General features: G+C 69.2%; 55 protein-coding genes and 5 tRNA genes (1 of these 60 cut by a window edge). 26 read left to right on the top strand and 34 right to left on the bottom strand.

Translation table 11 applies throughout. The annotated features are described in order from the left end of the window. The 3 genes from ACWDUD_RS20125 to ACWDUD_RS20115 form a co-directional block, all read right to left on the bottom strand. On the bottom strand, nucleotides 1–1113 hold the 5' portion of the coding sequence (locus tag ACWDUD_RS20125) for a cytochrome P450 (RefSeq protein ID WP_450110407.1). Its footprint begins 114 nt before the window's first position; 1113 of the gene's 1227 nt are visible here — the first part of the coding sequence; the start codon lies at nucleotides 1111–1113; its stop codon lies off the left edge, out of view. A 2-nt stretch (nucleotides 1114–1115) separates the two neighbouring features. Next, a complete protein-coding gene (locus tag ACWDUD_RS20120; protein ID WP_450110431.1) occupies nucleotides 1116–1676 on the bottom strand; it encodes a TetR/AcrR family transcriptional regulator in 561 nt (186 codons plus the stop codon). A 76-nt stretch (nucleotides 1677–1752) separates the two neighbouring features. Next, nucleotides 1753–2979: a cytochrome P450 gene (locus tag ACWDUD_RS20115; RefSeq protein WP_450110406.1), complete on the bottom strand. Its 1227-nt coding sequence runs from the start codon at nucleotides 2977–2979 to the stop codon at nucleotides 1753–1755. Nucleotides 2980–3076: 97 nt separating this feature from the next. Here ACWDUD_RS20115 and ACWDUD_RS20110 point away from each other — a divergent pair, with 97 nt between their 5' ends. Further along, nucleotides 3077–3670, top strand: coding sequence for a TetR/AcrR family transcriptional regulator (locus ACWDUD_RS20110; RefSeq protein WP_450110405.1), 594 nt, complete (start codon nucleotides 3077–3079; stop codon nucleotides 3668–3670). Between the two features lie 6 nt (nucleotides 3671–3676). Here the strand turns inward: ACWDUD_RS20110 and ACWDUD_RS20105 are convergent, their stop codons facing one another. Next, a complete protein-coding gene (locus tag ACWDUD_RS20105) occupies nucleotides 3677–4534 on the bottom strand; it encodes an SDR family NAD(P)-dependent oxidoreductase (RefSeq protein ID WP_450110404.1) in 858 nt (285 codons plus the stop codon). 143 nt (nucleotides 4535–4677) lie between these two features. Between ACWDUD_RS20105 and ACWDUD_RS20100 the strand changes: the two genes are divergently transcribed. The 6 genes from ACWDUD_RS20100 (at nucleotide 4678) to ACWDUD_RS20075 (ending at nucleotide 10064) form a co-directional block, all read left to right on the top strand. After that, the gene (locus tag ACWDUD_RS20100) at nucleotides 4678–6162 is read left to right on the top strand and encodes an aldehyde dehydrogenase (protein ID WP_450110403.1); all 1485 of its coding nucleotides are present in this window, start codon (nucleotides 4678–4680) and stop codon (nucleotides 6160–6162) included. A 13-nt stretch (nucleotides 6163–6175) separates the two neighbouring features. Continuing rightward, nucleotides 6176–6925: an SDR family oxidoreductase gene (locus tag ACWDUD_RS20095; RefSeq protein ID WP_450110402.1), complete on the top strand. Its 750-nt coding sequence runs from the start codon at nucleotides 6176–6178 to the stop codon at nucleotides 6923–6925. Then, on the top strand, nucleotides 6922–7821 hold the full coding sequence (locus ACWDUD_RS20090) for an NAD(P)-dependent oxidoreductase (RefSeq protein WP_450110401.1): 900 nt from the start codon (nucleotides 6922–6924) through the stop codon (nucleotides 7819–7821). Before ACWDUD_RS20095 ends, ACWDUD_RS20090 begins: the two co-directional genes overlap by 4 nt. Beyond that, nucleotides 7818–8186 carry a carboxymuconolactone decarboxylase family protein gene (locus tag ACWDUD_RS20085; protein WP_450110400.1) on the top strand — a complete coding sequence of 123 codons (369 nt, stop codon included), beginning with the start codon at nucleotides 7818–7820 and terminating at the stop codon, nucleotides 8184–8186. The genes ACWDUD_RS20090 and ACWDUD_RS20085 overlap by 4 nt, the downstream gene beginning before the upstream one ends. A gap of 150 nt (nucleotides 8187–8336) precedes the next feature. Next, entirely contained in the window at nucleotides 8337–9275 is a 939-nt protein-coding gene (locus tag ACWDUD_RS20080; RefSeq protein WP_450110399.1) for a DUF1254 domain-containing protein, read from the top strand. Nucleotides 9276–9401: 126 nt separating this feature from the next. Beyond that, a complete protein-coding gene (locus ACWDUD_RS20075; RefSeq protein WP_248673572.1) occupies nucleotides 9402–10064 on the top strand; it encodes a class I SAM-dependent methyltransferase in 663 nt (220 codons plus the stop codon). A gap of 85 nt (nucleotides 10065–10149) precedes the next feature. On the opposite strand, the gene ACWDUD_RS20070 is transcribed toward ACWDUD_RS20075, so the two are convergent. The 8 genes from ACWDUD_RS20070 to ACWDUD_RS20035 all read right to left on the bottom strand — a co-directional run bounded on the left by ACWDUD_RS20070 (nucleotide 10150) and on the right by ACWDUD_RS20035 (nucleotide 14577). Then, a complete protein-coding gene (locus ACWDUD_RS20070; protein ID WP_450110398.1) occupies nucleotides 10150–11199 on the bottom strand; it encodes a prenyltransferase in 1050 nt (349 codons plus the stop codon). A gap of 25 nt (nucleotides 11200–11224) precedes the next feature. Next, on the bottom strand, nucleotides 11225–11956 hold the full coding sequence (locus tag ACWDUD_RS20065) for a class I SAM-dependent methyltransferase (RefSeq protein ID WP_197254586.1): 732 nt from the start codon (nucleotides 11954–11956) through the stop codon (nucleotides 11225–11227). Beyond that, nucleotides 11956–13194: a glycosyltransferase family 4 protein gene (locus ACWDUD_RS20060; RefSeq protein WP_450110430.1), complete on the bottom strand. Its 1239-nt coding sequence runs from the start codon at nucleotides 13192–13194 to the stop codon at nucleotides 11956–11958. Before ACWDUD_RS20060 ends, ACWDUD_RS20065 begins: the two co-directional genes overlap by 1 nt. A gap of 168 nt (nucleotides 13195–13362) precedes the next feature. Then, a tRNA-Asp gene (locus tag ACWDUD_RS20055) sits at nucleotides 13363–13436 on the bottom strand. A gap of 70 nt (nucleotides 13437–13506) precedes the next feature. Then, nucleotides 13507–13583 (bottom strand) — tRNA-Phe (locus tag ACWDUD_RS20050). Nucleotides 13584–13623: 40 nt separating this feature from the next. Then, nucleotides 13624–13697 (bottom strand) — tRNA-Asp (locus ACWDUD_RS20045). Between the two features lie 46 nt (nucleotides 13698–13743). Then, nucleotides 13744–13816: transfer RNA gene (locus tag ACWDUD_RS20040), tRNA-Glu, on the bottom strand. A gap of 110 nt (nucleotides 13817–13926) precedes the next feature. Then, the gene (locus ACWDUD_RS20035; protein ID WP_450110397.1) at nucleotides 13927–14577 is read right to left on the bottom strand and encodes a TetR family transcriptional regulator; all 651 of its coding nucleotides are present in this window, start codon (nucleotides 14575–14577) and stop codon (nucleotides 13927–13929) included. Nucleotides 14578–14834: 257 nt separating this feature from the next. Here ACWDUD_RS20035 and ACWDUD_RS20030 point away from each other — a divergent pair. Next, nucleotides 14835–14907 (top strand) — tRNA-Lys (locus ACWDUD_RS20030). A 24-nt stretch (nucleotides 14908–14931) separates the two neighbouring features. On the opposite strand, the gene ACWDUD_RS20025 is transcribed toward ACWDUD_RS20030, so the two are convergent. Then, the gene (locus ACWDUD_RS20025; protein ID WP_450110396.1) at nucleotides 14932–15552 is read right to left on the bottom strand and encodes a hypothetical protein; all 621 of its coding nucleotides are present in this window, start codon (nucleotides 15550–15552) and stop codon (nucleotides 14932–14934) included. Between the two features lie 142 nt (nucleotides 15553–15694). Here ACWDUD_RS20025 and ACWDUD_RS20020 point away from each other — a divergent pair, with 142 nt between their 5' ends. The 6 genes from ACWDUD_RS20020 to phoU all read left to right on the top strand — a co-directional run bounded on the left by ACWDUD_RS20020 (nucleotide 15695) and on the right by phoU (nucleotide 22643). Further along, nucleotides 15695–16150, top strand: a complete 456-nt coding sequence (locus ACWDUD_RS20020; protein ID WP_420749916.1) for a hypothetical protein — start codon at nucleotides 15695–15697, stop codon at nucleotides 16148–16150. A gap of 128 nt (nucleotides 16151–16278) precedes the next feature. Continuing rightward, nucleotides 16279–16884: a DUF937 domain-containing protein gene (locus ACWDUD_RS20015; RefSeq protein ID WP_450110395.1), complete on the top strand. Its 606-nt coding sequence runs from the start codon at nucleotides 16279–16281 to the stop codon at nucleotides 16882–16884. 268 nt (nucleotides 16885–17152) lie between these two features. Continuing rightward, nucleotides 17153–18106 carry an acyl-ACP desaturase gene (locus ACWDUD_RS20010; protein WP_450110394.1) on the top strand — a complete coding sequence of 318 codons (954 nt, stop codon included), beginning with the start codon at nucleotides 17153–17155 and terminating at the stop codon, nucleotides 18104–18106. A gap of 136 nt (nucleotides 18107–18242) precedes the next feature. Beyond that, a complete protein-coding gene (gene dusB / locus ACWDUD_RS20005; RefSeq protein WP_450110393.1) occupies nucleotides 18243–19385 on the top strand; it encodes a tRNA dihydrouridine synthase DusB in 1143 nt (380 codons plus the stop codon). Nucleotides 19386–19862: 477 nt separating this feature from the next. Next, nucleotides 19863–21833 (top strand): LCP family glycopolymer transferase, encoded by a 1971-nt coding sequence (locus tag ACWDUD_RS20000; protein WP_450110429.1) that lies wholly within the window; start codon nucleotides 19863–19865, stop codon nucleotides 21831–21833. 99 nt (nucleotides 21834–21932) lie between these two features. Further along, on the top strand, nucleotides 21933–22643 hold the full coding sequence (gene phoU, locus ACWDUD_RS19995) for a phosphate signaling complex protein PhoU (RefSeq protein ID WP_450110392.1): 711 nt from the start codon (nucleotides 21933–21935) through the stop codon (nucleotides 22641–22643). Between the two features lie 79 nt (nucleotides 22644–22722). Here phoU and pstB read toward each other — a convergent pair whose 3' ends face one another. The 6 genes from pstB to ACWDUD_RS19965 form a co-directional block, all read right to left on the bottom strand. Continuing rightward, on the bottom strand, nucleotides 22723–23499 hold the full coding sequence (gene pstB / locus ACWDUD_RS19990; protein WP_450110391.1) for a phosphate ABC transporter ATP-binding protein PstB: 777 nt from the start codon (nucleotides 23497–23499) through the stop codon (nucleotides 22723–22725). A 54-nt stretch (nucleotides 23500–23553) separates the two neighbouring features. Continuing rightward, nucleotides 23554–24465: a phosphate ABC transporter permease PstA gene (gene pstA, locus ACWDUD_RS19985; protein ID WP_450110390.1), complete on the bottom strand. Its 912-nt coding sequence runs from the start codon at nucleotides 24463–24465 to the stop codon at nucleotides 23554–23556. 3 nt (nucleotides 24466–24468) lie between these two features. Beyond that, on the bottom strand, nucleotides 24469–25521 hold the full coding sequence (pstC, locus tag ACWDUD_RS19980; RefSeq protein WP_450110389.1) for a phosphate ABC transporter permease subunit PstC: 1053 nt from the start codon (nucleotides 25519–25521) through the stop codon (nucleotides 24469–24471). Between the two features lie 61 nt (nucleotides 25522–25582). Continuing rightward, entirely contained in the window at nucleotides 25583–26701 is a 1119-nt protein-coding gene (gene pstS / locus ACWDUD_RS19975; protein ID WP_450110388.1) for a phosphate ABC transporter substrate-binding protein PstS, read from the bottom strand. A 207-nt stretch (nucleotides 26702–26908) separates the two neighbouring features. Continuing rightward, nucleotides 26909–27820: a mycothiol synthase gene (gene mshD / locus ACWDUD_RS19970; RefSeq protein WP_450110387.1), complete on the bottom strand. Its 912-nt coding sequence runs from the start codon at nucleotides 27818–27820 to the stop codon at nucleotides 26909–26911. Between the two features lie 10 nt (nucleotides 27821–27830). Next, nucleotides 27831–28565, bottom strand: coding sequence for a winged helix-turn-helix transcriptional regulator (locus ACWDUD_RS19965; RefSeq protein WP_420753073.1), 735 nt, complete (start codon nucleotides 28563–28565; stop codon nucleotides 27831–27833). Between the two features lie 132 nt (nucleotides 28566–28697). On the opposite strand from ACWDUD_RS19965, the gene ACWDUD_RS19960 reads away from it, so the two are divergent. The 6 genes from ACWDUD_RS19960 to ACWDUD_RS19935 all read left to right on the top strand — a co-directional run bounded on the left by ACWDUD_RS19960 (nucleotide 28698) and on the right by ACWDUD_RS19935 (nucleotide 31839). Then, nucleotides 28698–29477: an LmeA family phospholipid-binding protein gene (locus tag ACWDUD_RS19960; protein ID WP_450110386.1), complete on the top strand. Its 780-nt coding sequence runs from the start codon at nucleotides 28698–28700 to the stop codon at nucleotides 29475–29477. Further along, on the top strand, nucleotides 29474–29938 hold the full coding sequence (locus ACWDUD_RS19955) for a thioredoxin family protein (protein WP_450110385.1): 465 nt from the start codon (nucleotides 29474–29476) through the stop codon (nucleotides 29936–29938). The genes ACWDUD_RS19960 and ACWDUD_RS19955 overlap by 4 nt, the downstream gene beginning before the upstream one ends. Next, nucleotides 29913–30044: a putative leader peptide gene (locus tag ACWDUD_RS19950; RefSeq protein ID WP_450110384.1), complete on the top strand. Its 132-nt coding sequence runs from the start codon at nucleotides 29913–29915 to the stop codon at nucleotides 30042–30044. Before ACWDUD_RS19955 ends, ACWDUD_RS19950 begins: the two co-directional genes overlap by 26 nt. A 138-nt stretch (nucleotides 30045–30182) precedes the next feature. After that, a complete protein-coding gene (locus tag ACWDUD_RS19945; protein WP_450110383.1) occupies nucleotides 30183–30650 on the top strand; it encodes a DUF4395 domain-containing protein in 468 nt (155 codons plus the stop codon). A 44-nt stretch (nucleotides 30651–30694) separates the two neighbouring features. Next, nucleotides 30695–31528 (top strand): sulfurtransferase, encoded by an 834-nt coding sequence (locus ACWDUD_RS19940; RefSeq protein WP_450110382.1) that lies wholly within the window; start codon nucleotides 30695–30697, stop codon nucleotides 31526–31528. 5 nt (nucleotides 31529–31533) lie between these two features. Continuing rightward, nucleotides 31534–31839, top strand: coding sequence for a DUF1416 domain-containing protein (locus ACWDUD_RS19935; protein ID WP_197253243.1), 306 nt, complete (start codon nucleotides 31534–31536; stop codon nucleotides 31837–31839). 65 nt (nucleotides 31840–31904) lie between these two features. Here the strand turns inward: ACWDUD_RS19935 and ACWDUD_RS19930 are convergent, their stop codons facing one another. Beyond that, nucleotides 31905–33170 (bottom strand): cutinase family protein, encoded by a 1266-nt coding sequence (locus ACWDUD_RS19930; protein WP_450110381.1) that lies wholly within the window; start codon nucleotides 33168–33170, stop codon nucleotides 31905–31907. 228 nt (nucleotides 33171–33398) lie between these two features. Between ACWDUD_RS19930 and ACWDUD_RS19925 the strand changes: the two genes are divergently transcribed. Then, on the top strand, nucleotides 33399–34073 hold the full coding sequence (locus ACWDUD_RS19925; RefSeq protein ID WP_450110380.1) for an FABP family protein: 675 nt from the start codon (nucleotides 33399–33401) through the stop codon (nucleotides 34071–34073). 332 nt (nucleotides 34074–34405) lie between these two features. On the opposite strand, the gene cydC is transcribed toward ACWDUD_RS19925, so the two are convergent. The 5 genes from cydC to ACWDUD_RS19900 all read right to left on the bottom strand — a co-directional run bounded on the left by cydC (nucleotide 34406) and on the right by ACWDUD_RS19900 (nucleotide 41538). Beyond that, nucleotides 34406–36085 (bottom strand): thiol reductant ABC exporter subunit CydC, encoded by a 1680-nt coding sequence (gene cydC / locus ACWDUD_RS19920; protein ID WP_450110379.1) that lies wholly within the window; start codon nucleotides 36083–36085, stop codon nucleotides 34406–34408. Between the two features lie 119 nt (nucleotides 36086–36204). After that, a complete protein-coding gene (cydD, locus tag ACWDUD_RS19915; RefSeq protein WP_450110378.1) occupies nucleotides 36205–37914 on the bottom strand; it encodes a thiol reductant ABC exporter subunit CydD in 1710 nt (569 codons plus the stop codon). Then, entirely contained in the window at nucleotides 37911–38954 is a 1044-nt protein-coding gene (gene cydB / locus ACWDUD_RS19910) for a cytochrome d ubiquinol oxidase subunit II (RefSeq protein WP_197253249.1), read from the bottom strand. Before cydB ends, cydD begins: the two co-directional genes overlap by 4 nt. Nucleotides 38955–38966: 12 nt before the next feature. Then, nucleotides 38967–40460: a cytochrome ubiquinol oxidase subunit I gene (locus ACWDUD_RS19905; protein ID WP_197253251.1), complete on the bottom strand. Its 1494-nt coding sequence runs from the start codon at nucleotides 40458–40460 to the stop codon at nucleotides 38967–38969. 223 nt (nucleotides 40461–40683) lie between these two features. After that, nucleotides 40684–41538 (bottom strand): aminodeoxychorismate lyase, encoded by an 855-nt coding sequence (locus tag ACWDUD_RS19900; protein WP_248673581.1) that lies wholly within the window; start codon nucleotides 41536–41538, stop codon nucleotides 40684–40686. A gap of 55 nt (nucleotides 41539–41593) precedes the next feature. On the opposite strand from ACWDUD_RS19900, the gene ygfZ reads away from it, so the two are divergent. The 4 genes from ygfZ to ACWDUD_RS19880 all read left to right on the top strand — a co-directional run bounded on the left by ygfZ (nucleotide 41594) and on the right by ACWDUD_RS19880 (nucleotide 44743). Next, the gene (gene ygfZ / locus ACWDUD_RS19895) at nucleotides 41594–42724 is read left to right on the top strand and encodes a CAF17-like 4Fe-4S cluster assembly/insertion protein YgfZ (RefSeq protein WP_248673582.1); all 1131 of its coding nucleotides are present in this window, start codon (nucleotides 41594–41596) and stop codon (nucleotides 42722–42724) included. Then, on the top strand, nucleotides 42721–43395 hold the full coding sequence (locus tag ACWDUD_RS19890) for an MOSC domain-containing protein (RefSeq protein ID WP_450110377.1): 675 nt from the start codon (nucleotides 42721–42723) through the stop codon (nucleotides 43393–43395). The genes ygfZ and ACWDUD_RS19890 overlap by 4 nt, the downstream gene beginning before the upstream one ends. Next, entirely contained in the window at nucleotides 43392–44348 is a 957-nt protein-coding gene (locus ACWDUD_RS19885; protein ID WP_197253362.1) for an asparaginase, read from the top strand. The genes ACWDUD_RS19890 and ACWDUD_RS19885 overlap by 4 nt, the downstream gene beginning before the upstream one ends. 203 nt (nucleotides 44349–44551) lie before the next feature. Next, nucleotides 44552–44743, top strand: coding sequence for a DUF3073 domain-containing protein (locus tag ACWDUD_RS19880; protein ID WP_197253364.1), 192 nt, complete (start codon nucleotides 44552–44554; stop codon nucleotides 44741–44743). Nucleotides 44744–44961: 218 nt separating this feature from the next. On the opposite strand, the gene purM is transcribed toward ACWDUD_RS19880, so the two are convergent. The 8 genes from purM to ACWDUD_RS19840 form a co-directional block, all read right to left on the bottom strand. Beyond that, the gene (gene purM / locus ACWDUD_RS19875; RefSeq protein ID WP_197253366.1) at nucleotides 44962–46035 is read right to left on the bottom strand and encodes a phosphoribosylformylglycinamidine cyclo-ligase; all 1074 of its coding nucleotides are present in this window, start codon (nucleotides 46033–46035) and stop codon (nucleotides 44962–44964) included. Between the two features lie 151 nt (nucleotides 46036–46186). Continuing rightward, nucleotides 46187–47776 (bottom strand): amidophosphoribosyltransferase, encoded by a 1590-nt coding sequence (gene purF, locus ACWDUD_RS19870; RefSeq protein ID WP_450110376.1) that lies wholly within the window; start codon nucleotides 47774–47776, stop codon nucleotides 46187–46189. An 80-nt stretch (nucleotides 47777–47856) separates the two neighbouring features. Continuing rightward, nucleotides 47857–48246: a sterol carrier family protein gene (locus tag ACWDUD_RS19865; RefSeq protein WP_197253370.1), complete on the bottom strand. Its 390-nt coding sequence runs from the start codon at nucleotides 48244–48246 to the stop codon at nucleotides 47857–47859. A gap of 11 nt (nucleotides 48247–48257) precedes the next feature. After that, a complete protein-coding gene (locus ACWDUD_RS19860; protein WP_248673583.1) occupies nucleotides 48258–48896 on the bottom strand; it encodes a CPBP family intramembrane glutamic endopeptidase in 639 nt (212 codons plus the stop codon). Beyond that, nucleotides 48893–50665 (bottom strand): alpha/beta hydrolase, encoded by a 1773-nt coding sequence (locus ACWDUD_RS19855; RefSeq protein ID WP_197253374.1) that lies wholly within the window; start codon nucleotides 50663–50665, stop codon nucleotides 48893–48895. The genes ACWDUD_RS19860 and ACWDUD_RS19855 overlap by 4 nt, the downstream gene beginning before the upstream one ends. A 2-nt stretch (nucleotides 50666–50667) precedes the next feature. After that, complete coding sequence (gene purL, locus ACWDUD_RS19850) at nucleotides 50668–52947, bottom strand: phosphoribosylformylglycinamidine synthase subunit PurL (RefSeq protein WP_248673584.1); 2280 nt, start codon at nucleotides 52945–52947, stop codon at nucleotides 50668–50670. Between the two features lie 65 nt (nucleotides 52948–53012). Beyond that, complete coding sequence (locus tag ACWDUD_RS19845) at nucleotides 53013–53639, bottom strand: Uma2 family endonuclease (protein WP_450110375.1); 627 nt, start codon at nucleotides 53637–53639, stop codon at nucleotides 53013–53015. Nucleotides 53640–53709: 70 nt separating this feature from the next. After that, the gene (locus ACWDUD_RS19840; protein WP_450110374.1) at nucleotides 53710–54390 is read right to left on the bottom strand and encodes a helix-turn-helix transcriptional regulator; all 681 of its coding nucleotides are present in this window, start codon (nucleotides 54388–54390) and stop codon (nucleotides 53710–53712) included. Nucleotides 54391–54488: 98 nt separating this feature from the next. Between ACWDUD_RS19840 and ACWDUD_RS19835 the strand changes: the two genes are divergently transcribed. After that, a complete protein-coding gene (locus ACWDUD_RS19835) occupies nucleotides 54489–54911 on the top strand; it encodes an Rv2617c family stress response/phage resistance protein (protein WP_420753145.1) in 423 nt (140 codons plus the stop codon). A gap of 25 nt (nucleotides 54912–54936) precedes the next feature. Here ACWDUD_RS19835 and ACWDUD_RS19830 read toward each other — a convergent pair whose 3' ends face one another. Beyond that, entirely contained in the window at nucleotides 54937–56247 is a 1311-nt protein-coding gene (locus ACWDUD_RS19830) for a M18 family aminopeptidase (protein ID WP_450110373.1), read from the bottom strand. Between the last annotated feature and the right edge of the window lie 202 nt (nucleotides 56248–56449).

Raw genomic sequence — 56449 nt, 5'->3', positions numbered from 1 at the left:
GAACTGTTCGAGCGCGATGTTCGCTTCCAGCCGGGCCAGGTGAGCACCGAGGCAGAAGTGTACTCCCCCACCGAAACTCGCGAGCTTGTTGGTGCTGTCGCGGCCGATGCGGTATTCGTCGGCGTCCTCGAAGACCTCGGAGTCGCGGTTCGCGGATCCGATGAGCAGCAGCACCTTGTCGCCCTCGCGGATGGTGCCGCCGTGCACGTCGATGTCAGCGGCGGCGGTGCGCGCGACGATCTGGCTCGAGGTGTCGTAACGCAGCGTTTCCTCGGTCCATTCGGGGGCGCGTTCCGGGTCGCGCAGTACCCGCGCCGCCTCGTCCTTGTTGACCGCACCCCAGTACAGGGCGTTGCCGAGCAGTTTGGTGGTGGTTTCGTTGCCGGCAACGACCATCAGGAACATGAACCCGATGATCTCGTCGTCGGTGAGCCGGTCGCCGCCGATCTCCGCGTCGAGCAGCGCCGAGGTGAGGTCCTCGGTGCGGCGGGTACGACGTTCGGTGAGCATGTCGGCGTAGTAGCCGACGAGGTGGAGCGAGGCCTCCATCGCGGCCACGGGGACATCGAGCACGCCCTCCTCGCGGTGCACGACGAGGTCGGCCAGGCGGCGGATCTCGGCGCGGTCCTGCCGGGGAACGCCCAGGAGTTCGGAGATCACGTCCATCGGCAGCTTGCCGGCGAACTCGGCGATCCAGTCGAATTCGCCTGTCTCCACGGCAGGTTCGAGATATCCCAGGGTGAGCTCGAGGATGCGCTCCTGCATGTCGGCGACGCGGCGGGGCGTGAAGCCCTTGGAGACGAGCTGACGCATCCGCATGTGCCGCGGATCGTCCATCGCCAGGAAGGACATCACCTTGTGCGCGTGCGGCCCGTAGGCGGACGGATCGAGCGAAACACCGTTGGCGCTCGACAGTCTCGTGTTGTCCCGGAATCCGGCGACGACGTCCGCGTGGCGCGACAGGGCCCAGAAGCCGAGGTCGTCGTTGCGGTAGAGCGGCGCCTCCTCACGCAGCCGACGGTAGATCGGGTACGGGTCTTCGTGGAAGTCGTAGTCGTAGGGGTCGAACAGCAACGGCCCGAACAGTGACGTGTCGAGCGAGGCCTGAGTCATTGCTACTCCAATAGAAGTCTGGCGGAGGTTTCCAACCGATCGGCGAGCTTCGCGTAGGTGCCGTAACCCATTCCGGCGCGGACGAGCGCACCTGCGTACAGCAGTTCGAGGGCTTCTAGGACATTCGGGTCGCCGTCCGGCCCCAGGGCGGCCGACAGCCGCTCCCGGATGTCGAGGCCGATGCGGCCGCGGAGGTGTTCGACGTCGGGGTCGCGGCCGAGCAGTGCGCTGGTCACGGCCCCGGCGAGCTCGGGTTCGTCGTCCATGAGCATTGCGATGTTGCGCAGCACGGCGCACACCCGGTCGGCGGTGCTGCCGACGATGTCGGCGGGGTCGGGTGTGGCGGCGAGGCGGCGCCAGAACACCTCGGCGACGAGGTGTTCCTTGGACGAGAAGTAGGTGTAGGCGGTGGCGGGTGCAACCCCGGCCGTCGAGGCGACGGTGCGCACGGTCAGACCTGCGAATCCCTCCTCCCGGAGCACCTCGACCGCGGCGCGGGTGAGGCGGTCCACGGTGTCTGCCTGCTTCTCGGTGAGGCGCCGGCGGGTGGATTCGAGATTCACATTTCTGGACACGTGTCTGGACATTACTACGGCAACCTCGCCGCGGCAATGCCCGATCAGGGCCGTATGCACGAAATCAGTCCTGCCGCGGGTGGATACGCACCGGCATCGCCTTGACACCGTTGACGAAGTTCGAGCGCAGTCGCCGCGCCGGTCCGGCCGACTCGACGCGGTCGAGGCGCCGCGCGAGCGTCTCGAACATCACCTTCAGTTCGAGCCTGGCCAGGTGCGCTCCGAGGCAGAAGTGCACCCCGGTACCGCCGAACGCGACGTGCGGATTGTGCTCGCGTCCGATGTCGAAGCGGTGCGGTTCCTCGAAGACGTCGCCGTCCCGGTTCGCGGCCGGGTAGTACAGGACGACCTTGTCCCCGCGATCCACGGACTGCTCCCCGATCGTCGCCGGGCAGGTGGGGGTGCGACGGAAGCCGATCACCGGGCTCACCCAGCGCAGGATCTCCTCGACCGCGCTCGGGACGAGTCCGGGATCGTGCTGCAGTCGCCGCCACTGGTCGGGATGGTCCATGAACGCCTGCATGCCGCCGGTGATCGCGTTGCGCGTGGTCTCGTTTCCCGCGATGACGAGCAGCACGAAGAACATGCAGAACTCCATCTCGGTGAGCGTGTCTCCGTGCTCGTCCGGCCGGACCAGCGCGGACACGATGTCGTCCTGCGGCTCGGCCCGGCGCCGGGCGGCGATCTCGTTGGCGTACAGGAAGATCTCGGCGGCGGCGAGTTCGCCGTCCGCCTGGGTGCTGCCGTACTCGGGATCGTCCCAGCCGATCATCCGGTTGGACCAGTCGTACAGCTTGCCCACATCCTCGGCGGGTGCGCCGAGCAGCGCCGCGATCACCTCGAGCGGCAGCGGGGCGGAGACGAGCGGCACGAAGTCCACGACCGCGCCGTCGCGGCCGGCCTCGATCAGCTCGTCGACGGTGCGTTCACAGATGTCGCGAATGCGCCCTTCGAGCTGCTTGACGACCCGCGGGGTGAATCCGCGGCTCACGAGCTGGCGGAGCCGGGTGTGCTCGGGCGCATCGAGATTGATGAGCATAGCGGCCTGTTTGAGCCGGGTCTCCTCGTCGAACTCGTCGATCTGCGTGGTACCGAGCGCGGAGGAGAAGGTGGCGCTGTCGCGGGAGACCGCCGTGACGTCGGCGTGCCGGGTGAGCGCCCAGTAGCCGGGACCGTCGTCCTCCGGCTGCCAGTACACCGGACATCGCCGGCGGATGTCGTCGAACGCGTCGTGCGGCATTTCCTTCGCGTAGACGTCCGGGTTCTTGAGATCGGTGCGTGACGCCGTCATGGGGGTTACCTCGGGTGTCGTGGAAGCAAGAAACGAATGGCTCTCGTTTACAAACTACTCACATTCGTTTGGAATGGAAGACCCCTAAGATCGCTTTATGGCACGTGACAACGAACGCCCCGTCCGGCGCCGTACGCTCACCCGTGACAAGGTGATCGACGCCGCGCTCGCCCTCGTGGACGAACACGGATGGCAGCAGTTGACGATGAGCACCCTGGCGGCTCGTGTGGGTGTAGTGGGCGCGTCGCTGTACAACCATGTGCGCGGCCTCGACGACGTCCGGTCCGAGGTTCAGATCCGGACGATGATCGCCCTCGGCGACCGGCTGCGCGAAGAAGCCATGGGCCGCAGTGGAATCGACGGACTGCGGCACCTCATCGCGACCTATCGGTCGTGGACGGTCGCGAATCACCGCCGCTACGAGGCCCTCACCGCCGCTCCGATCGACCGCGACGCACTCATCACCTCGGCGCTCGACGCGAACAGCGCTCTGCGCGCGATGCTCGTCTCGTGCGGTGTCCCAGAGGAGGATTCGCTCGATACCGCGGTCGCGCTGTTCGCCGCGGTGCACGGTTTCGCGATGATCGAGGGCACCGGCTTCCTCGGCGACGAGATGGATCTCGACCGCATCTTCGACAAGGTGGTGGACAGCGCGCTCGCGTCGATCACCGCGTCACCGTCCCGCGACTGACCCCTGCTACCCTCCGACGAATCCCGCGATCTCTTCGATCGTCCACGGCGGCTCGGCCCTGTGGTCGCGCCACGCCAGCAGGCTCGGCTGCGGCCGCGGGAAGCGCCCGACGAAACACCCCGAGCCGGCGAAGATCTCGCCGGTGACCCCCGCCGACCGCTCGTCGACGAGATACGCGTAGAGCCGGGCGACGTACTCGGGCGGCGCCGGGTCGAGCGAGCCCTGATAACTCACGTCGTCGAGCAGGCCCCGGCGGTGGAGCTGCTCGATCTGCCGTTCGTACTCGTCGCCCGTCGACAGCCGCGTCCGCGCCCCCGGGCACACCGCATTGGCCCGGACCCCGTGTTCACGCAACTCCGCGGCGATCGCCAGGGTGAGACTGTTGACCGCACCCTTTCCCGCCGGGTAGCCGGTACCGCCGTAGTCACCGAGGAAGGCGAACGAACTCGTGTTGACGACGGCGCCGCCGCCGCGCGCCACGAGGTGCGGCGCGACGGTGCGGCAGGTCCGGAACGTGCCGGTCAGGTGGGCGTCGAGCAGTTCGTGCCACTGCTCGTCGGTCACCGACAGGATCGACGAGCCGGCGGGTTCGGCGATGCCGGCACAGTTGATCAGGGCATCGACGTCGCCGAACTCGTCGAGCGCGGCGGCCAGTAGCGTCTCTGCCACGCCCGGCGCCGCGGCCGATCCGGCGACCCCGACAGCGCGCCCACCTGCGGCTTCGATCTCCGCGACCGTGTCGTGCACCGCGTCTTCGGCGCGCCCGTTGACCACCACGGCGGTGCCCGCGGCCGCCAGTTCGAGTGCCACAGCCCGGCCGATCCCCCGGCTCGCTCCGGTCACGATCGCCGCCCGATCCGCCATCCCGCCCCCTCCCGTCCGGCGCGATATTGCACCGCGCATCTGTCCGAACTATAGTCCAGACAAGTGTCCAGATTATGAGGACCGTCACACGCTCCACGTCGACCGACGTCTGCCACCGAACCGCCAGAACGGGAGCACCACACATGGCCCTGCGCCCCAGGAACAGCCCGACCGACAGCACTCCCCTGCTGATCGACGGCAAACTCGTCCCCGGCTCCGGGGGCACCTTCGAGACCCGCGATCCCGCGACCGAGGAAACGCTCGGCCACGCCGCCGACGGCACCGCCACCGACATGGACGCGGCCATCGCCGCCGCCCGGGATGCCTTCGACACCACCGACTGGTCCCGCGACCACGCCTTCCGCGCCCGCTGCCTGCGCCAGTTGCGCGACGCACTACGCGGGCACATCGAGGAACTGCGCGAGATCACCATCGCCGAGGTCGGCGCGCCCCGATTCCTCACCTCCGCAGCACATCTCGAAGGCCCGGTCGACGACCTGTTGTGGTTCGCCGATCTCGCCGAGAAGTACGAGTGGAAGCAGGATCTCGGCGACGCGAGCCCCATGGGCATCCCGACGCACCGCTACCTGCTGAAGGAAGCGGTCGGTGTCGTCGGCGCGATCACCCCGTGGAACTTCCCGCACCAGATCAACTTCGCCAAGATCGGTCCCGCGCTCGCCGCCGGCAACACCGTCGTCCTCAAGCCCGCACCCGACACCCCGTGGTGCGCAGCGCTGGTCGGCAGGATCATCGCCGAGGAGACCGACATCCCGCCGGGCGTGGTGAACATCGTGACGTCGAGCGACCATTCCGTCGGCGCCCAGCTCGCTGCCGACCCGCGCGTCGACCTCGTCTCCTTCACCGGCTCGACCGCGACCGGCAAGGCCGTGATGCGCGCGGCCGCCGAGACGCTCAAGAAGGTCTTCCTCGAACTCGGCGGCAAGTCCGCCTTCGTGGTCCTCGACGACGCCGACCTGAACGGCGCCTGCTCGATCGCCGCGTTCACCGTGTGCACGCACGCCGGGCAGGGCTGCGCGATCACCACCCGTCTCGTCGTCCCCCGCGAACGCTACGACGAGGCCGTCGAACTCACCGCGAAAGCGCTGCGCGGCATTCGCCCGGGCAATCCGAACGAACCCGGAACTGTGTGCGGGCCACTGATTTCCGCTCGGCAGCGTGACCGCGTCGAGGGCTATCTGAAACTGGCGGTCGAGGAGGGCGGCACGATCGTCGCCGGCGGTGGCCGTCCCGCCGAGCACGACAAGGGCTTCTTCGTCGAACCCACCCTGATCGCGGGCCTGGACAACAACGCCCGCGTCGCCCAGGAGGAGATCTTCGGTCCCGTCCTGGTGATCCTGCCGCACGACGGCGACGACGACGCCGTGCGCATTGCCAACGACTCCCCCTACGGCCTGTCCGGCTCGGTATGGGGCACCGACCCCGACCGCGTCGCCCGTGTCGTCGCCGGGATCCGCACCGGCACCCTCGGTGTCAACGGCGGCATCTGGTACGCCGCCGACGCGCCCTTCGGCGGCTACAAGCAATCCGGAATCGGCCGTGAAATGGGTGTGGCCGGCTTCGAGGAATACCTGGAGACCAAGCTCGTCGCGGAACCCGCGGCGTCCTAGAAAGGTTCACGACATGGGACGTTTCACCGATCGAACCGCCATCGTCACCGGTGGCGCGCAGGGAATCGGCGAGGCCTACGCCCGAGCGCTCGCCACCGAGGGCGCGAACGTTGTGGTCGCCGACCTCAACGCCGAGGCCGGTGAACAGGTTGCCAAACAGATCGTCGCGGACGGCGGCAGTGCCGTCTTCCTGCCCGTCGACGTCGCCGACCCGGACTCGGCCACCGAACTCGCCGCCAGGACCGTCGAGACCTACGGCGGGATCGACCATCTGGTCAACAACGCCGCGATCTACGGCGGCATGAAACTGGACCTGCTGCTCACGGTGCCGTGGGACTACTACAAGAAGTTCATGAGCGTGAACCTCGACGGCGCACTCAACGTCACGCGCGCCGTGTGGCCGCACATGAGGAAGAAGGGCGGCTCGATCGTCAACCAGTCGTCGACCGCCGCGTGGCTCTACTCGGGGTTCTACGGCCTGGCAAAGGTCGGCGTCAACGGTCTGACCCAGCAGCTCGCGGTCGAACTCGGCGGCAACAACATTCGCATCAACGCGATCGCCCCCGGACCGATCGACACCGAGGCCACCCGCACCGTCACGCCCGGCAACATGGTGGCGGACATGGTCGGCAGGCTCCCGCTCAAGCGGATGGGCACGCCCGAGGACCTGGTGGGCATGTGCCTGTTCCTGCTGTCCGACGAGGCCGGCTGGGTGACGGGGCAGATCTTCAACGTCGACGGCGGGCAGGTGATCCGGTCGTGACCGCGCCTTCCGACGTGTCCGTCGGCTACATCGGCCTGGGCAACATGGGTGCGCCGATGGCCAAGCGGCTCCTCGACTGGCCCGGTGGACTGACGGTGCTCGATATGCGCCCCGAGGCCGTCGAACCGTTCACCGCGGCCGGCGCGACCGCCGCCGGAAGTGCTGCGGAACTGGCCGCCACGTGCGACGTCGTCTCCGTGACGGTGCTCGACGACGCGCAGGTGCGCGAGGTCGTCGCCGGACCCGACGGCCTGCTGTCGACCGCGCGGCCCGGCACCGTCGTCGCCGTGCACTCGACGATCTCCGACACCACCGCCGTCGACCTCGCCGCGGTCTGCGCCGAGCGGGGCGTCCATCTGGTCGATGCTCCGGTCTCCGGTGGGGCGGTCGGTGCCGCGAAGGGCACACTGGCCGTGATGGTCGGCGCGGACGAAGAGGCGTTCGCGAAGGTCCGCGAGCCGTTCGGCGCCTGGGCCGGTCTCGTCGTCCACGCCGGTCCGGTCGGAGCGGGAACGCGAATGAAGCTGGCGCGCAACCTGTTGCACTTCATCTCGTTCAACGCGGCCGCGGAAGCCCAGCGGCTGGCCGAGGCCGCCGGGCTCGACATCACCGCACTCGGCAAGGTGGTGCGGCACACCGACACGATCACCGGCGGAGCCGGAGCGATCATGTTGCGCGACACCACCGCTGCGCTGGCACCGGACGATCCGTGGTTCCCGATCCTCGCGCACGCGCGGTCGCTCGGCGAGAAGGACCTGACGCTGGCGCTGGAGCTGGGCGAGCGGCTCGGCGTCGACCTGCCGCTCGGCACCCGGGCACTCGCCGATCTCGGCACCGGGCTCGGTGTCGGTCCCGGCGAACTGGCACAACAACGTTCGACGAAGGAGAACGCGTGACCGACGAACGACGACAGCGGGGCCTCGACATGATGTCGAAGGTCTACGGCTGGGAGATGCAGGACGGGCCCGGCGACCACTTCGCCTACACCGCCGATCACCTGTTCGGGGAGATCTGGACCCGCCCCGGATTGAGCATCCGGGACCGTCGGCTGCTGCTACTGGGTGCGCTGACCGCGCAAGGCCTGACCGACATTGCCGAGATCCAGATCAACGCGGCGCTGCAGAACGAGGAACTCGACGAAGAGCAGCTGCGGGAGATCGCCCTGTTCCTGTGCCACTACGTCGGCTGGCCGCTCGGCACCAAGCTCGACACGACCGTCGGCAAGGTGCTGCATCAGCGCAGGGCCGCCGCGCGCTCGTGATCGCCACGCCCACCGATTCCTGGACCCGGAACCGGTGGGCGTTTCACGCGGAATCGATGGGCGTTTCACGCGGAATCGATGGGCGTTTCACGCGGAATCGATGGGCGTTTCACGCCGCGGGACCGCGACGACGCCGCTAGGCTCGCCGACATGACGGGCATTCCGGTGAATGTGGACAACTTCGTTCGTGCGGAAACGGATCGAATGTTCTCCGACCTCCAGCGGGACTGCGGCGGAGTCAACGTGCTGCGCCACAATCGCGAAGCGGCGTCGGTCGAACACCAGACGGTGATCCGGCTGAACCGCGACACCCTTTACAGCTTCGCGGTCGTCGACGTCTCGGCCGGTGCGGTCGTCACCGTTCCCGACTGCGGCCGCCGGTACGCCTCGGTGATGGTCGTCGACCAGGACCACTACGTGAACCGGATCCTGCACGATGCCGGCGAACACCGTCTCGATCCCGGCGACTTCCCCACGTCGTATGTCACCGTCGCGGTCCGGATCCTGGCCGATCCGGCCGACGCGGACGATGTGCGTGCGGCGACCGAACTCCAGGACCGGTTCCGCATCGATGCGGGCTCGACGGTCGCGTTCACGTCTCCCGGGTACGACACCGCAAGCCTCGATGCGACCCGCACTGCGCTGCTCGATCTGGCGCGCGGACTCACGGCGTTCGATCGGACGTTCGGCCGCAAGGACCAGGTCGACCCCGTGCGCCACCTCATCGGTACCGCCGCCGGATGGGGTGGGCTCCCGACCGAGGAGGCCACCTACATCGGTGTCGACCCGGGACTGCCGGTCGGCGAGTACGAGCTGACGGTGCGCGATGTACCCGTCGACGGATTCTGGTCCCTGTCGGTGTACAACGCGAAGGGATACTTCGAACCCAACGACCGCGGCGTCTACAGCGTCAACAACATCACCGCCGTCCCGAACGACGACGGCTCGGTCACCGTCCGGTTCGGCGGTACCGACGGTGCTCCCAACAGCATTCCGATCACCGAGGGCTGGAACTACCTCGTGCGGCTCTACCGGCCGCGGCCGGAAATCCTCGACGGGAGTTGGAGGTTCCCCTCCCTCACTCCCTAGTCGCGGGGGCGAGCCGGGCGGTACCGGATTCCGCTTCCGATGATCTCGGGACGGTGGTTCCGCGGCGCCGCTCCCGTCGGTAGTGTGAGCCACCGAACAGCAATCCAGCGAACGGAGACTGTGCCGATGACCCGCACCACGCTGCCCCGCGAGATGGTCGAACTTGCCGAGGCGACACCGGGTTTCATGCCGGAGGACGAGGGCACGGCGCTGCACGACGCGGCGGTGCGGTATCTCGGCGATGGGGTGGGTGTCGAGATCGGCACCTACTGCGGGCGCTCGACGGTGTACCTCGGTGCGGCCGCGAAGGCGACCGGCGGAACGATCGTCACCGTCGACCACCACCACGGGTCGGAAGAACACCAGCCCGGCTGGGAGTACCACGACGAGACACTCGTCGACCCCCACACCGGCCTGCTCGACACGGCCGGACGACTCCGACACACCCTCGCCGATGCCGACCTCGAAACGCACGTGGTCGCGGTGATCGGCGCCTCCGCGCAGGTCGCCGGGTTCTGGCGCACCCCGGCGTCGTTCGTGTTCGTCGACGGCGGTCACAGCAGCGCGGCCGCGCAGGCCGACTACGAGGGCTGGGCGCGGTGGGTGCGCGTCGGCGGCGCCCTGATCATCCACGACGTGTTCCCCGACCCCGCCGACGGCGGTCGTCCCCCGTACGAGATCTACTGCCGCGCACTCGACAGCGGCGAGTTCACCGAGGTGTCGGTGACGGGGTCGCTGCGAGTTCTCGAACGCACGGGCGGCACGGTCGGGGTCCTGCCGGGCGCGTGACCGTCCGCCGTCGAGAAAGTCAGCCGCGCGGGGCATACACCGCGCGGCGGACTTTTCCGTCGGCCGGTGTCGGACTCGGCTGCTGTCAGACGCGGACGCCGCAGCCTTCGCTGCAGCGGTCGGCACCCACCAGTTCCGCAGGCGCCGCCGCGTCACGGAACAGTCCGCTGCCACCGGTGGTGCGGGAGAGCGCGTCGGCGGCGAGAACCACCGCGGCGCTCGTCCACGAACTCTTCTCCACCGGCCAGCGTTTGCCGTCACTGAAAACCAGTCCGGTCCAGTACGATCCGTCCGGATCGCGCAGGTGCTGCATCGCCGCGAACAGTTCCTTTGCGCGCGTGTTGCTTCCGAGCGCGTCGAGGGCCAGGACCAGCTCACACGTCTCGGCGCCCGTCACCCACGGTTTGTGATCGACGCACCGGATGCCCAGCCCGTCCACCACGAAGTCGTTCCAGCGTTCCCGGATGCGTTCGTGCGCAACGGTTCCACGGACGGCTCCCCCAAGGACCGGGTAGTACCAGTCCATGGAGTATTCCGGTTTGGGGGTGAACACCTCCGGGTGCCGCCGCAGCGCGTGCCCGAGCCGGTACAGCGCGAACTCCCACTCCGGCTGCGGATCACCCACGACCTCCGCAAGACGCAACGCGCACCGGAAACCGTGATGGATGCTCGAACACCCGGTGAGGAGGGCTTCCTCCGCGATACCGGATTCGTTTCGAGCCCAGAAGATCTCACCGCCGGGCGCCTGCATGGACAGCACATGTTCGAGTGCGGCCTTCACCGTCGGCCACATGCGCTCGACGAACCGCACGTCGCCGGTGGCGAGATGGTGATGCCACACCCCGACTGCGATGTACGCCGCGAAATTACTGTCGGAGTCGGCGTTTTCGATCGTGTCGCCGCGGAACTGCATCGGCCACGACCCGTCCGCGCGCTGGGTGCGCCGCGACCACTCGAACGCGGCCTCGGCCTCCTCGCGCAGTCCGGTCACGGTCAGCGCCATCGCGGATTCGATGTGGTCCCACGGATCGGTGTGCCCGCCCGGGAACCACGGGATCGCTCCCGAGGACTGCTGCATGTCGGCGATGGCGTGCCCGGTGCGGAGGCACTCCTGGGCGGAGAGCACGCCCGGCACCGACGGAACCGCTGGTGCGCCCCTGTCAGCGCGCCGCAACGGGGACTACCGGCTTCTCGACGTAGAAGACCACGCTCTTTCCCATGATCGGATCGAGGACCGATTCGAGGGTGCGGGTCAGCCACGGTTTGTGCATCAGATCCCACACGAGCAGCTTGTGATACGCCTTCGTCAGCACGTGATCGTCGTTGTCGACGCCGACCGCGCACTTGAGCCACCAGTACGGCGCGTGCAGGGCGTGCGCGTGGTCGCGACCGCGGATCTTCAGGCCGGCCGCGGTGAGCTTGGCGGCGAGTTCGTCGGCCTTGTAGATGCGAATGTGTCCACCCTCGACCTCGTGATAGGCATCGGACAGTGCCCAGCAGATCTTCTCGGGGAACCAGCGCGGCACCGTGATCGCCGCGACCCCGCCCGGCTTGAGCACGCGGGTGAACTCCTCGATCGCGCGCACGTCCTGCGGCACGTGCTCGAGCACCTCGGAGATGAGCACCACATCGAACGTCTCGTCGTCGTAAGGCAGTTCGAGCGCGTCACCCACTTCGGCGCGCGCGCGTGCCCCGGCGGGGACCTCGCCCTCGAGCTCCATCGCCGCGAACATCTCGGCGACCGCTTTCATGTCGTCCGCGCTCCGGTCGAACGCGACGACGTCCGCCCCGCGCCGGTACAGCTCGAAGGAGTGCCGGCCGGCGCCCGCGCCGATATCGATGGCGCGGTGGCCGGGCGCAACTCCGAGACGGTCGAAATCGACGGTCAGCATCAGTGGTTCGCCTTTCGTGTCTGCGCTGCGATCGCGTCGTCGTAGACGCATGCGGTCTGTGCGGCCACTGCCGACCAGCTGTACCGGTCGAGGACCCGTTGCCGGGCCGCCGCACCGAGCCGGTCCCGTTCGGCCGGGTCGTCGAAGAGCGCCGCGAGCGCTGCCGCGAGTTTCTCGCCGTCGCCGGGGGGAACGAGCACACCGGCATCGCCGACGACCTCGGGGATCGCGCCTGCGCGGCTCGCGACGAGCGGTGTCCCGCATGCCATGGCCTCCACCGCGGGCAGTGAGAAACCTTCGTAGAGCGACGGGACCGCGGCGATCTCCGCGGAACCGAGGAGCGCGGCGAGCTCGGCGTCGCCGATGCCCGACACGGTGCGCACGATGTCCCCGATGCCGAGTTCGTCGATGAGCCGGGCGGTCACACCGCCTTCGGCGAGCTTCGAGACGAGCACCAGTTCGACGGTCCGCTCGGTCCGCAGCTTGGCGACGGCGCCGAGCAGCGTCGACACGCCCTTGAGCGGTGCGTCGGCGCTCGCCACGCACACGATGCGTCCCGGCACCCGGGCGCCGGCGGGAGGGGCGAACAGTTCGGTGTCGACGCCGAGCGGGATCGTGTGCAGACTTTCCCGGTCGACGTCGAACGCCGTGCGGATGTCGTCCGCCGAGGACTCGGACACGGTGAGCAGCGTTCCGATCCGGCGGGCGACCCGTGCCTGCATGCGCAGGAAGCCGTACCAGCGGCGCAGGGTCAGTTTGCGGCGCCACGTGGTGGCCTGCGCGAGATCGAGTTCGCGGTCGCGGGTGATGGGATGGTGGATCGTCGCGACGAGGGGAAGTCCGGCGTCGGCGATGCGGAGCAACCCGTACCCGAGGCACTGGTTGTCGTGCACGACGTCGAATTCGCCGGCCCGTGCGCGAAGGAGCTTCGCCGCCCGCAGGCTGAACGTGAGCGGCTCGGGGAAGCCCGCGGTCCACATCGTCGCGACCTCCAGGACGTCGACGAGGTCGCGGAACTCCCGGGGTTTCGGGGTGCGGAAGGGGTCGTCGTCGCGGTAGAGGTCGAGGCTGGGGACCTTCGTGAGGGTGACGCCGGGATCGAGCTCCGGGTAGGGCTGGCCCGAGAACACTTCGACGTCGTGCCCGAGGGCGGCGAGTTCTCGGCTCAGGTGCCGGACGTAGACGCCCTGGCCGCCGCAGTGCGGCTTACTCCGGTACGACAGGAGAGCAATTCGCACGGTCACCTCGTTCCTCGTCGCCGGCGGCGTCCGACCAAGATCGCACCACTCTAGAACATGTTCTTGTTCGAGGTCACGACACTGGGACCGCCCGGATACTTTCGGAAGATCAGTAACGGTATACGACGAAGGCCCGGTATCTCATCGATACCGGGCCTTCGCCTGAAGCGACCCTGACGGGACTCGAACCCGCGACCTCCGCCGTGACAGGGCGGCGCGCTAACCAACTGCGCCACAGGGCCATGAAAGAACCCTGACGGATTCTCACAGCAGGACCCACCGCGAACGGTGGGTCCGAAGTATGAAGTTATATGGTGGCCAGGGCCGGGATCGAACCGGCGACCTTCCGCTTTTCAGGCGGACGCTCGTACCAACTGAGCTACCTGGCCGGGACGGCACCCGAACCGAATGCCGATCGCATATTCTCTGCGACCCTGACGGGACTCGAACCCGCGACCTCCGCCGTGACAGGGCGGCGCGCTAACCAACTGCGCCACAGGGCCAGAACATTCTTCACTTGTACTGCACCCTCCGGTGTACACCGAAGAGTACCCCCTACGGGATTCGAACCCGCGCTACCGCCTTGAAAGGGCGGCGTCCTAGGCCGCTAGACGAAGGGGGCCCAGACCGGATTGCTCCGACCCGCACCCTCAACGGCGTTCGTGTTCCGTTGGGAGCTTGGATAGCTTAGGACACCGCTTTCCCGATTCACAAATCAGCAGGTCACAGGCTCTATTGCGGGGGATTCGCCGCGGCCGGCCAACCCTCCCGGCGCCACCGGTCGAGCCATTCCTGCGACGCCATCGCCTCGAGCGGGACCTCCAGGCACATCTCGAACCGCGCGCGTACGTCGACATCGGAAGACGTCAGGTCGGTCATGTACCGCTGTCCCGCCAGCGCCGCACTGATCACCTCGACGAAGCGCCGGATGTCGGCGCCCGGCCGGAACAGCCCCTCGCGCTGCGCCTCCTCCGCGAGGCGATACCCGGCCGTTCCCCACACGGAGCCGCCCCGCAACCGCGCCTCGGATTCGAACTCCGGCTCGATCACGAGCTTGAACTCGGCGCGGATGATGACGTCCCGCTGCAGGGCGTCCGCGAGTTCGGTGACCATTCCGTGCAATCGTTCGAACGGATCGAGCCCGGGAGCCTGCACCCACCGGTCGACGAGCGTTCGGTATCGCGCGAGCCCTTCCTCGAGCACGGCACGGGCGAGCGCTTCCTTCGAGTCGAAGTGGAAGTACATCGCGCCCTTGGTGGCGTTCGAATGCTCGAGAATCGTGTTGATCGACGCCGCCGCGTAGCCGCGCTTGGAGAACTCCGCCGCAGCGGATTCCACGATCGCTGCCCGCGTGCGCCTCGCGCGTTCCTGTTGAGGTGCCATGGGGTGAAGCCTCCGAACCTGACCGCCCCCTCAATAGTCTGCCCCCGCGGACAACTGTAGACGTCCTCCGGATATCGCCGCCGCACCCGCGCGTAGCAGCGCAAACGGTCCCCCACGGTGGCGCTGGAAGAACACACCGGGTGGTACGATCTTCTACGGCTCGGGTGCGACGCAGGGGGTGAGCATCCGAGCCACCGAGAGAGTTTCGGTTCCCGGATACCCCCGCGCGGCACTCTGTGGTTACACTGTGCGCCCACGCCCCTATAGCTCAGTTGGTAGAGCTACGGACTTTTAATCCGCAGGTCGTAGGTTCGAGCCCTACTGGGGGCACCGAGACGTGGCGGGCTGATCCGATCAGTCCGCCGCGTCGGACTTTCTCCGCTGCTCCAGCTCCCGCGCTTCCCGCTCGGCTGCCGCTTCCTTCTCGGCGCGCTGCAGTTCCAGTTCGCCGCGTGCGCGGCGCAGTTCCTCACCGCGCTTGCGGTGACGCATGCTCACGACGGCGGCGATCACGAACACCAGGGACCCGAGGACCGCACCGATGAGAGACGCACCCCGGAAGCCGGGACCGTCCACATCGAGAATGCGCTCACCCGCGTGGGCTGCGTTGCCGCCACCGAGCACGATGCTCAAGGTCATCAGATTCGGCACGGCGACCAGGAGCGCGACGATCGCGAGCACGATCTGCAGCCCGCGGTGATACCGCCAGTCGCGCACGCGCCACACCCACGACAACAACGCCAGCGGCACGAACGTGCACAGGAAGCCGAACATCAGGCCCCACAACGTTCCCCGCACCATCCCACCGTCGGCGAGGCCCGCGATCCGCTGGGCCCACCAGCGGGGCACGAACGCCGCGAGGACGAAGTAGAGGACGACCAAGGCCACCAGCCCCAGCAACACCCACGCGGTCCTCTTCACCCACTTCGGCGCGCCGGTCCGGGCGACCCCGGATTCGAGCGTCTCGTCCGACATGTCGCACCTTCCCTCTGTCCGTTTCGTGCGTATTCCACCCTACGGATCGCGGCACGGCCCCGCCTTTCATCCGGGAATCGGCGCCGAATTTGGATACCGTGTGGTCGCTCACGGAAACGATCCGACGATCGATGGGAGTGGCATGCGGAGTTTCGTCGACCTTGGTCTGTTCCTGTCCGCAATCGCAGTGGGGATCGGGACGTTCCTTCCCGTCGTCGGAGGCGTGCGGGCAACCGAGATTCCACTCGCCTCGCTGCGGGACGGTTTCGAGGGAGGCGAACTGAGCGCGCTCGCCGGCCCCGATCTGCCGTTGCACCTGTCCCTCGCATTGCCGTTGGCCGCAGCCGCGATCCTGCTGCTGGTCGCGGCACTGTTCGACTCGGTCGCGGCCGCGTGGGCCGGCGCGATCCTCGGCACCGCGGTCGTCGTCGTGCTGGCGGTGCGGGTGCAGCAGTCGTTCGGCGAGTACATCCGGGACAACCACAGCACCGTGCTCACGAACCAGAACGGATTCGTCCTGCTCCTGAGCGGAACCGTGGTCGCACTGCTGTGCGGCCTGCTCTCCGTGCGCAGGCCCACAGCGCAGTCCGGCGTGTGATCGAGAACGGACATTCGGCACACGAACGACGCGCGCCGAATTTGCACGGTTGACGGGGAACGACTGGTTAGGCTTCGCCACAACGGGCAAATCGCATCCTGGAGCGCCCCTTACCCAGACAGGTTCTCATGGCAACTCTCGACGACCTTCTCTCCCAGATTCCTGTCGCTCAGATCGCGGAGCGGCTCGGCGTGGACCAGCAGACCGCGGAGACGGCCGTGCGCGCCGCACTGCCGACCCTCGTCGGTGGTCTCGACGCCAACGCGAAGGATCCGGCCGGTGCCGCCTCGCTGCTCTCCGCCCTGGACAACCACTCCGGTGACCTCGTCGAGGGCGGCGTGAACGTGGCCGACGTGGACACCGAGGACGGCAGCAAGATCGTCGCCAACGTGTTCGGTGAAAACAAGGACCAGGTCATCAGCACCCTCGGCGGCGTCAACGGCACCGGTGGCAACGAACTGGTCGCCAAGCTCCTGCCGATCCTCGCGCCGATCGTGCTGTCGTTCATCGCCAAGCAGCTCACCGGCGGCGGACAGGGCGCGACCACGGCGACGGCATCGGCTCCGAGCCAGGGCGGCCTCGGCGATCTGCTGGGCGGTCTCCTCGGCAGCGCGGCGGGCGGTTCCGGCGGTGCAGGCGCACTCGGCGACGTTCTCGGCAGTGTGCTGGGCGGCAACGCCGGTGGCGGACTCGGTGGCCTGCTGGGCGGTCTGCTCGGCGGCGGCAAGCGCTGACAACACCTCCACTCGGGGCGGCGACATTGCGATGTCGCCGCCCCGAGTCGTGTCACGGCTCGACTTTCGTGCGTTCCGTGCATCACCGTGCGTCGTGGTCGGGATCGCCCACAGGAGCCTGTACCGTGTCCCACGGCACGTGATGTGATCTGAAGCACTCGTCCGAAACGACGAGATGCGCGCCACCGATCGTGCCTACAGTTCGTCCGAACGCAACCTACGGTGCCGTAGGCTGGAGTGCGTCAATCAACCACGGAGGGAAATCGGAATGACGCGAGTCATGACTCAGCTGGAGCTACTGCGCGAGCTGGAGCCCGTAGCGGAGGCGAACGTCAACCGACACCTCTCCATGGCGCGCGACTGGCACCCCCACGACTACGTGCCGTGGGACGAGGGCCGCAACTTCGCGGCCATGGGCGGCGTGGACTGGGACCCGGAGCAGTCGCGGCTCGGTGAGGTCGCCAAGGCGGCGATGATCACGAACCTGCTGACCGAGGACAACCTGCCGTCCTATCACCGCGAGATCGCCGAGAACTTCTCCCGCGACGGCGCCTGGGGTACGTGGGTCGGCCGTTGGACCGCCGAGGAGAACCGGCACGGCATCGTCATGCGCGACTACCTGGTCGTGACCCGCGGTGTCGACCCGGTCGCGCTCGAGAACGCCCGCATGGAACACATGACCAACGGATTCTCCTCGCCCGGCGACACCGGAATGCTGCACTCGGTCGCGTACGTGACGTTCCAGGAACTGGCCACCCGGGTCTCGCACCGCAACACCGGCAAGGCGTGCGACGAGCCGATCGCCGACAAGATGCTCCAGCGCATCGCAGCGGACGAGAACCTGCACATGATCTTCTACCGCAACATCTGCGAGGCCGCACTCGACGTCGCGCCCGTCCAGACACTGCAGGCGATCACCCAGGTTCTGAAGAACTTCCAGATGCCCGGTGCGGGAATGCCGAACTTCCGCCGCAACGGCGTGCTCATGGCCAAGCACGGCATCTACGACCTGCGCCAGCACCTGGACGAGGTCGTCCAGCCGGTGCTGCGCAAGTGGAACATCTTCGAGCGCGACTTCGGGGCCGACGGCGCCGAGACCCTCGACGAGCTGGGCACGTTCCTCGAAGAACTGGAACGTCAGGCCGTGAAGTTCGAGGAGATGCGCGACCGCTCGCTGGCCCGTGAGGCCGCGCGCCGCGGACGCGTCGAAGCCGCGGTCTGACCGCGGCGATTCCGTGCCGGTGGCGTCCACCGGATATCCTGTGCCCGGCACCGAACGATTTCGGCGCCGGGCACAGTTGCTCAGTTCGGGCGGAATCTCGCCCCTGCTTCCGACATCGTTTCTTTCCGAGGTTTGCATGTCCCGCCTTCGCATCGGCTCGCTCGAACTCGACAGTCCGGTCGTGCTGGCCCCGATGGCCGGGGTCACCAACGTCGCGTTCCGCACCCTGTGCCGTGAACTCGAGCTCGAACGCGCCGGCAGCACGTCGGGCCTGTACGTGTGCGAGATGGTGACCGCCCGCGCGCTCGTCGAACGCCATCCCGTGACGATGCACATGACGACCTTCGGTCCCACCGAAACGCCGCGGTCGCTGCAGCTCTACACGGTCGACCCCGACATCACGTACGCCGCGGCGAAGATGATCGTCGACGAGAATCTCGCCGACCACATCGACATGAACTTCGGCTGCCCCGTCCCGAAGGTGACCCGCAAGGGCGGCGGTTCCGCGCTGCCGTACAAGCGCCGCCTGTTCGGCCAGATCGTCGCGGCCGCGGTCCGGGCGACCGAGGGCACCGACATCCCCGTGACCGTCAAGTTCCGCATCGGCATCGACGACGAGCATCACACCCATCTCGACGCCGGACGCATCGCCGCGGCCGAGGGCGCCGCCGCGGTGGCCCTGCACGCCCGCACCGCGGCCCAGCGCTACTCCGGCACCGCCGACTGGAACGAGATCGCGCGCCTCAAGGAACACGTCACCGGTGTGCCGGTGCTCGGCAACGGCGACATCTTCGACGCCACCGACGCCGCGAAGATGATGGAGCAGACCGGATGCGACGGCGTCGTCGTCGGCCGCGGCTGCCTCGGTCGCCCGTGGTTGTTCGCGGAGCTGTCGGCCGCACTGAACGGCCGGGAGATCCCCACTCCCCCGACGCTCGGGGAGGTCGCGCAGATCATGCGGCGTCATGCCCGGCTGCTCGCCGATCACCACGGTGAGGACAAGGGCATGCGGGAGATCCGCAAGCACATCGCCTGGTACATGCGCGGGTTCCCCGCCGGATCCGATCTGCGCAACGGGCTCGCGCGCGTCTCGAGCCTCGCCGAACTCGACGACCTGCTCGGTCGCCTCGATCCCGACGTGCCGTTCCCGAAGGACGCCGAAGGGCCCCGCGGCCGCCAGGGTTCGCCCAGTGCGGTGGCCCTGCCCGACGGATGGCTCGACGACCCCGAGGACACCCTGGTGCCCGCCGGTGCCGACATGATGCATTCGGGCGGCTAGATCGCACAGGCGCATACCGGCACCTGACGCGCCGGACCGGCGAAGATACCGAGCATTCCGTCGGACATCTCGATGCAATACTCGTCGGTCAGTATCATGACGGGGTCGCCGACACGGCGGATGCAACGAGAAGCGGGACATCCGCGGAGAGGCGAGGGATCGGTGGGTGAGGAGCACGACTCGGGCCTGCCCGACTCTCGCGCTCCCTGGGAACGTCCGATCGCGCACACCGGCCGCGTGGAGCGACAGGACCCCGACCAGCCGCATCGACGGCACAGCGCTCCCGAGGCGACGTCCCGCCGAACCGAAGGCCGCAACCGCAGGGCCGCGCAGCCCGGCGATTCCGAGCAGCTCACCGTCGCCGACCTGATGAACAAGGTGGGCCGCGACAGCGCCCCCGTGGAACGCCGCGAGCAGGCCGCTCCCCCACCCGATCGGACACCTGCGCCGACACCCCCGCCGACACCACCTGCGCCGATGCCACCCGTGGCCCGACGCGAACCGCCGGCGCCGGTACCGCCCCCGGTTCCGCCGGCACCGCCCGTGCGGTCGATGCCCGTGTCCCGGCCGGTTCCGCCTGCCCGGCCCGCACCGTCGCCGCCGGAGTCGGCCGCCGAACAGACCCGGATCGCAGAACCACCCCGGGTTCCCGAACCAGCCCGGGGTGCCGCCCAGCCCCGGGCCGAGAGACCACCGGTCGTCGAACCACCGCGGGTCACCGCGACGACGCTGCCACCCCCGCGCCGACCGCGCAGCGAACCGGTGGCTCCGGACGACGAACCGACCGTGCAGATCGAGGCGGTGGCTCCGGGCGAGTCCGTCGAGCCCCCGGAACAGCCGGAGGAACGCACAGGCGCGGACACACGGAAGCCGCCGGGCAGGACCGACGGGCTCAGCCGGCTCGCGCTCAGCAAACGCAGACGCAGGTCCCGGCTCGCAGCTCTGGGCCGGACAGGAGTTGCCCTCGCGTCGGTGCTGACCTTGGTCGGCACCGGCGGCATCTGGGGCTACATGCGGTCCACCGAGGCAGGCTTCTCCCAGATCGCCGCGCTGGACACCGAGTCCACCGACATCGTCGACCCGGTCGGGCAGACCGGCGACGAGACCTACCTGATCGTCGGTACCGACACCCGGGCCGGGGCGAGCGGCTCGATCGGCGCCGGCACGGTGGAGGACGCGGAGGGTGCACGTGCCGACACCGTCATCCTCGTCAACATCCCTGCGGATCGCAGCCGGGTCGTCGCGGTGTCGTTCCCCCGCGACCTCGATGTGGAACGTCCCGTGTGCCGCGGCTGGGACAGCGTCACCGGCGACTACTCGACCGACATCTATCCGGAGGCCGAGGGCGACAAACTCAACGCGACCTACGCGCTGGGCGGACCGAAGTGCCTGGTGAAGGTGATCCAGAAGATGTCCGGTCTGAAGATCGGACATTTCGTGGGGATCGACTTCGCCGGGTTCGAATCCATGGTCGACGGGATCGGCGGCGTCGAGGTGTGCACCACCGCACCGCTGATCGACGGCGAGCTCGGTGAGATCCTCCCGAACGCGGGCCGGCAGACGCTCGACGGCCGGAAGGCCTTGGACTACGTCCGCGCCCGCAAGGTCGAAGCCGAGGGCAACGGCGACTACGGCCGGATCGCCCGGCAGCAGAAGTTCCTGTCGTCCCTCCTGCGGTCGGCGCTGTCCAACAAGGTGCTGCTCGATCCCGGCAAGCTCAACGGCTTCATCAACGCGTTCACCCAGGCCACCTTCGTCGAGAACGTCAACACCGAGTCGCTGGTCAAACTCGGCCGTTCCCTGCAGAACGTCGACGCCGGTGCGGTCACCTTCCTGACCGTGCCGACGGACGGCACCAACGACTGGGGCAACGAGATCCCGCGCCTGGACGACATCAAGGCGATCTTCCAGGCCATCATCGATGACGAGCCGCTGCCCGGCGAGAAGCGGGACGAACCCGAACCGAGCGAAACCGCGGCCGAGGCCACGACGGCGGCACCGTCGGGGCCGGCACCGGTGCTGCCGGCCCAGGAATTCGTCGACACGTCGTACATCACGCTGCAGGTGTCCAACGCCTCCGGTGAAGCCGGTCTCGCCGCGCGGACCGCGGAGACGCTGGGCGCGTACGGCTACTCCATCTACGCCGTCGGCAACTACTCCGGCACCAGCGCGCAGACGATCGTGCGGTTCACCCCCGGCCAGGAAGCCGAAGCCGCCACGGTCGCCTCGATGATCCCCGGTGCCGTGCTCCAGAAGCTGTCGTCCTCCGCCGATCGTCTCGGCGTCGTCGAGGTCGTGCTCGGGTCGGGCTTCGACGGCACGATCGCGGAACCTCGGCTTCCCGGCACGCTCCTGAAGCCCATGCCCGTCGAGGACGCCCCCGCGGACGCGATCGAGCTTCCCGTCGATCTCGCGGTGACGAACGCCGGCGACGACTCCTGCAGCTGACCGGTCACGATCCGCGCCCGACCGCTCGGCCCGGTCGTTCACCGAGCATTCACCCAGCGCTTGTGACGTGGCTTTCTCACCGCCGTAGGCTGTGAAATTATGCGCGTCGCCTACAACGAACAGATGACAGAGCTCGCCGACCTCCTCGGCGAGATGGCCGGGCTGGCCGGCCTCGCCATGGAACGGGCCACCGATGCCCTCCTCCATGCCGATCTGCCACTGGCCGAGATCGTCATCGGTGAGCACGACAAGATCACCGAACTCAGTGCGCTCTGCGAGGAGAAGGCCTTTGCGCTCCTCGCCCTCCAGGGGCCGGTCGCCGGCGACCTGCGGGCCGTCGTCAGCGCCATCCAGATCGTCGCCGACATCGACCGGATGGGGGCGCTGGCCCTGCACGTGGCGAAGGCCACGCGCCGGCGCCACCCCAACCACGTGCTGCCCGAGGAAGTGAACGGCTACTTCGCCGAGATGGGGCGCATCGCCGTGGCACTGGGCGCGGCCACCAAGGAAATCCTCGAGACCCGCGACCCCGAGCGGGCGGCGCGGCTCCACGAGGAGGACGAGGCGATGGACGACCTGCACCGTCACCTGTTCAAGGTCCTGATGGACCGGAACTGGGATCACGGGGTCGCCGCCGCCGTCGACGTGACGCTGCTGGGCCGCTTCTACGAGCGTTTCGCCGACCACGCCGTGGAGGTCGGGCGTCGGGTCGTCTTCCTCGTCACCGGCAAGCTGCCGACCGACGACGACTTCCGCGCCTTCCGCAACAAGGTCGACAACCTCACCGTCCACCCGGACGCCGAACAGTAGCCCACGCGACGCAGCGCACGAGTGGGGCCCGGCCGGATTCTCCGGCCGGGCCCCACTCGTTCCGGAACTCGGTGGATGCCTATCCGAAGCGGCCCGAGATGTAGTCCTCGGTGGCCTTCTGCGTCGGGTTGGAGAAGATCTTCTCGGTGTCGTCGATCTCGACGAGCCTGCCCGGCTTGCCGGTGGCCTCGAGATTGAAGAACGCGGTCTGGTCGCTCACCCGCGCGGCCTGCTGCATGTTGTGGGTGACGATGACGATCGTGAAGTCCCGCTTGAGTTCGGTGATCAGGTCCTCGATGGCGAGGGTCGAGATCGGGTCGAGCGCCGAGCACGGCTCGTCCATGAGCAGCACGTCCGGCGAGACCGCGATCGCCCGGGCGATGCACAGGCGCTGCTGCTGACCACCCGACAGTCCGCCGCCCGGCTTGTCGAGCCGGTCCTTGACCTCGTTCCACAGGTTCGCGCCGCGCAGCGACTTCTCGGCGATCTCGTCGAGCTTCTTCTTGTCCCGCAGACCCTGCAGTTTCAGGCCGGCGACGACGTTGTCGCGGATCGACATCGTGGGGAACGGATTGGGGCGCTGGAACACCATGCCGATGGTCTTGCGCACGCCGACCGGATCGACCGACGGGTCGTAGATGTCCTCGCCGTCGAGCAGCACCGACCCTTCGACGCGCGCGCCCGGGGTCACCTCGTGCATGCGGTTGAGTGATCGCAGCACCGTCGACTTGCCGCAGCCCGACGGGCCGATGAACGCGGTGACACTGCGCGGAGGCACCGACAGGGTCACGTCGGACACGGCGTGGAACTTGCCGTAGTAGATGTTGACGTCCTTCAGGTCCAGACGCTTGGCCATTGTCGGCTCCCTAAATGGTGTTTCGAACTCGACGAGTGGTGGCGGGCGGGCCGGCTACTTCGAGGTGCCGATCTGCGAGAAGCGGCCGATGAGCTTGGCGGCGATGTTGAGCACGGCGATGACCAGGATGAGGGTCAGGGCGGCGCCCCAGATGCGCATGGAACCGGCTTCGGTGGGGTTGTTCATCTCGGCGACCATGACGCCCGGCAGCGAGCCCATCTCACCGCCGAACAGGTTGAAGTTGATGAAGGGTGCGTAGCCGACCAGGATCAGCAGCGGCGCGGTCTCGCCCATGACGCGGGCCAGCGCGAGCATGATGCCGGTGATGATGCCGGGCAGCGCGGTCGGCAGCACGATGCGGGCGATCGTCTTCCACTTCGGGACGCCGAGGGCGTACGACGCTTCACGCAGATCCTGCGGCACGATGCGCAGCATCTCCTCGGTGCTGCGCACCACGACGGGCACCATGAGCAGCACCAGCGCCAGCGACACCGCCAGCGCCGACTTCGGGAATCCGAAGGTGGTGATCCACAGGGCGTAGATGAACAGTGCCGCGACGATCGAGGGAACACCGCTGAGGATGTCCACCATGAACGTGGTGATCCGGGCGAGTTTCGAATCGCCCGCGTACTCGACGAGGTAGATCGCGACGAACACGCCGATCGGGATGGAGATGAGCGCGCAGACCAGTCCCTGCATGAGTGTGCCGACGAGCGCGTGGTAGATGCCGCCGCCGGTCGACGAGGCGGTCAGGCCGCTGAGCGAATGGGTGAACCACGTTGCGGAGAGCAGCGCGGGCAGGCCCTTCGCGATCACGGTGACGAGCACCCACGCGAGCGGCACCAGCGCGACCAGCACCGAGAGGGTGACGAGGACGGTCGCGGTGTAGTCGGCCAGACGCCGGCGTACTCCCACACCTCGGAAGGTCGGCCCCTTGACGGGGGCGTCGAGAACGGTGGTCGACATCGGTCAGTTCCTCTTTCCGGCGACGATCATGCGGGCCGCGGCGTTGACCACGAAGGTGAGCACGAACAGGACCAGGCCCGCGGCGATGTAGGCACCGGCCTGGATGTCGTTGTTGAACTCGGCGTACCCGAGGGCGATCTTGGAGGCGATCGTCGAGCCTGCGTCGAACAGCGACCACGAGAACGCCTGCGACGTGGTGCGCAGGATCATGTACAGGGCCATCGTCTCGCCGAGCGCGCGGCCGAGGCCCAGCATCGATCCGCTGATGTAACCGGACTTGCCGAACGGGATGACCGTGGTCTTCACGACCTCCCAGCGGGTGGCGCCGAGCGCGAGCGCGGCCTCGATGTGCGCGATCGGAGTCTGCACGAACACCTCGCGGCTGACTGCGGCGATGGTCGGCAGGATCATCACGGCGAGGACGATTCCGGCGGTGAAGATGGTCCCGCCGCCGACGATGGACCCGGAACCGTCCGCGAACAACGGGAACCAGCCGAGGCTGTCGTTGAGCCACTGCGCGAACGGGCGGATGGCCGGCGCGAGCACCAGCAGACCCCACAGGCCGTACACGATCGACGGCACCGCGGCCAGCAGATCGATGACGTACGCGAGGGGTTGCCTGATCCGGTCGGGGCAGTAGGAGGTCAGGAAGATGGCGATGCCCAGCGCCACGGGCATCGCGAGAATCAGCGCGAACACCGACACCAGGACCGTGACCTGGAACAGGTCGAGCACTCCGAAGGCCATCTTCTCGATGTCCTGCGTGACCCACTCACGGCTGGTGAGGAAGTTGGCGGTGTTGCGCTGCAGTGCCGGGACCGCCCGCCACACCAGGAACACGGCGATGGCGCCGATGATCAGCGAGACCAGGACGGCCGACCCGGCGGCCAGCGAACCGAAGATCCTGTCGCCGGGTCTGCTCACCGGTTTCCGGCGGCCGGGGTCGGGAACTGTAATCGTGGCCTCCGGGATGCTGCCGTGCGGTCCGCCCGCCCCCGCACCCTCGGAATCGAGGATCGGGGTGCGAGGTGCCGAAGTGGTGGGCGCGTCACTCATCTGCGCTCGCAATCTCTCTAGGCATGAATATAGTTCCGGGCGGTCGTTGCACTGCAGCGGATCAGGCGATGGCGTCGATGGACTCGGTCAGCTTGGTCTTGAACGAATCCGGCAGCGGGACGTAGCCCTGTTCCGCCAGACCCGCCTGTCCCTCGTTGGCGGCGCTCGTGAGGAACGACTTGACCGCGGCCGACGTGTCGGCGTCGTAGCCGGCGGAGCACACGATCTCGTAGGTGGCGAGGACCAGCGGGTACGCACCGGCTTCGGTGCTGCCGTAGATCGAGGACAGGTCGAGGGTGAGGTCGCCGCCGCCGGTGCTCGCGAACGCGGCGCCCTCGATGGCCTTGCCGGCGGTCTGCGCGGTGAGTTCGACCGGGCCGGAACCGTTGTCGATCTGCGCGATGCTGAGGCCGTTCTGCTCGGCGAAGGAGCTCTCGACGTAGGTGATCGCACCCGGCGTGCTCGCGACGGCCTGCGCGACACCGGCGGAGCCCTTCGCGCCCTCGCCGACACCGCCGGTGAAGTCGGAGCCGGCGCCGGTGGTCCAGGCACCGGCCGAAGCGGCTTCGAGGTACTGCTGGAAGTTGTCGGTGGTACCCGAGGAATCGGAGCGGACGATCGGGGCGATGGCCGAATCCGGCAGGGCCGCACCGTTGTTCAGCGCGGCGATGGCCGGATCGTTCCACCTGGTGATGCCACCGTCGAAGATCTTCGCGATGGTGGGTCCGTCGAGCACGAGGTTGTCGACACCCTCGAGGTTGTAGGCGATGGCGACCGGGCCGAACACGAGCGGCAGGTTCCAGGCCGGGTTGCCGGCGCACCGCTCGGCGGCCTGCGCAGCCTGCTCACCCTTGATCGCGGAGTCCGAGCCGGCGAAGTCGATCTGCTTCGCGATGAACTGGGTGCGGCCGTCACCGGATCCGGACGGGTTGTACGCGACGTTGACGTTCGCGTCCTTCTGCGAGCACACCGCGATGTAGGTGGAGACGAACGCGTCCATGGCGTTCTTCTGGGCGGAGGACCCTGCGGCCGACAGCGTCGGCTTGCCCTCGCACGTCGCGGCCGAGGCGGATGCGTCGACGTCGACGTCGGCGGAGTTGTCGTCGGTACCGCACGCGGCGAGTGTGACGGCTCCTGCGGCCAGCGCGCCGAACAGGGCGCCGCTGCGCTTGAAGTTCACCTTGTCTCCTCCGGAATTCACTACCGGGCGGACACCGGTCGGTTCCGGTGCCGGGCCGAGTGGCTCGACCCGTAGCGAAGCTAGAGGCGGACAGTGGCCGATCAGGGGACCGTCGGTGAACGGAAGGTTAACCGGCACCGAACACATGATGGGTGTATCGGGTCCGTCACAGTCCGTTCACCGACGACGGTGACACCGGTCACGCGGTCACGAGGTGGGCTCGGTGTCCCGCGCGTAGGCGACGTCGACGTGGAACCGGTCGAAGCCGAGCCGGCCGTAGGTGTTCAGCGCCGCCGTGTTGTCGCCCTCGACGTACAGCAGGACCGTTCCCGGGCCGCGGTCGCGCAGATACTGCAGCCCCGCCAGCGTCAGCAACCGGCCGAGGCCGCGACCCTGCGCCTGCGGGTCGATGCCCACCACGTACACCTCGCCGAGTGCCGGTTCGGTGTCGGTGGCGGCGTGCACCTTCGTCCAGTGGAAGCCGAGCAGTCGCTCGGGGTCTGCGCGGTCGAACGCCAGGAACAACCCGGCCGGGTCGAACCAGGGTTCGGCGCGGCGTTCGGCGACATCGGTCTCGGTCCAGCGGCCCTGTTCCGGGTGCCACGCGAATGCGGCCGCGTTGACCCGCAGCAGTTCGGCGTCGTCCTCGGGCCCGCGGTAGGTGCGCACGAGCAGGTCGTCCGGGACCTCGACGCCGGGCAGTTCCGGGGAGGTGAGGGAGCGGCGCATCTGCAGCAGTTCGCGTACTCCGGAAAGCCCGAGGCCGGCCGCGACCGCGCGCGCCGCGGGCAGGTCGCCGTGAGCCCAGACCCGGGTACCGGCACCCCCGGCCGCCAGGGCGGCCTCGACGAGTTGTGTGCCGAGCCCGCGACCGCGGTGGGCGGGATCGACGACGACCTCGGCCATCGCGCTGTGTTCGCCGTGGCCGGGCACGAGGACCGCCCAGCCCGCGACCTCACCGTCGGCACGCACGACGAGGTGACGGGTGTCGTCGTCGCGGCCGAGCGAGTGCACGCCCTGTTCCGAGACGGGAGCGGTGCCGTCGGCGGCGGTCGCGCGGTCGAGGACCGCGCGTACTGCGGCGGCGACGTCGGGTGACGGACGAGTGTCGAATTCCATCCCGCCGAGGTTAGTCGGCGAACTCGGTCTCGGGGTCCTCGAACTCGACGGTGGGGACGCCGCCCTTGCCGGACTTGGTCGTGGGCCGCACCGCCTTGTAACCGACGTTGCGGACGGTGCCGATCAGCGACTCGTACTCCGGCCCCAGCTTGGCGCGCAGGCGCCGGACGTGGACGTCGACGGTGCGGGTGCCGCCGAAGAAGTCGTATCCCCACACCTCCTGCAGCAACTGGGCACGGGTGAACACCCTGCCGGCGTGCTGTGCGAGGTACTTGAGGAGTTCGAACTCCTTGTACGTCAGGTCGAGCGGGCGACCGCGCAACCGGGCGGTGTAGGTGCCTTCGTCGATGGTCAGCTCACCGAGCGTGATCTTGCCGGTGTTCTCGGGCGCGACCGCACCACCGGAACGACCGAGCAGCAGCCGCAGCCGCGCATCGAGTTCGGCGGGCCCGGTGCTGGTGAGCAGGATGTCGTCGAGACCCCATTCCGGGTTGACCGCCACCAGACCGCCTTCGGTGAGCACGGCGACGACGGGAACCGCCGAGCCGGTGCTGCCGAGCAGTCGGCACAGTCCGCGGGCCGCGGCCAGGTCGGTGCGGGCATCGACGATCGCGATGTCCGCCGAACCCGCCTCCAGCAGAGACGACACTTCGGTCGGCGCGGGCCGGACGGAATGCGCCAGCAGCGCCAGCGACGGCAACACCGCGTCCGGGTTGGGGTCGGAGGTCAGCAGGAGCAGTTCCACCGGGCCTCCATTCTTGGTGTCACGAGGGCGCTCATTCACGTATGAACGACGCGCTACAGATTAGCCCCCCTTTTGTTACCGCCGTGTAAGCAGCCGAATGGCGCGCGTCGTTGCGTCGGTAACAATGGTCTGGTGCGGAAACTGATCCTCGGCCTCGTCGTCCTCCTGGGACTCGCCCTTCTCGTCGATTTCGGCGCGGCGGCGTGGTCCGAGTACCGGGTCTCGCGTGCCTTGCGCGAGGGCGGCGCCCTGACCGCCGATCCCGCGGTGACCATCCACGGCTTCCCGTTCCTGCAGCAGGCCCGCAACGGCCACTACGAGAACGTCGAGATCCGCGCCCAGGGCGTCCACAGCGACATGCTCGGCGACATCACCGTCGAGGCGAACCTGATCGGTGCGCACGCGCAGGCCGCGGACCTGCTCGACGGGTCGATCCGGTCGGTGCCGGTGGACCTGCTCTACGGGCGTGTCCGCATCGACGCGACCGAACTGGGACGCCTCTACAACATCCCTGACCTGCAGATTTCCGCTCCGCCGGCCAGCAAATCGGACGGCACCGGAGGCTCCGGCGGGTCCGGCCCGACGACCGCCGGCGGCGTCGTGCTCACCGGCACCGTCCCGGTCGGTCCGGTCACCGCGCAGGTGAGCGTCCAGGCAGATCTGCTGCTCGACGACGACAGCGTCCGCATCGTCGCCTCGGATCTGTACTTCGGACCGGAGGGCAACGCCGACTTCACGGTGCCCGATCCGCTGAAGCCCGTCGTGCTCGGTCTGTTCACCACCACGATCGAACCGCAGGATCTGCCGTTCGGTGTGTATCCGACGTCGGTGGAGGCGCGCGGCTCGCAGATCGTCATCGAGGGTGAAGCCCGCGATACCGTCATCGACCTCGAGGAAGTGCAGCGACTGTGACCGGAATCATCGTTCTTCTCGTGGTCCTCGTCGCCGCCCTCGGGGTGGGCACGGTCCTGCGGTCGCGGTCCGGCGCCGTGCGCGAGGTCGCCGCCGAATCGGACACGGCCGGCGTCGACCCGCTGCTCTCCGCGCTCGGAATCGGTGACGGCCCGGAACCGGTGGTGCTGCACTTCTCCGCACCGTGGTGCGGCCCGTGCAGCGCCGTGCGCCGCGTCGTCACGCAGGTCGTCGACAATTTCGCGGCCACGCAGGACGGCCTGCCGATTCCCCGGGACGTCGAGGTCGATCTCGACGAAAATCCGGAGCTGGCAAAGAAATTGGGAGTTCTGTCGCTGCCGACGACGTTCCTGTTCGGCGCGGACGGCACCGAACGGTTCCGGGTTTCGGGAGTTCCGACCGCGGCGGATCTGACATCTGCCCTGGTGCCGTTGCGTGCCCCTGGGGATTTGCTTTCCTGAGAACTTCGCTACACTCCCTGACGTGCATTACCGCCAAGAGCTGATGCTCACCCGACGCCGCGCAGTCGATCTGTGCCGCCTCGGTGGCTGTTGTTGTTCCTGCTGATCACCTCGACCTCGACGTCCATCACCCTCCGGTACGTCACCAGCACACGCCCGATGTGATCGCCCCGCGGTCCACCGACCGCATCCGGCACCTCGATCCCGCTACGAGCGCGCCCTCGAATCCCGCAGGAGCACTCCGATGTCCGTTCCAATTCCACAATCCCGCACCGTCGACCAGGTCGACGTCCGCGGCCCCCGGTTCGCCGCCTGGGTCACCACCGCTGTCCTCGTCGTCGTGCTGATCGTCGCGACGTTCTCCGTCCCGGCAGCCGGCGTACTGCTCGCCGCACAGACCTTGGTGTTCGCACTCGGGGCGGTGTTCGGCCCGCGCCGTAGCCCGTACGGACTGCTCTACGCGACGCTGATCGCGCCGCGTCTGGGAGCACCGACCGAAACCGAGCCCGTGCCGCCGCTGCGTTTCGCGCAGTTCGTCGGTTTCGTGTTCGCCGCCGTCGGTACCGTCGGGTTCCTCGCCGGAGCCGTCGTGGTCGGATCCGTCGCCACCGGGTTCGCACTGTTCGCCGCGCTGCTCAACGCAGCGTTCGGCCTGTGCCTCGGCTGCCGGATCTACCCGCTGGTGACGCGCCTGCGCCCCGCGTCCGCCTGACCCGCCCCCACCGACTTCCTCAGTCACCACCGAAAGGAATATCCATGGCTCGCTCCGACGTCCTGGTCTCTGCAGACTGGGCCGAGCAGAACCTCAACGCGCCGAAGACCGTCTTCATCGAGGTCGACGAGGACACCACCGCCTACGACGGTGGCCACATCCCCGGCGCGATCAAGCTCGACTGGCGCAAGGACCTGCAGGACGGCGTGCGCCGCGACTTCCTGAACCAGGAGCAGTTCTCCGAGCTGCTGTCCGCCAAGGGCGTCGCCAACGACGACACCGTCGTGCTGTACGGCGGCAACAACAACTGGTTCGCGGCCTACGCGTACTGGTACTTCAAGCTGTACGGCCACCAGGACATCAAGCTGATCGACGGCGGCCGCAAGAAGTGGGAGCTCGACGGTCGTGAGCTGTCGAAGGAGCCCGTCACCCGCCCGGCCACCGAGTACAAGGCCGCCGCGCCGGACACCTCGATCCGCGCGTTCCGCGACGACGTGATCGCCGCGATCGGCAAGGCCAACCTGGTCGACGTGCGCTCCCCCGACGAGTACTCCGGCAAGATCCTCGCGCCGGCGCACCTCCCGCAGGAGCAGGCGCAGCAGCGCGGCCACGTCCCCGGTGCCATCAACATCCCGTGGAGCACCACCGCCAACGAGGACGGCACCTTCAAGTCCGACGAGGACCTTGCAAAGCTGTACGCGGACAAGGGATTCGACGACTCCAAGGAGACCATCGCCTACTGCCGCATCGGCGAGCGCTCGAGCCACACCTGGTTCGTGCTGCAGGAGATCCTCGGCAAGAAGAACGTCAAGAACTACGACGGCAGCTGGGTCGAGTACGGCTCGCTGGTCGGCGCACCGATCGAGTTGGGAGCGTAAGAAACATGTGCGGAGCACCCGTTCAGAGCCAGAGCCTGCCTGCCGGCGTCGACGTCGAGAAGGAAACGGTCATCACCGGCCGGGTCCTCGACGCAGACGGCCAGCCCGTCGGCGGTGCATTCGTGCGCCTGCTCGACGGCACCGATGAGTTCACCGCCGAGGTCGTCGCCTCCGCGACCGGCGACTTCCGCTTCTTCGCCGCGCCCGGCACCTGGAAGGTCCGTGCACTCTCGAGCGTCGGCAACGGCGACTCCACCATCAGCCCGACCGCGGCCGGTGTGCACAACGTCGACGTGACCGTCGCCAAGTAACAAGCACCGACACAGCGAAGGGGCCCCGTTCCGGATCGGAACGGGGCCCCTTCGCTCGGTTCGCGTCAGTTGCCGGCCGGATCCCGGTCCCGCTCGGCGCGGGCGAGCTCGTCCCCGCGCTCGGCGCGGGCAAGCTCACTGATCCAGTCGACGATCTTCTCGCTCTCCCAGTACCACGGGTCGTTGGGGTTGTTGTTCCAGTACGCGATGTGCTGGAAGAACGCGAGGAAGATGTACGGCTTCAGGACGAGATCGACCACGCCGCTGTTGTCCTCGACGAAACCGGCGCCCTCGGCGCGCAGCTTCTCCTGGACGACCGGCATTCCGGGGCCCATGGCCCAGTCCAGCAGCTCCCGGAGCCGCTCGGGGCCGCGGTCCTCGCCGGGCACCCGGCGGCTCTGGTCCGCGACCGTGCGCAGGACGTCGAGCAGCGATTCGTCGGACTGCCACCAGTCCTCCTCGGAGACGATGTGCGCGGCCGCGCGGGCCGCCATCGCGGAGATCACCCGCTCACCGTCGGTGATCGTCTGCAGGGGGTTCGCAAGGGTGAAGCGCATCTGCCCGAGGACGCCGAGCGCCAGTTCGAGGATCGCGATGTCCTCGGGGGCGTCGCACGCGATGTCGTAGGGGCGGCAGGAGTACCGGACGCGGTCGGCGAGGGCGCCGTAGTCGGCGGGTTCGGACGACATGAAACCGCCGCCGGCCGGGCCCGGCTCACCGAACGAATCGGCCCCGGCGGGCCGGTAGGGGTCGCCGATGAGAACGACCCCGGCGACGTCGTCGGGGCTCACGTGGGCATCGGCGGGACGATGCCCGAGTTCCCGGGTGACGCGCTCGACGACCTCCCCACCGACGCTGTAGCCGACGAGCACGAATCGCGTGCTGTCCCCGCACCGAGTCTTCTGCTCGTCGAGGATGCGGTTCGTCGACGCGACCCCCGCGGCCACCGAATCCTGGTAGGTGGGCACGTCCTCGAACAGGCCGAGGCCGTAGGTGGAGGGATAGGGCACGTACATCCATCCCACCGAGCCGGGATCCGCGCTGTTGGCCTCGCCCGCGGGGACGGTCACGTTGCCGACCCAGTTGGACCACAACTGGCGGGTTTCCTCCTCGACCGGATTCCGGTCGGCGGTCGAATCCGTGGCACCCGAGACGGCGACGATCAGCAGGTCCGGGCAGTCGAGCGCCGCGTTGTCGGGATGGATCACCGGACCGGAGCCGGGCAGGCTCGAACCGCTCCCCGGCGCCGCCGCGGCGACGGGCGCGAGCACGGGCACGGAAAGGGCAGCGAGCGCCGCTGCGGACAGAACAGTAGTGCGAAACGGGCGCACGCGACCTCCGAAATGCGTGTGTCCGGCCGATGCTGCCGGATCGGAAGTACCTTATTCGTCCAGCCGGGCCTCCGCACGGTCTGATGCCGACGGCCGATTTTCGTGCCTCACGGCCGCGGTCTAAGATGTGCCCGTGGTCATTTTCTTCGAGGTCCTGCTTGTCCTTGCAGCGCTGCTCATCACGTGGTTCACGCTGTACACCATCTACCGTCTGGTCACCGACGAGTCGTGACGAGCGAACCCGGTGACAACCCCGGTGTCGTTCGCGGCAGCGGGGACAAGGCCGTCGCCGACGCGATCGAGCGCGCCAAGGCGACCGCGGACCTGAACGTTCCGGTCCTGCAGGGGCTGCCTCTGCCCGAGGACACCGCCAACCTGCGGCTCGGGCCGGATCTGCATCCCGCGCTGCTGGCGCTGCTGCCCATGGTCGGCGTGTGGCGCGGCGAGGGCGAGGGCAACGATCCCCGGACCGGCGACGACTACCACTTCGGCCAGCAGATCGTCGTCTCGCACGACGGTGGTGACTACCTCGTGTGGGAGTCGCGGTCCTGGAGACTCGACGAGAACGGCGAGTACGCCGCCCCGGATCGCCGGGAGAGCGGCTACTGGCGCGTCGCCGGGCAGGATGCCGTGGGCAGCGAGGATCCCGAAACCCTCGAACTGCTGATCAGCCACAGCTCCGGTGTCGTGGAGCTCTACTACGGAACGGCCCTGACCCAGTCGTCGTGGGAGATCGCGACGGACGTGGTGATCCGCAGCCAGTCCGGTGAGGTCGTCGGCGGCGCCAAGCGTCTCTACGGAATCATCGAAGGCGGCGACCTCGCGTACGTCGAGGAACGCATCACCGCGGACGGCGACCTGAAGCCGCACCTGTCGGCGCGACTGTCGCGTCACATCGGCTGAGCGGTCGTATCTGCCGAGCGGTCACATCCGCTGAACGAGCGCCGACCCGCGCTCGACATCGCTGTCCCCCGACACCGTGATCCGCCCGTAGACACGGAGCGACCCCCGAGCCATACCGGCGAGGGCGGACGCATCCACTCCCTCACAGGTCCCGGCCGGACAGACCGGGGGCTCGGGGGCCGGGTGACTACCTGGGATTCGCCAGCCGCGCGCGCGGTCGGTGAATACCGTCGTCGGCGACAGCGGCTAGCCGGCAGCCACCTCACGTGTCCGACATTCACTCATTGTCCAGACCACCTCCTTCCTCGTGTACGGACGAACGTACGCCTCGGTCAGAGGGTCGGCAATCGATTATTTTCGGGGATGCTCTCCGGGACCTCGACGACCCGATCCGCGGCCGTTCCGGCGGGCAGCTGGTGGGTGACGACGACGACCGTGCGGTCGGCGGCGACCAGCCCGGCGTCCCGGTCCAACAGCAGACGCTGCAGGTGCGCGCCGTCGTCGGCGTCGAGATGCTCGGTCGGTTCGTCGAGCAGCAGCACTTTCGCCGGTGACAGCAGCGCCCGCGCCAGCAGGAGTCGTCGGCGCTGACCACCCGACAGCGCGCGGGCCCCGCCCTCGAGGGTCGTGTGCAGCCCGTCCGGCAGCCCCGAGACCCACTCCCCCAGCCCGACCGCCTCGAGCGCGGCCGTCGCGTCGTTCTCGTCGACGTCGCCGCGCGCCACGCGCAGGTTCTCGAGCACCGACGTCTCGAAGACGTGGGCGTCCTCGGCGAAAAACCCGACGTGACGCGGCAGTTCGGTCCGGTCGAGCTCGTCGAGCGCGACGCCGTCGAGGGTGACGGACCCCGCGGCTGCGGGCAGCAGGCCGGCGAGCGTCATGATCGTGCTGGTCTTACCGCTGCCGCTGGCCCCGACGATGGCGACGCGTGCGCCCGGGGGCAGGTCCAGGTCGAGCGCGGCCGACGCCCGGCCACCCGGCCAGCCACTGCGCAGCCCGGTGGCGCGCAGGTGCCCGGGACCGCCGATCGGGCGTGTTCCGTGCGGGACGGGCCGGTCGGCGCGGTCGAGCAGATCGGTGATCCGGCCGGCCGCGATCCGGGCGCGGGTCAACGTCAGCGCGGCGGCAGGCAACGCGCCCGCCGCCTCGAACGCGGCGAGCGGCAACAGCACGAGGATGCCCAGCGACATCGGGCTCATGGTCGGATCGGATGCGAACGCTGTGATGCCGACGAGCAGCGACCCGAGCACGGCGGCACCGATCGCGAGCGGGGTCGCGGCCTCGGCGAACGCGGCGGGCGCCGCGGCGCGGTCGGTCGCGGCGACCACCGCGTCATTCTCCGTCTCGGCCCGGCCGACCGTGGCGTCGAGCCGCCCCGCGACCCTCAATTCCGCGGCGTGGTCGAGGACGGTGACGGCGTCCTGCGCGAACCGGGCGCGGGCGTCGGCTCCGTCGGCCTCGGCGCGGGCGGCGGCGCGCGCGGACAGCCACGGCGCCAGCACCCCGGCGACGAGCAGGGCGCCGGCGAGGATCGCCGCTGCGGGCAGCGAGATCAGGGCCAGCGCGACGACGGCGGCCGCGGACAGCACGATCGCGACGGTGATGGGCACGAGCGCGCGCACCACCACATCGCCCAGCGCGTCCACGTCGGCGCCGGTGCGGGTGAGCAGGTCGCCGCGGCGCAGGCCTGCGGATGCGGCGGGGTCGCCCGCCGCGAGCCGACGGTAGAGCCCGGCGCGGGCGGCGGTGGTGCCGCGCAGCGCGACGTCGTGGGTGGCCAGGCGCTCGCAGTAGCGGAACAGGCCCCGCGAGATGCCGAGGGCACGCACGGCCACGACCGCGACGGTGAGGTCGAGGACGGGAGGCATCTGCCAGGCGCGGATGATGAGCCAGGCCGAGAGTCCCGACAGCAGCAGCGCGGCCCCGAGGGTCGCGACACCGGCCGCGACCGCGACGAGAACGCGGCGGGGTTCGAGTTCGAGCAGGGCCATCGCGCGGCGCAGGTCGCCCATCGGGCGGCCACGACGGCCACCCCCCGCTTTTCCACCCCCTGTTTTTCCGAGCGAATGTACCGTTCGCTCGGTTGAAGGAGACGAACGGTACGTTCGCTCGGAAACTCCGGGTCGCTCGGTCATCGGGCAGTCACCTCCACGACGGTGTCGGCGGCGGCGAGCAGGGTGGGCCGGTGCGCGACGACGACGACGGTCGCGCCGCGGTCCGCGCGTTCGCGCAGTGCGGCCAGGACGGTCGCCTCGGTCGCGGTGTCGAGGTGTGCGGTCGGTTCGTCGAGCAGCAGCACCGGACGCGGGGACGCGAGGGTGCGGGTCAGCGCGAGACGTTGCCGCTGGCCGAGGGACAGGCCGGTTCCGCCGGCTCCGACCCGGGTGTCCCATCCGTCCGGGAGTTCGTCCAGCACCTCGTCGAACCCTGTTGCAGCACAGACATCTACAAGACCGGGTGAGGTGGCGTCGACGCCGGTGAGCGCGAGATTGTCGGCGAGGGTCCCGGGCAGCAGGACCGGCCGCTGCGGCAGCCAGGCGACCTGCGACCACCAGGCGTCCGTGCCGCGCACTTCGTCGCCGCCGATCAGGACGCGGCCGGACGAGGGTTCGGCGAGACCGAGGATCGCGAGCAGCGCGGTGCTCTTGCCGGCGCCGTTGGCGCCGGTGAGCACGGTGATCGTGCCGGGGCGGCACACCGCGTCGAGGTCGTGCGGGGCGTAGCCGTCGCGACCCGCAACGGACACGCCGTCGAGCACGAGGTCGCGACCGCGGGCGTCGAGTGCGTGTCCTCCCGCGGGCGTGACGGCAGCCGGGGACGCGGTGTCGAGGATCGCGAAAGCCCTTTCCGCCGCGGCCATTCCGTCCTCGGCGGCATGGAACTTGGCGCCGACGGTACGCAGAGGCAGATACGCCTCGGGCGCGAGAATCAACGCGACGATCCCGGCCTCGAGCGGCATCCCGCCGACGACGAGACGCAACCCGATACCGACGGCGACGAGCGCCACCGACAGGGTCGCGAGGAATTCGAGCACCGAACCGGACAGGAACGCGACCCGCAGCGCCGACATGGTGGCGCGGCGGTGGTCGTCCCCGAGTTCGCGGACGCGGCCGGCGGGTCCCTTCTCGCGACCGAGCGCGCGCAGGGTCGGCAGGCCCGCGAGCAGGTCGAGCAACTGTGCGGACAGGGTGGTCATCGTGCGCAGGGTGCGGTCGGCGCGACCCTTGGTGAGCAGGCCGATGAGGATCATGAACACCGGGATGAGCGGCAGGGTCACGGCGACGACGATCGCGGAGGTGAGGTCCTGGGTCGCGATGGCGACGAGCACGATCGGGGTGGACACGACCGCGAGCAGCAGCGCCGGCACGTAGCCGGTGAGGTATTCGGTCAGGCCGCCGAGTCCGCGGGTGAGCACCGTGGCGATCTCGTCGCGGCGCGGATCCAGGTCGCGGGGCGGCGTCGCCGCGGCCGCGGCGAGTACCTCGTGTTCGAGTTCGGCGACGACCCGGCTCGCGGAACGGTGCGCGTAACGGCTGCGCACCCAGGTGGTGACGGCACGCACCGCGATCGCCGCGGCCAGCACGATCAGATCGGTGCGCCAGTCCCCCAGGGCGCGAGCGTCGGTGGTGATGACCCCGGCGAGGACCCGGCCGATCATCAACGCGGACACCACGATTGCCGCGACGTCGATCAGCGCGGCGACGACCGACAGGACGAGATATCCGCGGACGGACGCCGAATAGCGCCACAGTCGCGGATCGATCGGGCGACGACGCCCCCGCGCACCGCCGGATTCCGCGGAATCGGGACGGTGCGCGGGGGTGACGTCGGGGGTGGTCACGACCGGCCCGCTCCGATCGGCAGGCCGATCGACTTCGGGATGTGATGGGTCGAGATGCGCTGGCGGAAGACCCAGTACGTCCAGCCCTGGTAGATCAGGACGACCGGGGTGACGAGGACGGCTGCCCACGTCATGATCTTCAGCGTGTACGGGCTCGACGACGCGTTCTCGATCGTCAGCGACCACGCCTCGTTCAGCGTCGACGGCATGACGTTCGGGAACAGCGAGCCGAAGAGCAGCACGATCGTGCCCGCGATCGCGACGGTCGTGAACACGAACGCCCAGCCTTCCCGCTCGACGCGGGTGAGTGCGACGACGGCGAGCAACGCGGCCGCGGCGATCGCCACGAGGATCCACGTCCAGGTCTTGCCGTAGGCCAGTTGCGTCCACAGCACGAACGCGCCGGCCACGACGACCGTCGGAATCGACAGGCGGTGCGCGAGTTTCACCGCGTCACCGCGGACCTCGTCACCGGTCTTGAGTGCGAGGAACACCGCGCCGTGCAAGGCGAACACGAGTGCCGTGGTGACACCACCGAGCAGCGCGTACGGGTTCAGCAGCGCGAAGAACCCGCCGACGTACTGCTTGTCCTCGTCGATCGCGACGCCGCGGACGATGTTGGCGAACGCCACACCCCACAGGACGGCCGGCACCCAGGATCCGACGATGATGCCGAGGTCCCAGCGGCGACGCCAGGTCGGGTCGTCGATCTTGCCGCGGTACTCGATCGCGCAGACCCGCACGATGAGCGCGAGCAGGATCAGCAGCAGCGGCAGGTAGAACCCGGAGAACAACGTCGCGTACCACTCGGGGAACGCCGCGAAGAGCGCACCCCCGGCGGTGAGCAGCCACACCTCGTTGCCGTCCCACACCGGCCCGATCGTGTTGAGCAGCACGCGCCGCCGGGTGTCGGCGACCTCGTCCCCGCCCCGTCCGAGGACGGGCATGAGCATGCCGACGCCGAAGTCGAAGCCTTCGAGCACGAAGTATCCGGTGAACAGCACCGCGATGAGGACGAACCAGAGCTCTTGAAGTCCCATGATCGTGCTCTCCTAGTACGCGAAGGACAGTTGCTTGGGCCGGCCGTCGTCGGGTTCGTCGTGCTCGCCCGGCGGGTGCGCGTCGTGCGGCAGGGGCCCTTCGATCGTGTAGCGGCGGATCAGCCAGAACCACACCACGCCCAGGGCGGCGTACACGAGGGTGAACGCAACCAGCGACGTGATGACGGTGGCACCGGCATTGTCGGAGACGCCCTGGTCGACGGTGAGCCGGATCATGTCCACACCGGTCGGGTTGGGGTGCACGACCCAGGGCTGGCGTCCCATCTCGGTGAAGATCCAGCCTGCGCTGTTGGCCAGGAACGGGGTCGGGATCGCGAGGACGCTGAGCCACCCGAACCACTTCTGGTCGGGGACACGGCCGCCGCGCGTGACCCACAGTCCCGCCAGCGCCAGGGCCAGCGAGCCCGCACCGAGCCCGATCATGGCGCGGAACGACCAGTACGTCACGAACAGGTTGGGCCGGTAGTTGCCGGGACCGAACTGATCCTCGTACTGCTCCTGCAGATCCTGCACACCCTGCAGTTCGACGCCGGAGAAGTCGCCCTCGGCGAGGTAGGACAGGACGAACGGAACCTCGATGAGGTGGGTGACGCCGTCGCAGTCGTTGTGCGTGCCGATGGTCAGAACAGAGAAGTTCGGGTCGACCTCGGTGTGGCACAACGATTCCGCGGAGGCCATCTTCATCGGCTGCTGCTCGAACATCAGCTTGGCCTGGACGTCGCCGGTGAGGATCACGGCGACGCCGGAGATCATCATCACGAGCATGCCGAGCCGCGCGGCCGGACGGAAGATGCCCCGCGCGTCGCCCTCGAGCCGGTCCGCCTCGACGGCGTCGTCGGAGTCCTTGGCGCGCCTCATGTTCCGGACCATCCACCAACCGGCGATGCCCGCCACGAAGGTGCCCGCGGTGAGGAAGGCGCCGGCGACGGCGTGCGGGAACGCGGCCAGGGCCGTGTTGTTGGTCAGGAGCGTCCAGATGCTGGTGAGTTCGGCGCGCCCGGTCTCCGGATTGTAGATCGCGCCGACGGGGTGCTGCATGAACGAGTTCGCGGAGATGATGAAGAACGCCGACGCGTTCACGCCGATCGCGACCAGCCAGATCGTCGCGAGGTGAAGCAGTTTCGGCAGCCGGGTCCACCCGAAGATCCACAGGCCGAGGAACGTGGACTCGAGGAAGAACGCGACGAGGCCTTCGAGGGCCAGCGGCGCACCGAAGACGTCACCGACGAACCGGGAGTACTCGCTCCAGTTCATGCCGAACTGGAACTCCTGGACGATGCCGGTGGCGACACCGAGTGCGAAGTTGATGAGGAACAGCTTGCCGAAGAACTTGGTCAGCCGATACCAGTGGTCCTTCTTCGTGACCACCCACATCGTCTGCATGATCGCGATCATCGGCGCGAGGCCGATGGTCAGCGGGACGAGGATGAAGTGATAGACGGTGGTGATGCCGAACTGCCACCGGGACAGGTCCAACACATCCATGGCAACTCCGTGGTGACGCCCAGGAACAATCGCCGAATCCGGGCTGTGGGCAGACACACCCGAATTCAGTGCACAACGTATCGGCCCCGCGACGCGCGCGAGGACGATCCGGTGTTACTACGAACTGTAGTAGCTATTTGCCCCGGATACGGACACGGTGTCCACAAACACAGTCGTCCCGAATGAGGCCCCCGGCTCACCCGGAGCCTGCCGCCCGCGGTCTCTAGTCGATCGTGTCGACCGCCAGATCGACCAGTTCCTCGACCTCGCGGTCCAGAGCCCGCCGCTCGAGAGGATGCCCGTCGAGGGTGTGGACACGCGCCGCGAGCGCCACACTCGACACCAGCCACACCCCGTCGGCGACGATGAGGTCGGCCGGGCGCAGGGTTTCGTACCGGACGGAGAAATCGCGTTGTTCCGCGACCTCGAACAGCGCCTGCTGCGTGGTTCCCGGCAGGATCCCCTGCGCCGGGGGCGGGGTCAGCAACGTCCGGCCGCGGGCGATCACGACGGTCGAACGCGGACCCTCGAGCACGCATCCCTCGCTGCTGACGAAGATCACGTCGTCCACACCCAGGGACTCGGCGTGCCGCAGCGCCGCCATGTTCGTCGCATACGACAGCGTCTTCGCGCCGAGGAGCTGCCACGGTGCCCGCGACGCCAGATCCACCGAGAATCCCCGTTCGAGGGACACCACCGACACGCCGTCGCGCCGCGCCGCCTCGATCCGCTCCGCGACCGGGGTGACCAGCAGGAAGGCGGTCGGACCACCGCCGGTCTCGCGGCCCCGGGTGTACACCAGCCGCAGCGCGCCCTCACGGTCCTTGCCCCACTGTTCGACGGCCAGGTCGATCGCCGGCCGCCAGTCGTCGCGATCCGGTTCGGGCAGGCCCGCCGCCTCGGCGGACGCCGCCAGCCGGGCCAGGTGCCGATCGACGGTCCGTGCCCGCCCCTCCCGCACCAGCAATGTCTCGAAGACGCCGTCCCCCCGCAGCACACCGAAATCGTCGGCATGGAGCAGCGGCGCATCCGCGTCCCGCACCTCGCCGTCCAGCGTCACCAGCACCCGATCAGCCATGGCGCCCACCCTATCCATTGGCGGTCCACGACCTTGTTCCCCATAGACTGGTGTCGTGGCCGAGTTTCCGATCGTGACCGAAAGCCCACTGCTCGCGCTCCCCGACGCCGTCGCCGCCCCCGCAGGCACACCCGATGCCGGACTTCCCTGGCACCACGGCGATCCCCTCGGTGAACAGCGCGCCGCGACGCTCGGAGCGGCGGTGATCGACCGGTCGACGCGGTTCGTCATCGCGATCTCCGGCGAGGAACGGCTCTCGTGGCTGCACACGATCTCGAGCCAGCACGTCGCAGCGCTGCCCGACGGCACCTCCGCCGAGAACCTGAGCCTGGACGCCAACGGGCGCATCGAACACCACTTCGTGCAGACCGATCTGGACGGTGTCACGTGGATCGACACCGAACCCGGGCGCGGACCCGATCTGCTGGCGTTCCTCACCAAGATGGTCTTCTGGGCCAAGGCCGAACCCCGCGACGGGAACGAGCTGGCGGTGCTGAGCCTGCTCGGACCGGAGTCCGGCGACCCGCGCATCCTCGCCGCGCTGGGTCTCGAGGCGCTGCCGGCCCGGCCGTACGACGCGGTCGCGCTGCCCGGCGGCGGGTTCGTGCGGCGCATGCCGTGGCCGACCGGCCATTCGTACGACCTGCTGGTGCCCCGGGAGAAGCTCACCGAGGTGTTCGGGGCGCTCACCGCAGCCGGCGCCCGCGCCGCCGGCACGTGGGCGTTCGAGGCGCTGCGCGTCGAGGCCGTGCGCCCGCGCATCGGACTCGACACCGACGAGCGCACCATCCCGCACGAGGCCCGCTGGATCGGCGGGCCCGACCGCTTCGGTGCCGTGCATCTCGACAAGGGGTGCTATCGGGGCCAGGAGACGGTGGCGCGGGTCGAGAATCTCGGCAAGCCGCCTCGGCACCTGGTGCTGCTGCACCTCGACGGTTCCGCCGACGGACGGCCCGAGCCCGGCGATCCGGTGACCGCCGACGGCCGGACCGTGGGCCGTCTGGGCACCGTCGTCGACCACCACGAACTCGGCCCGATCGCGCTCGCATTGATCAAGCGCACCGTTCCCGCCGGAACCGCGTTGGTCGCCGGACCCTGCGCCGCGGCGATCGACGCGGACTCCGTTCCGGACGACACCGGTGTCCAGGCGGGCCGCCTGGCCGTCGAACGGCTGCGCGGCCGGTGACCGCCGCAGACATCCGGCTCGGCCGGGTGGACGCGGTGTGTGTGGTGCATGCGATCCGGGACAGCGGTAGCCGCCGGGTTCCCGTCACGGCCATCGACAAGCGTCCTGTGTCCGATCCGGTGCACGTCGGCCCGCACGGCCTCACCGGCGACCGTCAGTGCGACACCGAGCACCACGGCGGCCGTTACAAGGCCGTGTACGTCTACGGCGAGGACGAGGCGCAGCGCTGGGTGTCCGAACTCGGCCGGGACCTGCCCGCGGGCTGGTTCGGTGAGAACCTGCGGCTGAGCGGCATCCCGACGACCGACGCGGTGATCGGCGAACGGTGGGCGGTCGGCACCGGTGGTCTGGTGCGCGAGGTGACCGAGCCGCGCACCCCCTGCGGAACCTTCGGAAGGTGGGCGGCCGAACCGCGCTGGGTCAAACGCTTCACCGAGCGCGGCGACACCGGCGCCTACCTGAAGGTCGTCGCCGAGGGCCCGGTCGCTGCGGGCGACCCGATCGAAGTGCTGTCCGTTCCCGCACACGGCGTCACCGTCCGGGATATGTTCACCGGACGCGACCCGGATCGGCTCGCGGTGCTGCTCGAACAGCAGCAGGATCTGTCGCCGACCCTCGTCGAGAAGGTCCGCCGGCGGCTCGCCGTACGACAGGTGCAGGGGGCGATGTGAGCGTCGAACTGGTGGAGGTCGTGCGGTCCGGGTTCCGCGAGTGCGTGCACCGCGGGTCCCTGATCGTCCTGGACCCGCGCGGCGAGGTGCTGATCTCGCTGGGCGAGGTGCACACGCCGATCTATCCGCGGTCGTCGAACAAGCCGCTGCAGGCCACGGCACTGCTGCGAAACGGTTTCGTCCCGCGCACCACGGCCGAGCTGGCCATCGCGACCGCGTCGCACGAAGGCGAGTCCGAGCACGTCGAGCTCGTCGAGGACCTGCTCGACGAGTACGGCTTCGACGAGACCGACCTGCAGTGCCCGGCGGACCTGCCGGGCAACGAACTGGCCCGCGCCGAGGTCCTCGCGTCCGGGCGGCCGCCGCGGACGGTGTACATGAACTGCTCCGGCAAGCACGCCGCGATGCTCGCCGCGTGCGCCGCGAGCGACTGGGATCCGCGCACCTACCTCGACCCGGCCCATCCGCTGCAGCAGGCCGTCGTCGACACCGTCCTGGACCTGGCCGGCGACTTCGAGGACGCCGAACTCGGCATCGACGGCTGCGGCCTGCCCATCGTTCCACTGCCGTTGTTCAACCTCGCGAGCGCGTACTCGCGGCTCGTCACCGCGGCCCCGGACACTCCCGAGCGGGCGGTCGCCGACGCGCTGCGCGCCCACCCGTTCCTGATCTCCGGAACCGGCAAGGACGACGTCCGCCTGATGACCGCGGTGCCGGGCCTGATGTGCAAGGCAGGGGCCGACGGTATCCACGCCGGCGCGCTGCCGGACGGCACCGCGTTCGCGTTCAAGATCGACGACGGTCACGAACGCGCCCGGCTGCCGTTGACCGCGGCGCTGCTGCACCGTCTCGGTGTCGACTTGTCGGAGGAACTCGCGACGCTCGCCTCGCAGCCGGTGCTCGGTGGAGGCAAGCGTGTGGGCACCGTTCGCGCGATTCCGGGGGTGTTCTGACCTCCGATCGCCAGACGAACCCCCGACGAACCGCGCTGTCGCCGCAGGTCGTGCCCAGGTGAGACGCATCGGACACGGCCCTGGAGGGGTGTGTGGAGGCGGAACGAACTTTTCCACGCTAGAGTGGAGCGCAGGAAAATACTCACATCACCGGGGCCGCCAAATTCCCCAGGCCGCCCCGTCAAAGCGCGAGGGGGTTAGCCATGGGCCGCGGCCGGGCTAAGGCAAAGCAGACCAAGGTTGCACGGCAACTCAAGTACAGCTCGCCGTCCACCGACTTCGAGAGCCTCCAGCGAGAGTTGTCTGGTGGTGAACCCATCTCGCACCGGGACGAAGTCTTCGCTGAACAACGCTCCGGTTGGGACGACGACTCGGACGACGACTGGCGTCGCTGACCCAGAGTAATCCCACGCACGGATCGGGGAGCCGGCAACACCGGCTCCCCTTACTGGCGCACGACGCACCCGCGCACGGTGTGTCGTCCGGGTTCCGCACCCGCCGGCGCGGATGCTCCCCGGTACCGGGATCTCAGCCACGCACCTGAGCACAAAGCACTGCGCCCGGGCCATCCAGGTGGCCCGGGCGCAGCGCTTTGCTTTGGAAGCCGATCCGGCTAGAACCGCGGGTGGTCGCCGAGCAGCACGGCCCGCACGTCGTCCTGGTCCTGCGCCTTGCGGACGGTACCGAGGGTCCAGCAGTCGATGTGCCGGGCGGTGAGCACGGCCAGCGCGCGGTCGACGTCCTCCGGCGCGACGATCGCGACCATGCCGACGCCCATGTTGAACGTCTTCTCCATCTCGGCGCGCTCGACGCGACCGCGCTGGGCGATCATCCCGAACACCGGCGCCGGGCTCCACGTCGTGCGGTCCAGCTCGGCGACGAGGCCCTTCGGCATGACGCGCGCGAGGTTCGCGGCGAGGCCACCACCGGTGACGTGGCAGAACGTGCGGACCTCGGTCTCGGCGGCGAGCGCCAGGCAGTCCTTGGCGTAGATGCGGGTCGGCTCGAGCAGTTCCTCGCCGAGCGTGCGGCTGAACTCGTCGACGTGCGCCGTCAGGCTCATCTTGCCGATCTCGAGCAGCACCTTGCGGGCGAGCGAGTAGCCGTTCGAATGCAGACCCGAGGAGCCCATGGCGATGACCACGTCGCCCGGACGGACCCGGTCGGGGCCGAGCAGCTTGTCGGCCTCGACGACACCGACACCGGTCGCGGACAGGTCGTAGTCGCCGTCCGCCATCACACCGGGATGCTCGGCCGTCTCGCCACCGAGCAGCGCGCAACCGGCCTGGATGCAGCCCTCGGCGATACCGCCGACGATCTCCGCGACCCGCTCGGGAACGACCCGGCCGACGGCGATGTAGTCCTGGAGGAACAGCGGCTCCGCGCCGCACACGACCAGGTCGTCGACGACCATCGCGACGAGGTCGAGACCGACGGTGTCGTGCTTGTCGAGCGCCTGCGCGACCGCGAGCTTCGTGCCGACCCCGTCGGTGGACGACGCCAGCAGGGGCTCCTTGTAGTCACCCTTGAGCGCGAACAGGCCCGCGAATCCACCGAGGCCGCCGAGCACCTCCGGTCGGGTCGCCTTCTTCGCGAGCGGCGCGAACAGTTCGACGGCTCGGTCGCCTGCCTCGATGTCCACGCCCGCCGCTGCGTAGGAAGCTCCGGGGGTTGTGTCCTCGGTCATGGGTTGTCGGCTCCAGCCTCGAGTTGTGGTGAACAGGTGTGCCGGCACCGTCGTTCGGACGCGCGTGTGCACGCCGAAAGCAGCCGGCCGCGCACCTACGGTACCGGACCGGCCGGGACCGTCGGTGCGCGAGGAGAGAAAAGTCCGGACCTCAGGGACGGCTCAACGCGTCCGCGTTGTCGTTGTCGAGGACCGTAGGGGTGTCCGATTCGACGTCGACGATGCCCTCGAGGACGTCCTTGCCGACGGCGTGCTCCTTCGGCAGCGCGATCGGGTAGCGACCGTCGAAGCAGGCCGCGCACAACCGTGAGGCGGGCTGCTCGGTCGCGCCGATCATGCCGTCGATGGAGATGTAGCCGAGCGAGTCGGCGCCGATCGAGCGGCGCACCATCTCGACCATCTCGTCGAAGTCGTGTTCGGAGACGTGTGCGGCGTCGTCGCGGGTGCCGCTGCCGTTGGCGATCAGCTCCGCCGGGGAGGCGAAGTCGATGCCGTAGAAGCAGGGCCACTTGACCGGCGGGGACGCGATCCGCACGTGGATCTCCAGAGCCCCTGCCTCGCGCAGCATCCGGATCAGGGCGCGCTGGGTGTTGCCGCGCACGATCGAGTCGTCGACGACGACGAGCCGCTTGCCGCGGATCACCTCGCGCAACGGGTTGAGCTTGAGCCGGATACCGAGCTGACGGATCGTCTGGCTGGGCTGGATGAAGGTGCGGCCCACGTAGGCGTTCTTCATCAGGCCCTGCCCGTAGGGCACGCCCGAACCCTGCGCGTAACCGACCGCGGCGGGTGTCCCGGACTCGGGCACCGGGATCACCAGATCCGCGTCGACCGGGTGTTCCTTCGCGAGACGACGGCCGATCTCGACACGCGTCGCGTGCACCGACCGGCCGGCGATCGTGGAGTCGGGACGGGCGAGGTAGACGTACTCGAAGACGCAGCCCTTGGGCTCGGGGTTCGCGAACCGCGACGACCGCACGCCGTCGGCGTCGATCGCGAGCAGCTCACCGGGCTCGATGTCGCGGACGAAGGATGCGCCGACGATGTCGAGGGCCGCGGTCTCGCTCGCGACGACCCAGCCGCGGTCGAGGCGGCCCAGACACAGCGGGCGGATGCCCCACGGGTCGCGCGCCGCGTACAGGGTGTGCTCGTCCATGAAGGTCAGGCAGAACGCGCCGCGCAGCTTCGGGAAGAGCTTCATCGCGGCCTGCTCGAGGGTGCCTTCGGCGACGGTATGGGCGAGGAGCGCACCGACGATGTCGGAGTCCGAGGTCGCGGCACCGGGCCGGGCGGGGTCGATGATGCCCAGTTCACGGGCTCGCTGGGCGAGTTCCGCGGTGTTGACGAGGTTGCCGTTGTGGCCGAGCGCGACACCGGTGCCGGCGGCGGTCGTCCGGAAGATCGGCTGTGCGTTCTCCCAGGTCGTCGAACCGGTCGTCGAGTAGCGGCAGTGGCCGACGGCGATGTGGCCGGGCATCGCGGCGAGCGTCTGCTCGTCGAACACCTGGCTCACCAGGCCGAGATCCTTGAAGACGAGCACCTGCGAGCCGTCCGCGACGGCGATGCCGGCCGCTTCCTGTCCGCGGTGCTGCAGCGCGTAGAGGCCGTAGTACGTGAGCTTCGCCACGTCCTCGCCGGGAGCCCAGACTCCGAAGACGCCGCACTCCTCGCGAGGCTCGTTTTCGGGTTCATCGGAGGCGAGAAGATTGCGAGTGTGGACCGACAGATCGGCACTGGTCACCGGGGTGCTCCCTGGGGCTGGACAAGGGCGGGGCATACCCATTCTACGAGCAGGTTCCGGTAAGCCCTATCCGGGACTCGTCACACGACCCGCATCAGCGGCAGCCAGTGGGCGATCTCCGCGGCCCGGCTCCCGGACGCATCGAGCTTCCCGGACGCGACCGCGTCGTCGTATCCGAGGAGGCCGGTCGCGAGCAGCAGCCAGGTGCGGGGCTCGGTTTCGACGACGTTCGGCGGTGTGCCGCGGGTGTGCCGCAGCCCCTCGATGCACTGCACCGCCACGAACGGCGGTACCCGCACCTCCACGCTGGCTCCCGGCGCCACCTGCTCGAGGGTGCGAGCGCTGAGCCGGACCGCCGCGGCGAGATCCGCCCGCGCCGGCCGGTCGTCGCTTTCGCCGCGCAGCCACGGCGCGACCCGGAGCAGGGCGTCTCTGAGTTCGGCGGGGTCGACGGGTTTGCGGGGTGCCACGGGTAGGCAGCCTAGGACACGCGCAGGCGGCGCCGGGTCCCCATCAGACGTGCCGCGGCCGCTCCCCCGGTGTTGATCGCCAGGTGCGCGAGGGCGGGCGCGAGGACGCTGCCGCTGCGCCGGCGCAACCAGTCGAAACCGAGCGCGGCCAGGCCGGTCACCGCGACCGTCCCGACGACGCTGTCCCCCGCGATCATCGCCGGCCGCACGTGCCACAACCCGAACGCGGTGGCGTGCACCGCGGGGCTCACCAGCGGTGTCAGGACCCCGCGGAACAGCAGTTCCTCCGCGAGCACGGTCCCCACCGGGATGTGCAACGTGATCCAGGTCCAGAAGTCGTCGCGGCCGGCTCCGGCCGAGTCCGCGATCCGGTCGCGTACCACGGGTACGGTCAGGGCGAGCACGTAGCCACCGAGGACCGCCGCCGCGACCGCACCGCCCCAGCGCAATCCGGACGGGACGCGGGCGGGGTCGAGCCCCAGCTCGGTGCGGTTCATGCCCGACGCGCGGGCGGCGACCACCGCGCACACGCCCACCCCTGCCGACGCCCACGTGCGCCCGTGCGCGCCGAGCGGTGCCGACGGCAGGGTCGCGCTCCACACGACCGCTCCCGCCGCGACAGCCGGTCCCACGAGGCCGAAGCGGGTCACTTCTCCGGCCCCTGGGTGCCGGCGAGCGCCTCGAGCGCGAACCGCACCCGTTCGGTGTCGGTGGAGGTCCAGCCCTCCGGCTGGGTCACCGCGACCCATCCGTCGAGCACCTCGGTGCCGTAGTTGTGGCCGTGTCCGTCGGGTACGCCGGCCGCGTTCGTCAGATCCGCCGAAACCTGCCAGAACGTGACGATCGGGAACCAGCGCATCTGCGGCAGCCGGTCCGGCCCGGGGGGTTCGGACAGCCAGTCGGGCCGTGTGAACAGCAGGTCGGTCGACCACCACACCACCGGGTCGGACGCGTGCTGGATGTACAGCACGCGCGGGTTCAACCACGGGCTGGGCGGGTTGTCGAGGTCTTCCGCGTCGTCGGTGAACCGCACGACCATGCCGTCGGCGTACACCGGCTGCACCTCGGGCGTGCCGGGGTCGCGGCGATCGACGAGCTGATGCCACAGCCGGTTGGCGTTGGGCGGCCCCACCCACAGCACCCCGTCCACGGTCTCGCGGATGTCGGCGAGGGTGTCGAAAGCCCCCTCCCCCGACTGGGTTCCGAGGCTCTCCCCGTAGACGTACAGCTCGGGTCGCCGGTCGGGCGGCTGGGCGAGCCAGCGTTCGTGGACACGGTCGACGAGGATCCGGCCGGCTTCGGCGGCCTTGTCCCGGTCGGCGAGGAACGAGATCCAGCTGGGCAGGAACGAGTACTGCCACGCGACCATCGCGAGATCGCCGTTGTGGACCAATTCCATGGCCTGCGCGGCGGTGGGGTTCACCCAGCCCGTACCGGTCGTCGGGATGATCACCAGCACCTTGCGGTCGAAGGCTCCGGTGCGTTCGAGTTCGTCGATCACCAGGTCCGCGCGTTTCTCGACGGTGTCGGCGGTGCCGAGCCCGACGTACACGCGGATGGGTTCCTTCGCGGGGGTGCCGTTGACGGCTTCGAGTTCGCCGGCGTGGAGTCCGCGGGAGACGAAGTTGCGCCCCTCGAAACCGAGGGTGTCCCACGGGGCCAGCGATTCGGGACTGCCGGACTTCTCCGGGTTCATCGGCTGGACGGCACCGGGCCGGGTCTCGGCGTCCTGGATGCTGAACGCGGAGTTGACGATCGCGTACGTCCCCCGGATCAGGACGCCGTCGATGAGCATGGCCGTCACCAGCACGACCACGAGCACGCCGAGGGTGCGCGCGAGACCGGCCGGAAGGTGACGCCGGATCAGTTGCCACGCAATCCATCTGCCGATGTCGCGCAGACCGCGCCAGAGGGCCACGAGCAGGCCGGAGACCGCGAGCGCCAGCGCCAGGGTGCGCAGGTAGCCGCTGGTCGTCGTGCCCTCCGCGCCCATCAGCGCCGCGAGCTGACGCTGCTGGACCGCCGAGAACACCAACGCCATCAGAGACGCGACGATCGCGGCGACCGGCACCGCGACCTTGATCGCCCGCAGCACGGGGATCGGCGGCGGCCACCAACGCGCCCACGACAACACGAACCGGTAGACGGCCCAGCCCACCGCACATCCGACGCCGTAGCCGATCGCCGCATTGATACCGCCGATGAGACCCTGGAACAACCAGTCGCGCGGCAGCAGCGACGGCGACAGCGACCAGCAGAAGAACAACGCCGCGAAGGCGATACCGGTGAAATCCAGGCTCAGCCACCCCCACACCCGCGCGGTGAGGGGGTGACGGTCACCGAAATCGGTGACCGCGGCGATGACCCGGCCCTGGCGAGCCTCGATCAACGCCAACCGATCGACCTGGGTACTGGCCATGGCTACCCGAACAAGGCGGGAAGAGTGCCCTCGTAGACCTCTCGCAGCTCGGCCAGGGTCACCGCGAACCGGCCCTGCACCTCGACGGAATCCGAACCCTCGTCGACGACACCGATCCGCACCCACGGCAGGTCGCGCGCCGAGCACATCCCCGTGAAGCGGGACTCCTCGGTGCGCGGCACCGCGACCAGCACCCGGCCGGCGGATTCGGAGAACAGCGTGACGAACGGGTCCGCGTCCTCGGGAAGCAGGATCCGGCAACCGGTCTCACCGGCGAGCGCCGCTTCGACGACCGCCTGGGCGAGGCCGCCCTCGGACAGGTCGTGGGCCGCCGAGATCAGGCCGTCGCGCGAACCGGCGACGAGGATCTCCGCGATGAGCCGCTCGCGCTCGAGGTCCACCTTCGGGGGCACACCACCGAGGTGGTTGTGCTCGACCTGCGCCCAGATCGATCCGTCGAACTCGTCGCGGGTCTCGCCGAGCAGGATGAGCGTCTCGCCGGGCTCGAGGCCCAGGCCGGTCGGGATACGACGATGCACGTCGTCGATGACGCCGAGCACCGCGACGACCGGGGTCGGCAGGATCGCGGTCGAGCCGGTCTGGTTGTAGAAGCTGACGTTGCCGCCGGTCACCGGGATGCCGAGCTGGGCGCATCCGTCGGCGAGGCCGCGCACCGCCTGCTGGAACTGCCACATCACGGCCGGATCCTCCGGCGAACCGAAGTTGAGGCAGTTGGACACGGCCTTGGGGGTCGCGCCCGTGGTGGCGACGTTGCGGTACGCCTCGGCGAGCGCGAGCTGCGCGCCCGCGTACGGGTCGAGCTGGGTGTAGCGGCCCGACGCGTCGGTCGCCAGGGCGATACCGCGGCCGGTCTCCTCGTCGATGCGGACCACACCGGCGTCGGCGTTCTCCGCCAGCACGGTGTTGCCGCGCACGTAGCGGTCGTACTGCTCGGTGATCCACTTGCGGCTGCACAGCGCCGGCGACGCGAGCATCTTCAGCAGCGTGGCCTTCAGTTCGTCGGCCGTCTCCGGGCGCTTCAGGCCGGCGGTGGTGTCGGCGATCAGCGCGTCCTGCGAGTCCGGACGCTGCACGGGACGCTCGTAGACCGGGCCCTCGTGTGCGACGGTGCGCGGCGGCACGTCCACGACGGTCTCGCCGTGCCAGGTGATAACCAGGCGGTCGCCGTCGGTGACCTCACCGATGTCGGTCGCCAGCACGTCCCACTTCTTGCAGACCGCCATGAACGCCTCGACGTTCTCGGGCGCGACGACCGCGCACATGCGTTCCTGCGACTCGGAGGACAGCACCTCGGCGGGGGTCATGCCCTTCGCACGGGTCGGGACCCGGTCGAGGTGGATGCGCATGCCGCCGTCACCGGCGGCGGCGAGCTCGGAGGTCGCGCAGGACAGGCCGGCGCCGCCGAGGTCCTGAATGCCGACGACCAGCTTCTCGCGGTACAGGTCGAGGCAGCACTCGATGAGCACCTTCTCGGTGAACGGGTCGCCGACCTGCACGCTCGGCAGCTTCTTCGGGCGGCCGCCTGCACTGTCGTCGAACGTCTCGGACGCGAGGACGGAGACGCCGCCGATGCCGTCGAGGCCGGTGCGGGCACCGAACAGGATGATGCGGTTGCCGGTGCCGGACGCGAACGCCAGGTGCAGGTCCTCGACGCGCATCGCGCCCGCGCACAGCGCGTTGACCAGCGGGTTGCCCTGGTAGGAGGCGTCGAACACGGTCTCGCCGCCGACGTTCGGAAGGCCGAGGGAGTTGCCGTAGCCACCGACACCGCGCACCACGCCGTCGACGACGCGGCGGGTGTCGGGATGGTCCGCGGCACCGAAACGCAACTGGTCCATGACCGCGATCGGGCGCGCACCCATCGCCATGATGTCGCGGACGATGCCGCCGACACCGGTGGCCGCGCCCTGGTAGGGCTCGATGTACGAGGGGTGGTTGTGCGACTCGACCTTGAAGGTCACCGCCCAGCCGTCGCCGATGTCGACGACACCGGCGTTCTCGCCGATGCCGGCCAGCATCGAGGAACGCATCTCGTCGGTGGTGGTCTCCCCGAAGTAGCGCAGGTGGACCTTCGACGACTTGTAGGAGCAGTGCTCGGACCACATCACGGAGTACATCGCCAGTTCGGCGTCCGTGGGACGGCGGCCCAGGATCTCCTTGATGCGGGCGTACTCGTCGTCCTTCAGACCCAGCTCGGCGTACGGCTGAGCAAGATCGGAAGTCTCGGCGGCGTGGGTGACGGTATCCACCTGCGGTGACACTGGGCGTCGGGTCCCTTCACTCTGGGATCGAAACGGCAGGCCGGGCGCGCACTGCCGCGGCCAGTCTATCGGGGGGGACCGTCATCGGGTGCCACCGGTGCGTCGGCGGACACGCCGCGGGCGTTCGCCCGCGTGAGGGTGAGCGCTTCCAGGTCCACGGTCACGTCACGACCGGCCACGGGCAGCGTCATCGTTCCCGCCTGTTCGCCGTCGAATCGGTACCACCCGTTTTCGAGGGTGAACGCCGCGAGCACGGCCGGTTCGGTGAGATCGACGATCCAGTACTGCGGAATCCCGCTCTCCGCGTATTCGGAGAACTTCGTGACCCGGTCGGTCCGCCCGCTTCCGGCGGTCGTCACCTCGACCACGAGCCGCACATCGGCGGCGGTCGCACGGTCCGGATCGGCCTCGACGAGGGCCCGGTCGACGACGATCACGTCGGGGCAGCGGACCGTCGGCGGCTCGCCGGGGAGCAGCACCTCGACGTCGCCGAGGACGCACAGCTCGTCGGGGAGTTGCTCGGCGAGCGCGTCGACCAGTGCGAACGTGACGTGCTGGTGCAGGTATCCGGGGTGCGGGGTCACGACGAGGACCCCTTCGCAGAGCTCGAGCCGGTAGCGCTCGTACTCGGGCAGGGCCGCCCACTCGTCGACCGTCAGCAGATGGTCGGGGAACGACGGACCGCTCATCATCGATCACCACCGTTCGTCCTCGGCGGGAAGGTGCACTCAGTCTCGCATCGCGGACGGCTCCACGTGGGCCTTAGGCGGGGTCGATCCGGTCGGACGGCACCAATCGGACGCAGCAGAAACCCGGCGCGGGATCCAGGCACGCGCGCAGGGTGCGGTCGCCCAGGCCGTCGAGCAGTGCCGTGAGCAGGTCGAGGTTCATACCGCACACCAGGTCGGTGTGCCCGTCGACCAGCGCATGGAACGGGCAGTTTCCGAGGCGGATGGCGTCCCCGTCGTCGAGCGGTTCGAATCCGTGGTCCGCGAGGACCTCGGTCGTCCGCTCGCCGGCGGCGTCCTCCCCGATCCGCCGGCCCAGTTCGGTCGCGCGCCGCGACAGGATCGCGCGCGGCGATTCGCCGGTGCGGTCGGACTCGTCGACGGCGTCCGCCAGCAACCGGCCCGCCAGTTCGTATCGCCGCGCGGGCAGAGTCACGTCGATCTGTCGCGCGGCCCGGCGATACAGCTTCGCGGGGCGTCCGGCTCCCGGCCCGGCGCGCCCGCTCCGGCGGGCGAACTCGACCTCGAGCAACCCCTCTTCGACGAGCCGGTCGAGATGGAAGGCGGCGGTCGTGCGGGCGATACCCAGGGCGGCGGCGACCTCGTCGCGTCCCACCGGTTCGCGACGGCTCACGACGTAGTCGTAGAGCCGGCTCCGGGCGGGTTCGCCGAGTGCCGCGAGGGCGGCGATCCCCGATTGCTGCGCGCGGTCCATCCCTCGATTGTAAAACCGATTTTCGTTGACTAAATGTCGCCGCCGATTCTAAAATCAGTGCAGATAGTTTTTAGAACTCGGACAGAGGGAGACCCGTCATGTCCACCACCTCATCCCCCACCGCGATCACCGCGCGCGCAGACCTCCACGACCCCGGCTATCAGGCGTTTCTGGCACTGCGCACGGTCTTCACCGTCGCCCCGATCCTGTTCGGGCTCGACAAGTTCACCAACCTGCTGACCGACTGGCCCGGCTACCTGGCCACGTGGATCGACGACATCCTCCCCGGCACCGCGCAGCAGGCCATGTACCTCGTCGGTGTCATCGAGATCGCAGCCGGCATCCTCGTCGCCGTCGCACCCCGGATCGGAGCCTGGGTCGTCGCCGCATGGCTCGCCGGGATCATCGTCAACCTGCTGACCTACTCCGGCTACTACGACATCGCGCTGCGCGATTTCGGTCTGCTCGTCGGAGCCGTGGCACTCGCACGACTCGCGGTCGCGTACCACCGCCGGACGTGAGCCCGATCCGGCCGGACCGGATCGGTCAGGCCGCCGGCGTCAGGAAGGCGGCCAGAGCGTCCGCGTAGGAGCCGACATCGGCGGCGCCCATCAGCTCGCGGGCCGAGTGCATCGCGAGCTGCGGGGCGCCCACGTCGACCGTGGTCAGCCCGGTGCGCGACGCGGTGATCGGCCCGATCGTCGAACCGCACGGCAGGTCGGCGCGGTGCACGTAGCGTTGCAGCGGCACCCCGGCTTGGTCGCAGGCCAGGGCGAACGCCGCGGCGCCGGCCGCATCCGTCGCGTACCGCAGGTTCTGGTTGACCTTGAGCACCGGTCCGCCGTTCACCTCGATCCGGTGCGACGGCTCGTGCCGCTCCGCATAGTTCGGGTGCGTCGCGTGCGCCATGTCCCCGGAGGCGACGATCGACCCGGCCAGGGTGCGCAGGAACTCCTCGCGACCACCGCCGCGCGCGAGCACGATCCGCTCGAGCACCGAGTTCAACAGGTCGGAGAACGCCCCGCGGTCCGACATGCTGCCGACCTCCTCGTGGTCGAACAGCACGAGCATCGGGGACGGGCCCGGGTTCCGGACGACGTGCTCGGCCGCGGCGAGCAGCGCGTGCACGCCCGCGTAGCAGGTGCCCTGGTTGTCCAGGCGCGGTGCGCTGACCAGATCGCCGTCCACCCCGACCAGCGAACTCGGCGCCAGGTCGTGGGTCATGAGTTCCCAGCCGAGCACCGCGTCCGCGGCCACCCCGGCCCGGTCGGCGAGATAGCCGATGAACGACCGCGGTTCGGTACCCACGCCCCACACGGCGTTCACGTGGCGTTGCGGGTCGAGCTGCACGCCCTTGCGGTCTTCCGACAGGTGGATCGCGAGCTGCGGAACCCGCAGGATCGGGTCGTCGACGTGCACGAGCACGTCCGAGGCGGTCGCGCCGTTGCGCACCGTCAGGCGGCCGGAGACACCGAGGTCGCGGTCCAGCCACGAGTTCAGCCACGCCCCGCCGTACGGTTCGAGGCCGACGGTCCGCCAGCCGGCCGACACCAGGTCCGGATGCTGCTTGACCCGAAGGTTGGGGCTGTCGGTGTGCCCGCCGACGATCCGGAACGGCCGGGTCGTGCCGGACGCGTCCGTCGCGCCCTCCCCCTCGGTGGTCCACGCGATGAGCGAGCCACCGCGGATCACGTAGTACCGCCCGGGCTCGGTCGGCCAGGGCTGCGTCTCGGCCAGTTCGTCGAAGTCGGCGTCGGCGAGCATGGCCGCGACGGTCGCGCACACGTGGAACGGTGACGGTGACAGGTCGACGAAATTGCACAGCCCCTGGGCGTCGGCGCGTGTGAGAGAAGACATTCCTGCATCCTCGCACCACCGCGAGGAATCCACACCAGGTGAAGCTGCCGCTTCCGGTGCTGCGTTGTGGCGCCTGGGACCGCCACAACGCAACACCGGCAAATATTCAGTGAGGTTTTCTCACCAGGAGTTCGCTGACGGCGGCCGGGGACATTCGGGCGGTGTGGCGTGAGATGAGGACGTGGGGTCCTACCTGGTAGAG

Source organism: Rhodococcus sp. NPDC003382 (assembly GCF_053589135.1).
Note: the sequence above shows the minus strand (reverse complement) of the source record. Positions and strands in the feature narration are given on the sequence as shown.

Excerpts from the sequence above, each read along its gene's own strand:
- ACWDUD_RS20115 (WP_450110406.1), bottom strand. The coding sequence starts at position 2,979 with ATGACGGCGTCACGCACCGATCTCAAGAACCCGGACGTCTACGCGAAG.
- ACWDUD_RS20110 (WP_450110405.1), top strand. The coding sequence starts at position 3,077 with ATGGCACGTGACAACGAACGCCCCGTCCGGCGCCGTACGCTCACCCGT.
- ACWDUD_RS20105 (WP_450110404.1), bottom strand. The coding sequence starts at position 4,534 with ATGGCGGATCGGGCGGCGATCGTGACCGGAGCGAGCCGGGGGATCGGC.
- ACWDUD_RS20100 (WP_450110403.1), top strand. The coding sequence starts at position 4,678 with ATGGCCCTGCGCCCCAGGAACAGCCCGACCGACAGCACTCCCCTGCTG.
- ACWDUD_RS20095 (WP_450110402.1), top strand. The coding sequence starts at position 6,176 with ATGGGACGTTTCACCGATCGAACCGCCATCGTCACCGGTGGCGCGCAG.
- ACWDUD_RS20080 (WP_450110399.1), top strand. The coding sequence starts at position 8,337 with ATGACGGGCATTCCGGTGAATGTGGACAACTTCGTTCGTGCGGAAACG.
- ACWDUD_RS20075 (WP_248673572.1), top strand. The coding sequence starts at position 9,402 with ATGACCCGCACCACGCTGCCCCGCGAGATGGTCGAACTTGCCGAGGCG.
- ACWDUD_RS20065 (WP_197254586.1), bottom strand. The coding sequence starts at position 11,956 with ATGCTGACCGTCGATTTCGACCGTCTCGGAGTTGCGCCCGGCCACCGC.
- ACWDUD_RS20035 (WP_450110397.1), bottom strand. The coding sequence starts at position 14,577 with ATGGCACCTCAACAGGAACGCGCGAGGCGCACGCGGGCAGCGATCGTG.
- ACWDUD_RS20025 (WP_450110396.1), bottom strand. The coding sequence starts at position 15,552 with ATGTCGGACGAGACGCTCGAATCCGGGGTCGCCCGGACCGGCGCGCCG.
- ACWDUD_RS20020 (WP_420749916.1), top strand. The coding sequence starts at position 15,695 with ATGCGGAGTTTCGTCGACCTTGGTCTGTTCCTGTCCGCAATCGCAGTG.
- ACWDUD_RS20015 (WP_450110395.1), top strand. The coding sequence starts at position 16,279 with ATGGCAACTCTCGACGACCTTCTCTCCCAGATTCCTGTCGCTCAGATC.
- ACWDUD_RS20010 (WP_450110394.1), top strand. The coding sequence starts at position 17,153 with ATGACGCGAGTCATGACTCAGCTGGAGCTACTGCGCGAGCTGGAGCCC.
- dusB (WP_450110393.1), top strand. The coding sequence starts at position 18,243 with ATGTCCCGCCTTCGCATCGGCTCGCTCGAACTCGACAGTCCGGTCGTG.
- ACWDUD_RS20000 (WP_450110429.1), top strand. The coding sequence starts at position 19,863 with ATGCCACCCGTGGCCCGACGCGAACCGCCGGCGCCGGTACCGCCCCCG.
- phoU (WP_450110392.1), top strand. The coding sequence starts at position 21,933 with ATGCGCGTCGCCTACAACGAACAGATGACAGAGCTCGCCGACCTCCTC.
- pstB (WP_450110391.1), bottom strand. The coding sequence starts at position 23,499 with ATGGCCAAGCGTCTGGACCTGAAGGACGTCAACATCTACTACGGCAAG.
- pstA (WP_450110390.1), bottom strand. The coding sequence starts at position 24,465 with ATGTCGACCACCGTTCTCGACGCCCCCGTCAAGGGGCCGACCTTCCGA.
- pstC (WP_450110389.1), bottom strand. The coding sequence starts at position 25,521 with ATGAGTGACGCGCCCACCACTTCGGCACCTCGCACCCCGATCCTCGAT.
- mshD (WP_450110387.1), bottom strand. The coding sequence starts at position 27,820 with ATGGAATTCGACACTCGTCCGTCACCCGACGTCGCCGCCGCAGTACGC.
- ACWDUD_RS19945 (WP_450110383.1), top strand. The coding sequence starts at position 30,183 with ATGTCCGTTCCAATTCCACAATCCCGCACCGTCGACCAGGTCGACGTC.
- ACWDUD_RS19940 (WP_450110382.1), top strand. The coding sequence starts at position 30,695 with ATGGCTCGCTCCGACGTCCTGGTCTCTGCAGACTGGGCCGAGCAGAAC.
- ACWDUD_RS19935 (WP_197253243.1), top strand. The coding sequence starts at position 31,534 with ATGTGCGGAGCACCCGTTCAGAGCCAGAGCCTGCCTGCCGGCGTCGAC.
- cydC (WP_450110379.1), bottom strand. The coding sequence starts at position 36,085 with ATGGGCGACCTGCGCCGCGCGATGGCCCTGCTCGAACTCGAACCCCGC.
- cydB (WP_197253249.1), bottom strand. The coding sequence starts at position 38,954 with ATGGGACTTCAAGAGCTCTGGTTCGTCCTCATCGCGGTGCTGTTCACC.
- ACWDUD_RS19905 (WP_197253251.1), bottom strand. The coding sequence starts at position 40,460 with ATGGATGTGTTGGACCTGTCCCGGTGGCAGTTCGGCATCACCACCGTC.
- ACWDUD_RS19900 (WP_248673581.1), bottom strand. The coding sequence starts at position 41,538 with ATGGCTGATCGGGTGCTGGTGACGCTGGACGGCGAGGTGCGGGACGCG.
- ACWDUD_RS19880 (WP_197253364.1), top strand. The coding sequence starts at position 44,552 with ATGGGCCGCGGCCGGGCTAAGGCAAAGCAGACCAAGGTTGCACGGCAA.
- purM (WP_197253366.1), bottom strand. The coding sequence starts at position 46,035 with ATGACCGAGGACACAACCCCCGGAGCTTCCTACGCAGCGGCGGGCGTG.
- ACWDUD_RS19855 (WP_197253374.1), bottom strand. The coding sequence starts at position 50,665 with ATGGCCAGTACCCAGGTCGATCGGTTGGCGTTGATCGAGGCTCGCCAG.
- ACWDUD_RS19845 (WP_450110375.1), bottom strand. The coding sequence starts at position 53,639 with ATGATGAGCGGTCCGTCGTTCCCCGACCATCTGCTGACGGTCGACGAG.
- ACWDUD_RS19840 (WP_450110374.1), bottom strand. The coding sequence starts at position 54,390 with ATGGACCGCGCGCAGCAATCGGGGATCGCCGCCCTCGCGGCACTCGGC.
- ACWDUD_RS19835 (WP_420753145.1), top strand. The coding sequence starts at position 54,489 with ATGTCCACCACCTCATCCCCCACCGCGATCACCGCGCGCGCAGACCTC.
- ACWDUD_RS19830 (WP_450110373.1), bottom strand. The coding sequence starts at position 56,247 with ATGTCTTCTCTCACACGCGCCGACGCCCAGGGGCTGTGCAATTTCGTC.